A 50,435-nucleotide genomic window follows, 5' to 3' on the forward strand; every position below is an offset into this window, starting at 1 on the left:
CGCCTGCGCGGGGCGGCTGGCCTGCCGGGGCCCCGCCCGGTCCGCCCCAGCGGTGGGGGCGGTGGCCCGGCCGCAGGCTCGGTAACGTCCCCTCGCATGACCGAGGTTGACTTCCTTGACGACACCCGCACGTCCTACGACGCCTTCGCGGCCGAGTACGCCGAGCAATTCCGGGACGAGCTGGACGGCAACACCTGGGATCGGGCGTTTCTCGCCGCCTTCGCCGAGGTGGTGCGGGCCGCCGGCGGCGGGCCGGTCGCGGATATCGGCTGCGGCCCCGGCCGGGTCACCCACCACCTGCACGGGCTGGGGCTGGACGTCTTCGGCATCGACCTGTCGCCCGGGATGCTGGCACAGGCGCGACGGTCGCACCCGCAGCTCCGCTTCAGCGAAGGCTCGATGACCGATCTGCACCTGCCGGACGGTGGGCTCAGCGGCATCGTCGCCTGGTACTCCGTCATCCACGTCCCCGATGAGCTGCTTCCGGCGACCTTCGCGGGCTTTCACCGGGCACTGGCGCCCGGCGGCCACCTGGCGCTGGCGTTCCAGGTCGGTGACGAGCCACTGCACCTCACGGAGGCGCTCGGGCACCCGGTCGACCTCACCTTCCACCGCCGGCAGCCCGACCGGGTGGCCGCGCTGCTCACCGCGGCCGGACTGGAGGTTCGGGCCCGGCTGGTCCGGGAGCCCGAGGCGTACGCGGGCCGGGTCGAGCGGACCGCGCAGGCGTACCTGCTGGCCCGCCGGCCCGCCGCCGGCTGACCCGGCGACGGGGCGGCCGGCCCGGCGCGCTTCGACCACGATGCCGCCGCGGGCGTCCTGCCGCCGCTCACCCCGCGGTCAGCACCACCTTCCCCAGCGCCCGGCGGCCCTCCAGGTCGGCGTGGGCGGTCGCGGCGTGGGCCAGCGGGTAGGTGGTGACCAGCGGTCGCCACCAGCCCTTGCCGGCCAGTTCCAGCGAGCGGCCGGCCAGCGCCGGGATGCCACCGGGCAGGGCCCGCATCCGGTGCCCCAGCCATCCGACAGTCAGGCCCCGGCCGATCACGTCGTCGGTGCCGATCCGGGTCGCCTCGCCCGCGGACCAGCCGAACATCATGAACCGCCCGCCCGGCGCCATCAGCTCCAGGGCGGCCCGGCCCACCGCCCCGCCGACCCCGTCGTACACCAGGCTCAGCCCGCCGACCTGCTCCCGCACCTGGTCGGCCCAGCCCGCCAGCCCGTAGTCGACGACCAGGTCGACGCCCAGGTCGCGCAGCGGCGCCGTCCGGTCGTCACCCCGCGCCGCCGCCACCACCGTGGCGCCGGTCGTCCGCGCGGCCTGGACGAGCAGCCAACCCACGCCACCGGCCGCCGACGGCACGAAGACCACGTCGTCCGCCCTCGGCGGTTCCAGGTCGAAGATGCCGAGGGCGGTCCGCCCCGTGCCCACCGCGGCCACCGCCTCCGCCCAGCTCAGCTCTCCCGGTACGACGTAGAGCGACTCGACGCCGGTCACCGCCTGCTCGGCGTACCCGCCGGGCACCATGCCGAGGTGCGCCACCACCCGCGTGCCCAGCCAGGACCCGTCGACGCCCGCGCCCACGCCGTCGACCACGCCGGCGACCTCCCGCCCGGGGATGGTGGGCAGGTCGGGCAGCGGAAGCGGGCCGCCGGCCTCGCCCCGACGCAGCGTCGTGTCGAGCAGGTGCACCCCGCTGGCCGACACGGCGATCCGGACCTGGCCGGGGCCGGGAGTCAGGTCGGGTACCTCCTCGAGGACCAGATTCTCGGCGGGACCGAACTGGTGAAGCTGAATCGCACGCATGGCTCCATCCGACAACCTGAACCGAGGTTGAGGTCAATCCTCTAGTGGCGGCAGTCACGGACGCAGGACGTGCCCCAGGTCCACCGCGAGACGCACCCCCGGCCTCGGGCGCGATGACCGCCCGGCCGGCCCGGCGGTGTCGTCGAGATTCGGACCCGGATCGCCGGAAGCGCGGCGTGAGCCCGTCGAGGTGGGCGCGGCCGACGAGCCGTCGCAACCCCCGTGGATCATCGGTCACCCCGGCGGGTTGCCGGGGTCTCCTACGGTGAGACCGCGAGAGAGGAACGTGATCCGGTGGCGCGGCAGCTCGCCAGCCGCGCCCGCCGCTGGGCGCAGGGACAGGCCCCCGCTTCCGACCCGACCTCCCCCGCCAGCGGGAGGTCGTCGACGCCTTCTTCGCCGCGACTCGACGCCCTGGTGGCCGTCCTCCACCCCGACGTGGTGCTGCGCTCCGGCGGCGGGACCGCCCGCGCCCGCCACACCGTCGCCATCAACGGCGCCCGTACCGTCTCCGGCCAGGCGCTCACCTTCGGGCGGCTCTCCCCGTTCGCTCGACCGGCGCTGGTCAACGGCGCCGCCGGAGTCGTGGTCGTCGCCCAGGGACGACCGCTCTCGGTCATGGGTTTCACGGTCGCGGACGGGAAGATCGTCGCCATCGACGTGCTGTCCATTCAGAGCGACTGGGCAAGCTCGACCTGACGGTCCTCGACCGCTGACGGGCCGGAGGCCACCTCGACGCGAACCTTCGTAGCGTCAGTGGCCATCTCGACGGAGCGGGCCGCTTCTATTGGCCTATGGCTGCATAAGCCGACCAATCGAGCGCTGTGCGTATTGCCAGCTCAGGCAGCTCTTTCGCTGATCTTCGAGGTGCCCCCGGCAGGATTCGAGACACGCGGTTTAGGAAGAGGCGACGCTGCGCCTCGGCGCGCACCGGTCACCCACCGTGGCCCGCTCTCCGGCGCTGCGGGCGACAGTCCAAGCTTGACCCCTCTGACCCTCGGCGTCCGTCACATCGAGCACGCGAGGGGCACGCGGGCACCGGCCGACCGTCAGCTTGGGAATCGCACAAGATTGATGCGGGGCACGCCATGTCCCCTTGTCGGCATGGTCCCCGGCGGCCTGGTTTGCCCCCCCTGGTGCCACCGGCTTGTGGCCCGGGGATGGCCCAGGTCCGCTCAGTGAATGTTCCTGGCCAGCGCCCAGCTCGACCTCGTGCACGTTGTCGGGCGGGATCATCCGGCGTGGTGGAGTTCTCCTCGGTCGGGCAGGCTTGCCCCTGCCCGAGGTTCTCGGCCAGGTCCGGGCTCGCCAGAGGCGACCGCCGCAGCGGCTTGGCCTGGACCTGGCCGGCGTTCTCGGGTAGCCGTTGGGTGCCCGACCGAGGAGACTCCTGGCGTGGTCTCTGAGGGAGGGTCGGGGTGCGGGGCAGCGCCCGCGACCTGTCCGCAGCGGGGAGAATCGGTCGTGCCGCAACTGGCTTTAGTACTCGGCGATTGCCGCGACTGCCTCGATCTCGATCAGCAGATCCGGTCGAAACAGGCCTGCTACCTGGACGAGTGAACTGGTCGGCGGCCGTTCCATGTTGATGAACTCGTCTCGTACGGCTCCTCCATGCCTTTCCAATCCGATTGGCCGATGAGGTTGATGTGGGAAGCGAGGTGCTGTCCCCCGCTTCTGCCCCACCACCGTGCTCAGTCCCGGCAGTACGTCGACCGAGAGCGCACCCACCGGAATCCCGTCCAGAGAGACGGTCCCGTCCGGCAGATGGACCCGTTCCGCAATGAGGAGAGCGAATCCCACCCGTCGAGCGACCTGCCTTCTCGAGACCCGAGCGGCCCGGTCATATCTTCAACGCCTCTCTGGCGTCGGTGTGCCCGGCCGCACCTTCAGTGGAGGTTGTCGCCGCATCCGTCGTTCCAACCTTCTGCGGTGAGGCCGCGTCGGCGATCGCAAACGCGGCCTCGACGCTGTCCGCGATCGCGATGTGGGACATGACCGAAGCGTTGACCAGGCCCGGTCGCACGAGATGCTCGTCCATGAATCGCATCCAGGCGTCCCACAGCCGAACCCCTTCCGGCTGCATGAGGATCACCGGGAACCAGCCGAGTCGGTCCGTGTCCTGGTGCACGAGGACCTCGAACAGCTCGTCGAACGTCCCCACCCCACCGGGGAAGACGAACAGTGCGTCGATGTCGTGGGTCAAGAGCAGCTTGCGTATCGCGAACGTGCTGACCGTGATCGACCGTGAAGGATCGAGTACGCTGTCGGGCTCCTCACCCGCGATCTCGATGCGGACCGCGCGTGACAGGGCATCGCCGTTGCCGTCGCGGACCGCCTGCATGATGCCCGGCCCACCCCCGGTCACGGCCGCCCAGCCCCGCTCGGCGAGTGCCGCTCCGAGCGACCGAGCCATCTCGTACGAGGGCTGGCCACGCTGGGTGCGCGCGGAACCGAACACCGACACGATCCGCTTCTGCCCCATGGAGCGGGAGATCCGGCTCCATGACTGGACGGCCTCAAGCTCGGCGGCGATTGCCTGTAAGGCCAGGCCGAGGCGGCCCTCGATCTGCTCGCTCATGCCTTGTCCCTTCCCCGCGACGGATCTCCGTTGATCTCGTCCGATTCGGTGGCCAATTGCTGGCCGCGGTGCAGTGCGGCAGCGGCACGGGCGCGGTGGTCCGGCCGATCCACCAACCGCTCGGCGTTCTCCACCGCCGACTGCGCGATCACGAGTCCCTCCTTGATTCTGCCCAGGTCGAGCAGGCGCTCGGCGTACTCGGCCTGCATGCCCGTCAGCCAGGGCAGCGCGGTGTCCGGATACGACCTGGCGCGGTGCTCGTAGGCCTCGACAAGGCTCGCCGCGAGTAGGACCGGGAACTCGCCGAGCGCTGTGGTGCCCGGGGGTACCGCCTCGAGCAGGTCGGCAGGCAACGCGGCGTTGCGGGCCAGCGAGACCAGCGCGTCGGCCAGCGGTGCGGGATGTCCGCCGCGCAGGGCCGCGTCGACTGCGGCCGGCGAGACGCCCGGCAGCACGGACAGCAGTTCGGTCAGGCGTTTCTGCAACGCCGGACGGGTCGACGCGGCGCGAGCGAGGACGACCAGCGCACGCCGTTCCTGATCCGGTGTGGTCTCGGTGAACATCCCGACGAGGAACACCGGGGACACCCCGGTGGCGATCAGCTCTTCGTTCAGCGGCTCGGGCAGCGATTCGGCCCAGTAGGACGAGGAGTTCGGCGGGTAGACCTCACACAGCCATCGGGCAGCGCGCAGCCGGACGCCCTCGTCGGACAGCGCGGCGACGTGCCCGAGTACGGCCAGAGCAGCCTGCTCGTCCGCAGCGCCGCACAGCAGGGCGGTGACGGCGGCCGCCCGCACCGCATCGGTGGACAGCGACAGTCCATGTTCACGTGCGGAACGGTGCAGGTAGCCCAACTCCTGCCGGACGAGCTCGTCGACGGTCCGTCCGCTCAGCCCCAGCAGCCCGGCGAGCACCGTCGTCTGCTGCTCACCCGGCAGCGGTGCGACCTCGGCAGTTGCCACGCGGGACACCTCGTCGGGAAGGGACGCGGTGATCCCCACGGCGCTGAGTGCGGCCGCGTAGTCGGCCGTGGCTTCCCGCACCGCGTCCGCCTGGCCGGACGGCGCCGGCACCGGGGGCGCGAGCTCCTCATCAGTGGCGCTCTCCGACCGCAGTTCGTCCCACCACCCGTCCGGTGTGCGGGCGAGCAGTAGCAGGCGGACGGCCGAGCGCTCACTCGCCTCACTCACGGCGCGGAAAACCTGCTCGACGCGTGTCTCGGCGTCGTCGATGATCACGAGCGACGGCTGGGCACTCTCCGGAAGCTCGGCGCCGGGGGCGAGGAACTGGACCTCCCACCCGCCCTTCACCCGATCGGCCAACTCGAGCGCCAAGCGGGTCTTGCCGATCCCGGCCGGACCCCACACGAGATGGGCACGTGCGCCCGGGCCCGAGCACCACGCGGAGAGACGCTCCAGTTCGGCGGTTCGCGCATGCAGACGTGCCGTGCGTTCTTGTGCCCGCAACAACAGGCTCGGGCGCACGCGCGTCTCGCCCGCCGGCTCGGCCTCGGTGTCGTCGCCGTCGACCGGCCGCGTGCCGGAACCACCCCTCCGCAGATCCTCGACGATGCGCGGCAGCGCCTCTCCGAGCGGTTCCCTGATGATCTCGGTGGCGATGCTGTCGTACGGCGTATCTCCCAGGTTGACGATCACCAGGTTCGCGCCCGCCTGCACGGCGGTCGCACAGAGCGACGCGGCAGGCTCGATGACCAGCGACGTGCCGACCGCCAGAATCAGGTCGCAACCCGTGACGGCCTCGGTGGCGCGGGAGAACACCTCGGGTGACATGGTCTGCCCGAACATCGTGCTCGCGGTCTTGAGGATTCCTCCACACAGGGCGCACGGTGGGACGGCCTCGCCCGCCTCGATCCGGGCCAGTACCTCCGTCGTCGGTAGCCGGTGCCCGCACCCGACGCACTCGGTGACGAGCATCGTGCCGTGCAGCTCGATCACGCGGTCCTCCGGCATGCCGCCGCGCTGGTGCAGGCCGTCGGTGTTCTGCGTGATCACTGTCGTGTCGATGCCCGAGTCCAGCAGGCTTGCCACCGCGTGATGGCCCACGTTCGGTACGGCCGTCCATGCTTCGCTCTCGTACCGCGACCTCCAGTAGGCGGCGCGAAGATCGGGATCCACCATGAACGCCTGGTAGGTGTTCCGGTGGCGGGCTTCGGGGTCCTTGATCCACGCACCGTTCGGCCCACGGAAGTCCGGGATGCCCGAGTCGGTGGAGATACCGGCACCGCTGAAAACGACAAGGCGGCGTACTCCGTACGCCCAGTCCGGCATGTTGATCGAGTCGGTCATCCGTGCTGCCTCTCTTCGGGAACAAACGGGTGCAGCGCGCTCACGCCGTCGCGCATCGCAAGCACGATGCGATGCGCCAGGGCACCGACATGCGGTTCTGCGAGCAGGCTCCGGTGGTCACCGGGTGACTCGATCACAATGAGCCTCCCTTCGGTGACACCGGGCCCCCATCCGAGGTCCGGGGCCGGATGGTCGGCCCACTCGCCGCGGATGACAATCGTGTCGCCGCCGTAGGGATCGTGCGTGTTGTCCCGGTAGCGAAGCAGCGCTACGGCGTGTCGCCGGTACAACGCCACCAGCCTGCGCAGGTCGTCTACGTTGCTCACATCCGGCCGGGCGGTGTGGCCCTCGGCGATCGACAGGGCGTGCTGCATGCGCCGCTCCGCCGGGACCTGCCGGAGCTCCTCCACAGTGACCGGCAGCGTGTCCGCGAACGCACCACTGATCGCCGCCGCTTCGTCGTCGACCCACTCCGGCGGGACCGGGTCGGCGAAGCTCGAGTCGATCAGCGCTAGGGTCGACACCGTTTGGCCCTGCTGTTCCAGCTGCCGGGCCATCTCGTACGCCACCGCACCGCCCATACACCAGCCGCCGAGGTGGTAGGGCCCCTGCGCCTGCACGGTCTGGACCGCCCGCAGGTAGTGCTCAGCGATCGCCTCGATGGTGTCCGGCCTCGGGCCGTCGACCCCGGCGACATCGAACGCCTGGATCCCGAACACCGGCTGCTCGGCGGGCAGTGCCTCGAGCAACTCCCCGTAGCAGAACACCGTCCCGCCCAAGGGATGGACGAGGAACAACGGCGTGCCGGAACCCTCCCGCAGGGGCACGAGGATCGAGTCGCGCTGCTGGCGGCCGCTGTCGATCATCCCCGCGAGCACGCCCACCGTCCCGTCGGTCAGGAGTCTGGCGAGCGGCACCCGGTGGCCGGTGGCCTCCTTGATCCGCAGCACGATCCGCAGTGCGGTGATCGAGTTGCCGCCCAACTGCCGCAGCGTGTCCGTCGTCCCGACCCGGTCCAGCCCCAGTTCGTCGGCCCACAGTCGGGCGATCAGCCGCTCGGTGTCGGTCTCGGGTCCGACGATGTCGGCCACCGCGGTGTCGCCGCGATCGATGTCCGGCAGCGCCCGCCGATCGATCTTTCCGTTCGGTGTCAACGGGAACGCGTCGAGCCAGGCGAACGCCGAGGGCGCCATGTATGCGGGGAGCTTGGTCGCGACATGACTGTTCAGCTCTGCGGGGGTGGCGGGAGACGACGTCGCGGCGACCAGGTAGGCAACCAGTTGGTGCGCGCCCCGGCCGTCCGACCGGGGAACGACCACGACCTGCTTGACCGACGGGTGCGCGGCCAGCACTGACTCGACCTCACCGAGTTCGATCCGGAACCCGCGGATCTTGATCTGGTGGTCCGACCGCCCGATGAAGTCCAGCGTGGCGTCCGGTCGCCAGCGAACCGTGTCTCCGGTGCGGTAGAGGCGCGCCCCTGGCCGCCCGAACGGGTCGGCCACGAACCGGCTCGCAGTGAGGCCCGGCTGGTTCCAGTAGCCCCGGGCCACGCCGTCCCCGCCGATGTACAACTCGCCGGGCACCCCGATCGGCACCGGTCGCAGATTCTCGTCGAGAACGTACACCTGTGTGTTGTCCAGCGGCTTGCCGATGCTCACCGGCTCGCCGGCGGAAACCGGCTGCAGGCATGACCAGATCGTGGTCTCTGTCGGCCCGTAGGCGTTCCAGACGGCACCCATCCGCACGGCCAACTGCTCCGCGAGATCGTCGGGCAACGCCTCGCCGCCGCAGATCGCCCGGACACCCGGTTCCGTACCGAGGCCGGCGTCGATCAGCATGCGCCAGCCCGACGGGGTTGCCTGCGCGATGGTGGCGGTGCGCAGCAGCTCCACCGTCTCTGGTCCGTGCACGGTGTCGTCCGGGAGCAGGATCAGCTTGGCACCCGCCAGCAGGGGCGCGAACACCTCCAGCCCCGCGATGTCGAAGGAGAGCGAGGTGACCGCCAGCCACCGGTCGTCCGGGGTGAGACCCACCTTGCCCGACATGGACCACAGCAGGTTGACCAGCGCGCGGTGCGAAATCTGCACCCCCTTGGGCCGGCCGGTGGAGCCGGACGTGTAGATGACGTAGGCGAGGTCGTCCGCGGTGGTGCCCGGGTCGAGACCGTCGGCTGGCCCTTCGGCGAAGCTCTCCGCCTCGACTGTCAGCACCGTGGCCGCCGAGACGGGCGGCGCCGACTCCGGGTCGGTGAGCACGACCAGCGCGTTCGAGTCGGCGAGCATCGACGCCAGCCGGTCGGCCGGATATCCCGGGTCGAGCGGCAGGTAGGCACCGCCCGCGGTGAGGACCGCCAGCAGCGCGACCACCAGCTCGGGCGATCGCCGCATCTGGACACCGACGACCGTGCCCGGCCCGACGCCCAACTCCCGCAACCGCCGGCCGAGCTGGCACGCCCGCTGGTGCAGTTGCGCGTAGGTGAGCTGCCGGTCGCCGACGTGGACCGCGATCCGGTCCGGGTTGCGCCGCGCCACCTCGGCCAGCAGCAGCGGCAGCGGCCGATCGAGCGGATAGGCAGCGGCAGTGTCGTTCCACTCCCTGAGGTGCCGTGTCGTCTCCGACTCACTCATCAGCACGGTGCGGGCCACGGGCAGGTCCGGCGTATCGAGAATGGCCGTCAGCGCAGCGGTGTAGTACCCCGCCGTGGTCTCGATCTGCTCGGCGGAGAACTCCGCGGGGTCGTAGCTGATGCCCAGGCCGATCTGGCCGGTCTGCGGGTCCGCGCCGAAGTTCGCGGTGAACGGGAAGTTGGTCTGCTCGAAGAAGGTCGTCTCCTCGATGCGGAGATGCCGCAGCGAGAGCTCGCCGTAGCTGCGCATCGCGCGGTAGTCGACCATGGTCTCGAAGAGGGTGTCCGCGTCGAGGTCTTTCTGGATCTGACTGAGTGGGTACCGCCGATGCGCCAAGGCGTCGATCTCCGCCTCGTGTGCCTGACGCACCAGGCCCCGCCAGCTCGCTCGCCGGGTGTCCAGCACCATCGGGACGGTGTTGAGGAACAGGCCGATCATCTGCTCGCCGTCGGCCGTTTCCGGGCGGCCGTTGGCGACTCGGCCGGTCACCACGCGCGGCTGGCCCGACAGCCTGGCCATGACACCGGCATGCGCCGCGAACAGCACCGCCTTCGCGGGGACCCGCGCCTTCGCCGCGAACGCGCGGATCCTGCCGCTCAGGTCCGCCCCGAACTGGACGCGGTGCACCTGGACCGACGCGTCAGCCGTACCGGCCGGACCCGTCTGCCAGCGCGGCAGGGTGAGCACCTCCGCTCCGTCGAGCAGCGTGCGCCAGTACTCCTTCGAGCGGCTGTCGGCCAGCGCCTTGCGTTCGAGCAGCACGAAGTCCCGAAAACAGGTGGCCAACCGCACCGGTTCGGGGGCTTCGCCCGACACCGTCCGGTCGTACTCACGCAGCAGCCAGGACGTCAGCAGAGACAGGCTCCAGCCGTCGAGGATCGCGTGGTGGAAGCTCAGGTTGAGCCAGAATGCGTCGTTGGACAGCAGTTGCGCGTGCAGCCGCAGCAGCGGTGGACTCGCCAGGTCGAACGGTCTGGTCTTCTCCTCCGCGCGCCACTCGCCGATCGCGGTGGCCTGGCCGCCTCCGTCGAGACCGGTCAGATCCTGGACGGTGAGGGCGACCTCGGCGGTGTCGTGCACGAGCTGCATGGGTTCGCTGAACTTGGTCAGGTCGACGCTGCTGCGCAGCATCTCGTGACCCGCCACCATCACCTCGAGTACCCGCCGCAGCCGGTCCGGGTCGAACGGCCCGCCGATCTTCAGGCTCAGCAGGTCGTGATACGTGGACCCGGTCGCATCGAGGTGGCTGTGGTACAGCATGCCCGCTTGCAGCCGCGTCAGTGGATACGCATCGTCGAGCGCCATGGATTCGACCCCTCTGCCGATCAGGCCTCAGCCAGGCGTGCTCGGTCCGCTGCTGACAGCAGGAAGAACTCCGAGACGTTCTGGCTGGAAGCGTCGTCACGTTGAGCGCGGTGGTTTCGCGCCTGCGCCGCGATCGTGGGATTGCGGAACAGTTCCTCGATCGTGATGTCGAACCCGTGTTCCCTGGCCCGCCCCACCAGCGTGATCGCGTGCATGGAGTCACCGCCGAGTTCGAAGAAGTCGTCGTCGGCGCCGACACTGTCGATGCCGAGGGTCTCCCGCCAGATCGCGGCCAGTGTGCGTTCCTGCTCGGTGGCGGGCGCACGCGACGGCCCGGCCGCCTCTCCGGCCGGCACGGGCAGTGCGGTCTGGTCGACCTTTCCGCTGCCGGTCAGCGGGAACTCCGGCAGCACGACGAACGCCGCCGGCACCATGAAGGCGGGCAGCGTGGCGGCTGCCAGGGACCGCAATTCCGGCACCGACGGGGCGGGTGCGCCCGGCCGCGCCGTCAGGTACGCGACCAGCCTGCGATCACCGGGCCGGTCCTCGCGCACGACGACGAGCACCTGCCCGACCGCCTCATGGCGGGCCAGTACCTGTTCGACTTCGCCCAGCTCGATCCGGAACCCCCGGATCTTGACCTGGTGGTCGAGCCTGCCGAGGAACTCCAGCCTGCCGTCGGGCAGCCACCGGGCCCGGTCGCCGGTCCGGTACAGCCGCGCGCCGGACGGGCCGAACGGCGAGGCGACGAACCGTTCCGCGGTGAGCGCGGCCTGACCGTGGTAGCCGCGAGCCAATCCGTCACCACCGAGGTAGAGTTCGCCGACCACGCCGACGGGCACCGGCTCGAGCGCGGTGTCCAGCACGTAGGTCTGGGTGTTGGCGATCGGCCTGCCGATCGGGACCCGAGCCTCGGCAGAGCCGGGCTCGCAGGTCCACGACGTCACATCGACTGACGCCTCGGTCGGGCCGTAGAGGTTCTCGAGCCGGACACGCAGGGTGCGAAGGCACTGCTGGGCCAGGTCGGCCGGGAGTTCCTCACCACTGCACACGATCAACCTCAGGTCCGTCAGCTTCGTCGCGTCCGTGCCGTCGAGGAACGCCCGGAGCATGACGGGTACGAAGTGGCAGACGGTTACTCGCGCCGACGCCATTAGCTGGGCGAGGTAGTCCGGGTCCCGGTGCCGCCGCGGCTCGGCGAGCACCAGGCAGGCGCCGTTCATCAACGGCCAGAACAGCTCCCAGATCGAGACGTCGAAGCTGATCGGCGTCTTCTGCAGGACGCGATCCTCGGTCGTGAGCCGGTAGGCGTCCTGCATCCAGCGCAGTCGGTTGACGATGCCGCGGTGGGGAATCTGCACCCCCTTGGGCACTCCCGTCGAGCCGGAGGTGTAGATGGCGTAGGCGATGTTGTCGGGAGCCGCCGAGAGCTCCGGGCCTTCCTCCGCGCCGTCCCGCCCGACCACCAGTTCGTTCGGGAACGTACCCGTCAGGTCCTGCTGCGTCAGCACCACCGGGCAGTCACTCGACCGCACCATGGTCAGCAGCCGCTCCACCGGATGGTCGGGCTCGAGCGGGAGGTAGGCGCCACCAGCCCTGAGCACGGCCAGTGCCGCCACCACCAGCTCGGTCGAGCGGTACATGTGGACACCCACCACGACGTCCGGTCCGACACCTAGCTCGCGCAGGCGCAGCGCCAGCCAGTTCGCCCGCCGATCCAGTTCGGCGTAGGACAGTTCCTCGTCGCCGAACCGGACCGCGCGCGCGTCGGGCGTGCGGCGGACCTGGCCGGCGATCACGGAGGCGAGGGTGTCGTCCGGCGGATAGTCCCGGGACGTGTCGTTCCAGGCGCGCACCAGCTCACGCTCTCCCGCCCCGAGAAGGTCGACCCGGTGGATCGGGACGGATGCGTCGCGCGCCACCCGCGTCAGCACGTTCTGCAGGTGACCGATCAGGCGGTCCACCGTGGCCTCGTCGAACAGGTCCACGTCGTAGTCGAGCATGCCGACCAGACCGCCGGCGCCCTGGCTGAAGCGCAGGCTGATGTCGCACTGGGCATGCGCCTCGGTGCTCTCCAGCGTCTCGACCTCCAGGCCCGGCAGGTCCAGCGGCGCGTCGGGAACGTTCTGTAGGGCGAACAGCACCTGGTAGAGCGGGTTGCGGCTGAGCTCGTGGTTCGGCGCGAGCTCGCCGACAAGCCGTTCGAACGGCACCTGCTGATGGTCGAACGAGACGAGGGTCATGTCCCGGACCCGGGTGAGCAGGTCGGCGAACGAGGGCCGACCACCGGTGTCGACCCGCATCAGCACGGTGTTGAGGAAACACCCGATGGAGCGCTCAAAGTGCGAGCGAGGCCGGAACGCCACCGGCGTACCCACCAGCACCTCGTCCTGGCCCGCGTGCCGGGCAACCACGACGCCGAATGCCGACAGCAGGGTCATGAACAGGGTCGCGCCCCGCGCCCGGGCCAGCTCCTGCAGGCTCGCGACTACCTCGCCCGGGACGGTGAACCGGCGCCGCGCACCGCGGTGCGCCTGCACGGCGGGCCGTACCCGGTCGGTCGGAAGGTCCAGGACCGTCGGAGCACCAGCGACCTGCTCCTTCCACCACTGCGCGAGCCGATCCTGCTCGCTCTCGTCGAGCGACGCCCGCTCCCACTCGACCAGGTCCGCGAGCTGCGGGACCGCACCGTCGAGAGCTCCGGCCATCGCGCGCGACAGATCCCCGAAGAACACACTCGCCGACCAGCCGTCGAACACGATGTGGTGCACGGTGAACGTGACGAGCTGCTCGGCGTCGCCGAGTCGCACGACGACGCACCGCATGAGCGGCGCCACGGACAGGTCGAACGGCCGCCGCGTCTCCCCGGCGGCGTACGCACGCCCGACCTCGCCCGCGTCGGCCCGGCCGCGCAGGTCCACCACCTCGACGGGAACCCGCACATCGGGGAGGACCTCCTGCACGGGCTCACCGCCGGCCATCGTGAACCGGGTCCGCAACGCGCCGTGGCGTGCCACGACGGCGTCCAGGGCCGCCTGGAAGGCGGCGACGTCGAGCGCCCCGCGCAGGCGCAGGACGGTGGCCATGTTGTAGGACACGTCACCCGGCTGAACCTGGTCGACGAACCACAGCCGCCGCTGCACCATCGACAGCGCGTGGATGCCGTCGCCCGCGGTGGGCACCGGTAGCGGGTCCGCCTCGACGACGTCGCGCTCGCCCTCCCCGATGAGAGCCGCGAACCCCGCGATCGTCGGGGTCCTGAACACGTCGACCAGACTGAGCTTCACGCCGAACGTCTCGCTCAACCGCGCGAGCAGCCGCGTCAGCAGCAACGAGTGGCCGCCGAGCTCGAAGAAGTCGTCCTCGACGCCGATGCCCTCGACCGCGAGCACGTCCTCCCAGAGCCCGGCCAGCGTCCGCTCGACCGCACTGGAGGGTTGTCGCGACCGGTTGCCGAGTTGCTGCTCACGACTCGGCTCCGGCAGCGCGGCCCGGTTGACCTTGCCGTTGACCGTGAGCGGGAGTCCGGGCAGCACGACGAACGCCGACGGCACCATCGGCTTGGGCAGCCCGGCCCTGGCCCGTGCCCGCAGATCGGGGATCGACGGCGCGACGCCGCCCGGCGCGGGCGTCACGTAGGCGACCAGGCGCCTGTCGCCGGCCCGGTCCTCTCTGACCATCACCAGAGCCTGACCGACGTGCTCATGTGCGATGAGAACGGCTTCGACGTCACCCGGTTCGATCCGGTGGCCGCGCAACTTAATCTGGTGGTCGGTGCGTCCGACGAACTCCGCGCACCCGTCACCGAGGTACCGGACCCGGTCACCCGTGTGGTATACCCGGTCCTCGGGATCTCCCGTCCAGGGACTGGTGGTGAACCCGCCCGCGATCCCGTTGAGGTAGCTCGCCAGATACGGCGTACGCACCACCAACTCGCCGATCTCGCCTTCGGCGCACAGCTCGCCCGCCGGATTGACGGAGAGTACCTGCACTCCGTCGATGCCGGGCCCGATCGGCGCCTTCGACGAGAACGGCCGGATGCCGTCGGGAGAACTCGGATCCCGCAGGGAGAGCGCCGAGATCACCTGCGGCGTCTCGGTCGCCCCGTAGATGTTTATCAACGTGGTGTTCGGCGCGGCGGCCGCCCATGCGGTCGCGGTGCTCCTGCGCAGTACGTCGCCGTTGATGCCGACCAACCGCATCTCCGGCAGCCCGCCGGGCGGCATCGCCGCCGCCAACTCGTTGGCGTAGGGCGGCGTGAGATGCAGGACCGTCGCGTCGACCTCCCGTAGCCACCTGGTGGTGCCGGCGAAATCCAGCCGGTCGAGGTGCGGGAAGGCCGACATGGCACCGACCCACATCGGGGTCAGTAGGTCCCGCATGAGCACCTCGTAGCCCAGGCCCGCAAGCACCGCGAACCGGTCGTCGGGCCCCAGTCGCTGCGAACGCTCGTACCAGTCGAGGAAGTGCATGACGGCGTCGTGCTTGGTCACGACGCACTTCGGCACTCCGGTCGACCCGGAGGTGAACACCGCGTAGATGGCGTCGTCCGGGCGGATGTCCACGCTGACGTGGTCCGCGGGCAGCCGGCTCCACTCGGGGTCGTCCAGCCGGATCACCTCGGCCGGCCGCTGCCCGGCGGTGACGACCTCGTCGGGCAGCGGCTCGCAGCCGTGCGCCAGGACTATCGCCTTGGGCTGGCACACGATCACGCCCTGGGCGAGCCGGGCGGGCGGCAGGCTCCAGTCCATGATGACGAAGGGAGCGCCGCACTTCATCGCGGCCAGCATGGCTATCTGCGTGGTCGGGTGCCGCTTGACCACGATCCCCACCATGTCGCCGTGTTCCACGCCCGCATCGCGCAGGCGGTGGGCGAGCTGGTTGGAAGCGCGGTCGAGGTCCTCGTAGGTCCAGCGCTGGTCCCGGTACGTCATGGCGACCCGGCCCGGCGAGCCGCCCACGAACTTGGCCAGCCGGTCCAGCAGCGACCCCGGCCACTCCGCGGTGAGCGGCTCGTAGGGGTCCGGCAGCAGTTCCCGACTGCGCTCGGACAGCAAGGGATAGCCCAGCACCGACCGGTACGGGTTGCTGCTGACCTGGTTGAGCAGGGCACCGGTCTGCTCGAGCAGCCAGGCGATCCGGGTCTCGGAGAACAGGTCCGCGTCGTAGACGAGGTCCAGGTCGATGCGACCGGTCCTGGTCCGCACGTACAGCGAGAGGTCGAACTTGGCCGACACCGTGTCGTTGGGGACATGCTCGGTCGTGCAACCGGGGAGTGTGGGCGCGGTGAGCTCCGGCTCCACGTTGAGCAGTACCTGCACCAGCGGGGTGCGGCTCAGGTCGTGCTCCGGTGCCAGCTCCGCGACCAGGCGTTCCAGCGGCGCCTGCTGATGCTCGAACGCCGCCAGTGCCATGTCTTTCACCCTGGCCAGCAACTCCGCGAACGACGGCTGCCCGGTCGTGTCGACCCGCATGACGACCGTGTTGAGGAAGCAACCCACCGAACGCTCGAACTCCGACCTCGGGCGGAACGCCACCGGTGCGCCCAGCAGCACCTCCTCCTGACCGGAGTGCCGGGCGAGGACGACACCGAAGGCTGCCAGCAGCGTCATGAACAAGGTGACGCCCTGCGACCGACACAGCTCGTCGAGACCGTCGACGACCTCCGGAGGCAGCGTCACGACGCACCGGGCACCGCGGTGCGTCTGCACTGCCGGGCGCGCGCGGTCGGTCACCAGGTCCAGCACGGTGGGCGCGCCGGCCAGGCGTTCCGTCCACCACCGCACCAGCCGGTCCTGCTCGCCTGATTCGACGGAGGCGCGTTCCCACTCGAGGAGTTCGGCGAACTGGACGACCGGCGCCTGCAGTGCCTCCGGCCCACCGGCCAGCGCCGCGGACAGCTCGTCGAAGAACACGTCCGAGGACAGCCCGTCGAACACGATGTGGTGCATGGTGAACGCGACGAGTTGATCGGCGTCGCCGAGGCGCACGACGACGCAGCGCAGCAGAGGTGCGTCCGAGAGGTCGAAGGGCCGCCGGGCCTCGGCGGCGGCGTAGGCGTGGGCCACGGCCTCCGCGTCGTCACGGCGGCGCATGTCGACGATGTCGACGAGGACCCGCGCGTCCGGTATCACCTCCTGCGCCGGTTCGCCGTCCACCACGAGGAACCGGGTTCGCAGCGCCTCGTGCCGCGCCACCACCGCGTCCACCGCGGTCTGCAGAGCTCCGAGGTCCAGGAGTCCGCGCACACGCAGCACGACCGGGATGTTGTACGTGACATCGCCGGGCAGGAGCTGGTCCACGAACCACAGGCGGCGCTGCATCGAGGACAGCCCATAGACACGGTTGGACATCCGAGGTCCCCCTTTACGGTTCTTCTTGCTCGACGCACGCGGGTCCGGCCGCACTTCGTCAACGAGGAAATGCGGCCGGCCCGCGGGAGACCCCTGCCTAGGCGAGCGCCTTGGCGACGAAGTCAACGGCCTTGTGCACCGCGGCACGCGACTCTTCGAGTGAGGTGGCGAAGTCCGGGCGCACCGCGTCAGGCGGCGGGTTGCCGATCTTCTTGTCCGCGTGGTTGACGATGTCGTACCCGTGGAAGCCGGTGGCCACATCGATGATCTGTAGCGGCGCCTGGTGCTTCTCGGCGGCGGCGACGAACGTCTCCACGGTCCGTGCCACTCCCGGCGCTTCCAGGCCCGCACGGCCCAGTAGCAGCGGAGGGAGGTGTTCCGCCTCGGCCAGCGCCTCGGCGGGCTCGAACCCGTCGGGAAGAGACACTCCCTCCGGGGAGCCGAGCAACGGGTAGGTGAAGGCGAGCACCCGCAGCCACGGTGGCGAGGAGCGCAGCCAGTTCGAGGACAGCGGCCCGCCTGCGCACCAGAACCAGAGCCCGACCCGGTCCCCGTCGACCCGCTCGTCGGCGCGGACGAAATCGACCGCCTGCGCGAGCCCCTTCGCGGCGCGGGGATAGTGCGCACCCTCGTACAGCGGCAGCTTGACGGTGGCGGCCACGATCCCGTTCGCGGCCAGCAGCGAGCCGTAGCTGCGGTAGACCTGCCAGTCGCGCGGGTCGTTCCAGTCCGCATCCTCGGGAAGAGGGCCGCCGCACTGGAAGATCACCGCCGGGAACGGGCCCCCGGACTTCGGGATGTAGAGGTCGATGTTGTCGTGCCGCTCAGGATCGATCATGTCCGTCTGCAGTACGAATTCGCCTTCGACGAAATAGGGAAGAGCCACGCTCATTGTCTATTCTCGATTCGGAAGGAGTTTACGTTTCGGTCGGTCACGCCTCGACGGCCTCGGGCAGCTCTCGTCCAATCCCCCGCAGCGCGGTGAAGAGGAAGAGAGAGGAGACCACGATCATGGCCACGGTCAGGACGAGCAAACCGGTACGCAGTCCGAGTAGCTGGCCTGCGAAGCCGCCCACCAGCGAGCCGAGCGGCACGCCGAGCCCCACACCGAGGAAACGGTGCGTGGCGGTGACCCGGCCGAGCATCTGGTCCGGCGTGACCGACTGCCGGATCACCACCAGCGACAGCGTGAACGTCATGCTCAGCGCGGCGTTCACGAAGTTCAGGAGGATCAGCAGCCCGACCGTCACCGCACCGTTGCCGCGCAGCGCCGGCACGCCGAGCAGAACGGCGGCGCCCAGGATCGCCGAGGTGTTCAGCACGAGGCCGTAGCCGAACCGCTTGGGCAGCCAGGACGAGAGCATGGCCCCCACGAGCAGGCCGGGCCCCATGGCGGCGAAAGCCAGGCCGATGGCGTAACCGGACAGCTTGAGCTCGGCCGGCAGGTACACGACGTACACGGCCAGGTAGCCGGCGTAGGCGAAGTTGAACAGGGCGACGATGCCGACGACCGAGCGCAGGATCGGATGCCTGAACACCAGCCGGAAACCCTCACCGATCTTCGCGAACGCCGATCCCCCGCTGTCCTCGCCCGGTTCCGGTGCGGGCTCGGGCTTGCGGATCAACCAGATCGCCACGGCGGACAGCAGGTAGAACCCCACGCACACGATCAGGGCTTGCGGCGGCGAGAACCAACCGACGAAGATTCCGCCGAGTGCCGGACCGGCGATCATCGAGACCGAACGCAGGCTCTCCATCAGGCTGTTGCCGCTGGCAAGCTGATTACGCTCCACGAGTCTGGGCAGGTAGGCCTGCGCGCCGACGTCGAACAGCACCGTGCAGACACCGACGAGGAACGACACCAGGTACAGCGTCGGGATTCCAAGCTGGTCCATCGCGAACACGACCGGGATCACGGCCAGCGCGGCAGCCCTGCCGAAGTCGGCGAGGACCAGCATGTTGCGCCGCCGCCACTGGTCCACGACGACGCCGAGGAACAGCACGAACAGCAGATACGGCACCTGGTTGACGGCGCGCATCACACCGACTTCGAAGGAGGACGCGCTCACGGTGAGCACGGCGACCAGCGGAATGGCGACGGTGGCGATCTGGCTGGCGAAGTCGGATGCGGTGTAGCCCACCAGGTATTTCCCGAAGTCCGGGGTGCGCCACAGGGCCCGCGGGGGCGGCGAGGTGTCCGCCTCGACGTTCAATTCGCTAGTACTCATCTATCATTTCCTTCGGCTTGAACCGCCCGGGCATTCGGTGATACGAGTTCATGGCGTGGGCAGCTTGCGCAGGTGCGCGAAGTATTCGTACTGGCTCGGCAGCTGATCGGTCAGGTCACGAGCCTCCTGGCCGATCAGTTCGAATGCCTTCTCGGCAGCCGTTCCGTCAATTGCGCTCAGCGCCGCAGGCGCCTGCAGGGGCAGTCCGCCGAGCCCAAGCAACATGGCGTGGTAGGAGTACGACTCGAAGCCGTGGTAGTACGGGAAGATCGACTGGCTGTCCGGCAGCCTCACCTTCCAATTCTCGATCCGCTCGGCCAGACCGTCCGGCAGCGGTCGGGTCTTGGCGTCCTTCCAGTACTGGTTGTTCTCCCGCCGGGCCGCGTAGTAGTGCATCACGAGAAATTCGCGTACGCCGTCCATCATTCGCGCCATGTGGCTGTTGTACGAAGTCCGAAGCTGGTCGTTCCAGTTCTTGTCCGGGAAGTGCTTGACCAGCTGTTCGATTCCGTTCTGAATGAAGAAGATGCCCGTCGACTCCAGCGGCTCGACGAATCCGGCGGAAAGGCCGATCGAGACGCAGTTGCGGACCCAGGCGTTACGAGTCCGGCCGATACGCATCCGGATGTGGTTGGCCTCCATGCCCTCGGCCGCCGGGCCGACGAATTCCCGCAGCGTCCGCTCGGCCTCGTCCGGGCTGGTGTAGTCCCGGGCGTACACGTATCCGGTGCCGATGCGGCCGAACAGGGGAATCGTCCAGATCCAGCCGGCGTCCTGGGCCGTAGCCGTCGTGCAGGGCCGCAGGCCGTAGCTCGCCATGTCCAACGGGACCCGCAGTGCCACGGCGCTGTCGTTGGGCAGTGTCTCCTGGTACGACTGGAACGGCTCCTCAAGTGCCTTGTTGATCAGCATCCCGCGGAAGCCCGTACAGTCGATGAAAAGGTCACCGTGCAGCTCGCCGTGCTCGGCAGTGGTTACGTGGCTGATCCACCCGCGCTGGTCCAGGACGACATCGGTGACGTCATCGAGGACATGCCGCACCCCGCGAGCGGTGCCGTACCTGGTCAGGTATCGCGCCAGCAGTGCGGCGTCGAAGTGGTAGGCGTACGGAAACTGTGTCCGCTGCTCGGTCATCGTGCTGCGCCCCGCCAGACCAGAGCCGTCGTCGCCCTCGCGCTGCTCGAAGATGCGGCCGTCCAGGAAACGCGGCGACGACTTCTTCTCGCACAGCGCCGGGATGACGAAGCAATCGTCGTCGAAGTGGCCGGTGCCACGCTGACGCAACCACCAGTCGGTGATGGGGAATCCGTCGATCACCCTGGCCCGCTCGAACGGGTGGTAGAAGTGGTGGCCCGGCTCGCGCCAGTTCTCGAACCTGATGGCCAGCTTGTAGGTGGCGCTGCATTCCGGCATCCAGTCGCGCTCTTCGAGGCCCAGATATGCGAAGAAGTGCCGGATCGTGCTGAAGGTGGCCTCGCCGACACCGATGGTCGGAACGTTCTTGGACTCGACGAGCGTCACGGAGATCTGTGGGCCGAAGGTCGCACTCAGGTAGGAGGCAGTCATCCAACCGGCGGTGCCGCCGCCGACAATTACCACGTTATTAATCATTTTCTGGCCCTACCTTAACCCATTCTGGATGCGGTCGATCGGATGTCGGTCGCCCTTCCCAGGGGAGCCGCGTGGTCATACGTCCATCACGTCGTACACCGCTTTGACTAGGGGCGTCGCGCGGTCGCCGCGATAGAAGGGCAGGTCGAAATAGGTGCGCTCGGAATCGATGGGTTCGGTCCGCTTGCCCACCCTGTCGCGCACAGCCGTGACGAGGTCGAGTGCGGGGGAACGCCGTGCCCGCTCGGGAGTCGAAGGGCCTGTGTGGCAGGGCCGTCCGGGGCCGCCGGCTGCGCTGCGCGTACTCGCGCAGGAGACGTTGACGTCGCCGACGCGGTTGCTCGGTTCGCGTTCGCCGTCTGCACCGGGCCGTGTCGGGACGGGCCCTGCCGTCACAGCCTCGTCCTGGTCATCCAGAGTTCCGGGAAGAACCGGTGATCGGCGACGCGACGTAGCCAGTCCGCGCCGGTGGTTCCGCCCGTGCCGACCTTCGCGCCGAGCAGGCGTTCGGCGGTCAGCAGGTGCAGCGAGCGCCACCGGGCGATGTCGTGGGCGAGATCGACGAGCGCTTCGGCCAACAGGTACAGATCCCTGTGCTTGTCCCGCTCGACGTACACGGTCCTCCAGGCTTCGACGACCGCCTCTTGCTCCAGGTACGGCACACTCCAGTCCCGCTCGACACAGTCGTCAGGAACCGGTAGGCCGCGACGCCAGAGCAGGCGTAGGGCCGCGTCGTAGAGACTCGGCTCACTCAGCCTCTGTTGCAGCCGGCGGTAGACCTGGGCATCGCCGCTGTGCGCCTCGGCCAACGCCGGATTCTTGTTGCCGAGCACGAATTCCATCTCGCGGTACATGTAGGACTGGAAGCCGGATCCCTCGCCGAGCTGATCGCGGAACTCGCCGTACTCGGCCGGGCTCAGCGTGCTCAGCACGTCCCAGGAGCTACTCAGGGACGAGTACACATGGCGCAGCCGCCGGAGTGTCCACAGCGCGGCGCCGACGTCGTCGACGTCGAGCAGATCCCTCGTGCGGGCGACCTCGATGCTGGCCAGCTTGAACTGGAGTTCCATCACCTGGCTTGTGATCAAGAACGAGGGTTCGCCCGCGGATTCCGTTCGCGGATTCTGCAGAGACAGCAGCGCATTACTTGCCACGTAGCTGACAAACGGGTTTTCCCCACCGAATTCCAAGATGGGTCCACCCTCGGAAGACAGAGCCCGAAGATTGCGGGCGTCCTCGGTCAACGGCTCATTGAGGCGAGCTTCCATAGCAATCGCAGCTGTTCCGTCCAGTTCAAAGTTGATCATGAATTAGGGCACGGACCAGCAAGATCGTGAAGCATGAAGATTGCCCCGTCACCCCCGTGATGCTAGGCGTCCATACAACCAGCGGCCTGGAAGAACGTCAAGGCGTCGCGACGTCCACTTTAAACCGTTGACGGCGACCGTGTCGGTTGTTACAGTCACTCCGGCCGATGCCTTCGCCGGCGCGCTCAGTCATGCAAAGCGCGTTCTGGAGCGGTCGACAAGGTTCCAGAAGGGGTGAAACGGACACGTCGCTCGGTGTCGCCGCCGCGCCAACCACTTTGGAGCTACCAAATTTGTTGGCATTATGAGTATCGTCCGTCAGGTGTTGAAGACCGGCAAGGAACACCTTGAGAGCCTCCGCGACGGCCGTCGCGTTTACATTGGCCGAAGACTTGTCGAGGACGTGACAACAGATCCCGCGTTCGCGCGTGCGGCCCAGACGATCGCGGATCTGTACGACGTCAAAGCCGAGCCGAACAATCACGATGTGATGAGTTATGTCGACGATGACGGCGGCAGGTTCAACTCCTACTTCATTCGCGCCCGAACTCGCGACGAACTCACCAAACGGTTGGCGGCCCATCAGCGGATCGCCGACCTGAGCTACGGGTTCCTCGGCCGGTCTCCGGACTACGTGGCCAGCTTCGTCACGGGCATGGCCACGCCCCGGAGATCTTCGGCGACAGCGCCGACCGGGTCACCGCCTACTGGCGATACTTGCGCGACAACGACGTCTACGCCGCGCATGCGATCGTCGCACCGCAGGCGGCCCGGGATCCCGCCTACTACGAACGGGCGAACCTGCCGATCCCGACTCTGCGGGCCGTCGCCGAGGACGACGAGGGAGTCGTCGTGCACGGCATGAAGATGCTGGCCACCGGCGCGATTCTCGCCAACGAGAACTATTCCGGCCTGATCGACGTGCTGCGTGAGTTGTGCGGGGGAGGTGCGATGCAGATGCCGGCGGATGTCACGGTGCTCGACGACGCCGACCTGGCCAAGACATTCCGGGAGTTCTGGCACACGCCGCAGCTCGACGCTGTCGAGCGAATGAAGCTGCACCGGCTGGCTTGGGACCTTGTCGGGTCCGAGTTCGCCGGCCGCCACCTGCGGTACGAGAAGTTCTACGCGGGCGTGGGATTCATCGTGCGTGGTCACAACTTCCGCGAAGCCCCCTGGCAGCGCTTCGACGCCCTGGTCGACGACCTGCTGGGCAAGCTCGAGCCCGCCCCGGATCGCCAGGACGACACCGACGGGTCCGGTCATGGCACATGAAGTCACCGAGGGGGCCTTCCGGTTGGTGATGAGCCGGTTGGCCGGGGCGGTCAGCATCGTCGCCACCGGTTCGGCAGCCGATCCGTCCGGATGGCGAGGCATGACCGCGACCGCGGTGTGCTCACTGTCCGCGGAGCCGCCGAGCCTCGTCGTCTGCCTCAACCGGGTCACCGGCACCTCCCAGCGGCTGCGCCAGCACGGGATCTTCTCGGTCAATCTGCTGTCGGCACGCCACGTCGACCTGGCCGCCACGTTCGCGGGCCGCCGCGGAGTGTTCGGCGCGGGACGCTTCACGGGCGACGACTGGACCACGGGCACGCTCGACGTGCCCGTACTCGCCGACGCGCTCGCGTCCTTCGAGTGCCGTGTCTCGGAGGCCCTCGAGTATGGCACGCACGTACTGCTCATCGGAGGTGTCGAGAAGGCGCACCACACCGACGGTGATCCGCTGGTCTACCACAAGCACCGGTTCCGCGACCTCGGTCGTGAGATCGAGATGACAGAAGGCTCCGCAGCATGACCCAACCGAACGAGACCATGCGCCGCATCGTCGATGTGGACGCACTGCGCAAGCCGGGCGCCGCGGCGTTCCCTGGGGCGCTCGCCGCCATGTCCCTGTACCCGGACTCGCAGTTCGAGGTCGTCCTCGTGCGCGGCCCCAACCAGCGCAACGACTTTCACGTCGACCCCTACGACGAGCTGTTCATCCAGCTCGAGGGCACGATCCGGGTGGACACCCGTGAGCCGGGAGCTGGGCTGCGGCGCCAGCTCGTCCATGCGGGAGAGCTGTACGTGGTTCCGGCGGGTGTGCCGCATTCACCACTGCGTCCGGCGGACACCTGGGGGCTGGTCGTCGAGATCCGACGCAAGCCGGGTGACGTCGAACTCGTCGAGTGGTACTGCGACCAGTGCGACGCGGTGATCGAGCGGGTCAGCCTGGAATCGTCCGAGATGATCGAGGCGCTGGGACCGCTGCTGAACGAGTTCCAGTCCAGCGAGGCACGCCGTACGTGCAAGGAGTGCGGGTCCGTGCTGCCCCAGCCTGGCCCGTTCGTCCTGGACGAGCAGGAATGACGCACGCGCGGGTGGGTCTGGTCGACTGCCATACCCACACACTGCCCAGGCGCTGGCTGGATCTCGCCGAGCGCTACGGCGACGACCGATGGCCGGTCCGTCGTGAGGTCGACGCCTGCAGCGCGGACCTGTTCGTCGGCGGGAAGCACTTCCGAACGGTGCCGCACACCTGCTGGGACGCGGCCGCTCGCCTCGAGCGGATGGACGCATCCGGCGTCGGCACGCAGTGGCTCTCCGTCACTCCCGTGATGTTCAGCTACTGGGCGCCGCCGAACCAGGCCGCCGAGCTGGCCCGCCATGTCAACGACGAGATCGCCGACATGGTCCGCCACGCACCCGACCGGTTCGTCGGTCTCGCCACGCTTCCGCTGGGTGACACGGACCTCGCGCTCGCCGAACTGGAGCGTGCCGTGGGGGAACTCGGCCTTCGCGGTGTCGAGATCGGGACCAACGTCGCGGGACGGGATCTCGACCATCCCAGCCTGCGACCGGTGTTCCAGGCCGTGGCCGAGGCGGACGTTCCGGTGTTCGTGCACCCGTGGGACATCGGCGCGGCCGACCGGCTGCGGCGATACAACGCCATGTACACGATCGGGATGCCGACCGAGACCTCCTACGCCGCGCTCGCGCTCCTACAGGGAAACGTGCTCGGTGCGATACCCGAACTTCGCGTGCTCCTGGCCCACGGTGCCGGAGCGCTCGCGTGGCTGCTTCCGCGCATCGAACGCGGCTGGAACGCCTGGCACGATCGCCGCGGTGGCCTGATGGAACCGCCCGGCTCGGCGGCCCGCCGGCTGTGGGCCGATTCGCTCGCGGGTGACGAGTCGAACCTCCGGCTGGCCGGCCACCGGCTCGGCTGGGACCACCTTGTGCTCGGCACCGACTATCCGTTCCCGTTCGGCGAGCAGCATGCGGGCGACGTCGTGCTCGAGTCCTCGCTCGACGAGGACATCAAGGCCGCGATCCTGGCCGGCAACGCGGACACGTTGCTGACCGGAAAGCCGTGACAACCGATTTCCGACGAACAACAAGGTGGGTACGTGATGAGTAACGAAGCGGTCGTCGTATCGCCGCAGGCGCGGTTCGCCGAGCTCGGCCTGTCCTATCCGCCCGCGCCCAAGCGGATGGGCAACTTCGCCAGCTGTGTCCAGGTCGGCGAGTTGCTGTTCACCTGCGGCCAGGGCAGCCACGACATCCTCGGCAAGGTGGGCGTCGACATCGACATCGACGCGGGCTACCAGGCTGCCCGCGAGGCCATGCTGCGCTCGCTGTACCTGGTCGAAGAGGAACTCGGCACGCTCGATCGCGTGCAGCGGATCGTGAAGGTGCTCGGATTCGTCAACTGCGAGGCCGGATTCGACCGTAACCCGCTGGTGCTCAACGGGGGGTCGGACCTGCTCATCGAGGTCTTCGGCGAGGCGGGACGGCACGCGCGCTCGGCGATCGGCGCCATCGCGCTTCCGCACAACTTCGCCGTCGAGCTCGAACTGATCGTGCAAGTCAAACCCGAGCAGTGATGACCGAGTCAATCCGGATCGACCACTTCATCGACGGCGCGACGACGCCATCCGTCGACGGCGCCACCATGCCCTCGATCGATCCTACGACACGTTCCGTATGGGCTGACGTGGCGCTGGGATCGGTCGACGACGTGCACCGCGCGGTCGAGTCCGCGCGCCGGGCGTTCGACGAGGGACCCTGGCCACGAATGGCCCAGGACGAGCGTTCCGCGCTGCTGCGCGTGCTCTCCGACCTGCTGCTCGCCAACGCGGACGAGTTCGGCATGCTCGACACGAGGGACATGGGTCGCCCGTTCGCGCAGACCCGCACCAACGACGTCCAGCGCAGTGCGGCGAACTTCCGGTTCTTCGCCGACCACGCGGCGCTGGCCGCCGACGAGTCCCTGCCGGGCCGCCCGGGGCATCACATCTACACCCGGCACGAGCCGGCCGGCGTGGTCGCCGCGATCTCACCGTGGAACTTCCCGCTGATGCAAGCGACATGGAAGATCGCTCCGGCACTCGCCTACGGCAACACGGTGGTGCTCAAGCCCGCCGAGCAGAGTCCGGCTTCCGCCACCCGTCTCGCCCAGCTGGCCGTCGGGGCCGGCCTGCCGCCCGGGGTACTCAACGTCGTACACGGCGTGGGTTCCGGCGGCGGTGGCCAGGCCCTGGTCGCGCACCCCGGCATCGACCTGATCACCTTCACCGGCGAAACCCGTACCGGCGAGGCGATCATGCGGGAGGCGGCGAAGGGCGTACGCGGCGTCAGCTTCGAGCTCGGCGGCAAGGGCGCCTCGATCATCTTCGCCGACGCCGACCTCGACCGGGCGGTGGCTGTCGCCGCCGACGCCGCGTTCGCCAACGCCGGGCAGATCTGCCTCGCGGGCACTCGTCTCCTGGTGCACCGCGACGTCTACCAGGAGGTCGTCGACCGTCTGGTCAAGATCGCCGAGCAGATGAGCATCGGCGATCCACGCGATCCGGCAACACAGGTCGGTCCGCTCTCGTCCGAGGAACACCACGCGAAGGTGACAGCACATCTACGCGACGCCGAACGCGACGGTGCCGTCACCGTGACCGGCGGGGCCCGCGACGGATGGTGGGTGGCGCCCACGGTCATGGTCGGAGCCAGCCAGGAGATGCGCATCTGCCGCGAGGAGGTGTTCGGTCCGGTGGTCACCGTGCACCCGTTCGACACCGAGGACGAGGCCGTCGCGGCGGCCAACGCGACCCGCTACGGCCTGTCGGCGATGATCTTCACACGGGAGCTGAGCCGCGCGCACCGCGTCGCCGGTCGACTGCGGGCCGGCAACGTATGGGTGAACTGCTTCTGGGTCCGCGATCTCCGTTCGCCGTTCGGCGGGTTCGGCCAGTCCGGCATCGGCCGCGAGGGCGGCACGTACTCCCGCGAGTTCTTCACCGAGGCGAAGACCGTGGTGATGAACATCGCGGACAGTCGATGAGCTCCGGCGTTCTGCGTTCTCACAGAAAGGTGTGCACCTGATGGACCTGGGTCTGCGCGGGCGAACCGCTCTGGTCTGTGCCTCGACGGCCGGGCTCGGCGAGGCCACTGCTCGAACTCTCGCCGCGGAAGGCGCCCGGGTGGTGATCTCGGGCCGCAGAGGTGAGCTGGCCAAGTCGATCGCTGCGGAGCTGCCGGACGCGATCGGCGTCGAGGTCGACCTCACGACCCCCGACGGGCCCGCGGCCCTGGTCGCCGCGGCGATCGAGGCGTTCGGTCGGATCGACGTGCTGGTGACCAACAGCCCGGGCCCGGCCCCCGGTGGATCGGTGGACATCGCCGACCAGGACATCGTGGCGGCCATGGAGTCCCTGGTCCTGCCGCACCAGCGACTCGTGTCTCTGGTCCTGCCCGGCATGCGGGAACGCCGCTGGGGCCGCATCCTGGCCATCGCATCGGTGGGTGTCGTCGCCCCGATCCCCAGCCTGGCGTTGTCCAACATCGGCCGTGCCGCCCTAGGCGGATACCTCAAGACGCTGGCGACGGAGGTGGCCCGGGACGGCGTCACGGTCAACCTGCTCCTGCCGGGTCGCATCGCCACCGAACGCACGAGGCAGATGAACACCTTCCGAGCCGAACGGGAGGGGGTGTCCGTCGAGGAATTCGCCGCGCAGGCACAGGCGGCCATTCCCGTGGGCAGATACGGCACACCCACGGAGTTCGGCGCGTTCGCGGCGTTCCTGTGCAGCGACCTCGCCTCGTACGTCACGGGAACCGCGCTCCGGTGCGACGGCGGTGTCGTGCCGACCCTCTGAATCAGGTAACGGGGAAGCGAACATGACGGATGTACAAGTAGCTGTGCTGCTGCTTGACATCGCTTTGATCGTTCTGGTGGCCAAGGCCGCCGGAATGCTTGCGCGGGCCCTGGGACAACCGCCGGTTCTCGGCGAGATCGTCGCCGGCGTCCTGCTCGGGCCCACACTGTTCAACGGGGCCGTGGCCGACACGCTGTTCCCGGCTGCCATCGAGCCGCATCTCGGGTCACTCGCCGAGGTCGGCCTGGTGCTGTTCATGTTCCTGGTGGGGTTCGAGCTGGACTACGGCAAGCTGCGGCAGTCCAGCTGGCTTGCGGGTACCACCGCGGCCGGGGCCAGCTTGGTGCCGTTCGTACTCGGCTCGATTCTCGCGCTCTACCTCGCCCGGGACCACCGACCGGACAACACTGTCGCCTTCGTTCTCTTCTTCGGGGTGGCGATGGCGATCACCGCCTTCCCGGTACTGGCGCGAATCCTGGTGGACCAACGGATGAACCGTACCCTGATAGGGTCCGTCGCGCTGTCGGCAGCGGCGCTGTGCGACCTCGGCGCCTGGATGGCCCTCGCCGTCGTGCAGGTGATCGCCGGCGGCGGTGCCCGGCACTGGCTCGTGGTGCTGGTGGTGCCGTTCGCCGCGCTGTTGTTCCTGGTGGTCAGGCCGCGGCTGGGGCGGCTGCTGACCCGCGGCGGAGACGACGGCGCGATGACCTCGGGCCGTCTCGCCGTCGTCTTCGCCGGTGTCTTCACCTCGGCGGCGGTGACGCAGTTGGTCGGCCTGCACTTCGTGTTCGGCGCGTTCCTCTTCGGCCTTGCCGTCCCGCGGACGATCTCCGCGCGGGCGCGTGAGAACCTCCTGCACCGAACTCAGTCGGCAACCCTGCTCCTGCTACCGATCTACTTCATCGTCGCCGGACTCAAGGTCGACCTGTCACAGATCGGCGTGACCGGGTTGGTGGAACTCGCCCTGATCCTGTTCGTCGCGGTCGCCGGAAAGTTCGGCGGAACCTGGCTCGCCGCACGATCGCAGGGACTGCCGCCCCGGCGGTCGGCGGTGCTGGCGACGCTCATGAACACCCGCGGGTTGACCGAGCTCATCGCGCTCGGTGTGGGCCTGCAGATCGGTGTCCTGGACAGCAACCTCTACTCGCTGATGGTGGTCATGGCGGTGGTCACGACCGCAATGTCAGGTCCGATGCTGCGGTTGCTGGCCAGCCGGGACGACCGCAACCCGCGCGACGAGAACTCGCTCGTGCAGGTCGATTCCTAACGCCGGCGGCGCCCGATGGCGGGTGCCGCCGGCTTGGCCGTGGCCACGTGCTCGGCCAGTTCGGCAACCGTCGGCGCATCGAGGATCTGGCTCACCCGCAACTCGACGCCGAGTTCCCGTCGGATGCGCGAAACGATCTGGGTGGCCAGCAGCGATTGCCCGCCGAGTTCGAAGAAGTTGTCGGTGATGCCGACCAGCGGCACGTCGAGCACCGCCGCCCAGATCTCCGCGAGCGTCTTCTCGACCTGACTGCGCGGTGCCGTGTAGCGGCTTGCGGCGCCCGCCGCGGGCAGCGCCGTACGGTCGAGCTTTCCGTTGGGGGTCAGGGGAAGCGAGTCGATGCGGACGAAGACACCGGGGATCATGTAACCGGGCAGCCGGCCCTGACACCACTCGGTGAGCCCCTCCACCGGTTCCGGCGCCACGTAGTAAGCGACCAAGTGCCTGGCGCCGGCGGGACCCTCGCGAACGTCGAGCACTGCGGCGATCACCCGCTCGTGCGCGGTGAGCACCGACTCGATCTCCGCCAGCTCGATCCGGAATCCACGGATCTTGACCTGCCGGTCGATCCGCCCGAGAAATGCCAGCTCCCCGGTGGGTAGCCAGCGAACAAGGTCACCGGTGCGGTAGACCCGGGCGCCCGCCGCCATGAAGGGATGGGCGACGAACCGTTCCGCGGTCAGCTCCGGTCGGTTCCAGTAGCCCCGGGCGACACCCGGGCCCCCGACCCACAGCTCGCCGGGCACACCGACAGGCACCAGGTCGCCCTGCCGGTCCATCACGAAGACCTCCGTGTTGGCGATCGGCCGTCCAATCGGCATCGTGGACCCGCCGTCGGGCCGGACCCGGTGGCAAGCGGTGAAGGTCGTAGCCTCAGTCGGCCCGTAGCCGTTCACCACACTCGTGGGCGCCCACGGGCCGGCGACCAGGCCGTCCGCGGCGGATCGATCGACCGCCTCGCCGCCGTACAACACGGTCTTCATTCCGGCGAACAGGTCAGGGCACTCCGCGAGATGCTGGTTGAACAGCGACGCGGTAACCCACATGGTCGTGATCCCGTGCCGCCGAACAGCGGCCTTCAGCTTCTGTGCGTCGAGGACCACGTCCCGGTCGAGGATCACCAGGCGCGCGCCGGAAGCCAACGCCGCCCAGCACTCGAACGTGAACGCGTCGAAGGAGAAGCTCGCCGCCTGCGCGACGGCGTCCGCCTCGGTCACCTCGGCGAACCAGTTGCCATCGACGAGCCGGCAGATCGACCGATGCTCGACCATCACGCCCTTCGGCGTGCCGCTCGAGCCGGACGTGTACATGACGTACGCAAGGTCGGTCGGTCCGGCGATGGGGGGCAGGTCGGTGTCGTCAGCCACGGACAGGGCGCCGTCGACCAGAACCTGGTGCGTACCGGATGCCCGGTCGCTCAGCGCCGAGGACGTGATCACCACCGCGAGATCCGTGTCGCGGACCATGAAGTCGAGGCGCTGTGCCGGATAGCCAGGATCCAGCGGTACGTAGGCCGCACCGGCCTTCACCACGGCCAGCACCGCGACGATCAGGTCAGGACTCGGCTCCAGGCAGATGCCGACCAGGCTGCCTCGCCCGACACCGAGGCCCCGCAGGTGGCGCGCGAGCCGGTTGGCCCGCCGATTCAGGGCCCCGTACGTGAGCCGCACGTCGCCCGATTCCACGGCCACCGCGTCCGGTGTCCGCGCGGACCTGGCCTGGACGAGTTCGTGTACGCCGACGTCATCGGCGAACGGCGCGGCGGTGTCGTTGAACTCGTGGAGAATCCGTTGCCGGTCGACGGACGGCAGAAGGTCGACCCGCCCCGGCCGCTGGGCGGCATCGCGCGCGACGCCGTCCAGCGCGAGCGCGCACACTTCGGCCAGCCGCGCGACCGCGACGGAGTCGATCAGATCCGTCTCGAGCCACGCGTTGCCCTCGCCATCCACCTCCGACAGACTGAAGCCGGAGTCGAACGAGCTGGCTCTGTCGAGGAGTTCGCCGAATGTCTGGGCGACGCCGCCGAGCGGATCGTCCTCGAAGACCCACCGTGACAGCACGAGCAGTACGACCGCCCGTGCCACCGCGGACGGTGAGGTTCCGTGCCGGTCCGCCAGCACGCGCATCCGGTCGACGGGCAGGTGCAGAGACTCCTTCACCGGCATTCCGGAGCTCTACTCCGCCGTGCGGGAATCCATGGCCGCGGCCAGGCTCCGTGGACGCATGTCGGTCCAGTTCTCCTCGACATGCGCCAGGCACTCCTGGCGGCTCGCCGGGCCGTGCACAGCTGCCCAGCCCGAGGGCACCTCCGCGAACTCGGGCCACAACGAGTACTGGCCCTCGTCGTTGCGCACAACCAGGAAGGTGGCGTTCTCGTCGTCGAAGGGGTTGGTCATGCCACTTCTCCTCGCGTTTGCCGGGTCAGTAGGTGAGCTAGTGCCGCCGGGGTCGGGTCGGTGAAGAGCGTGGCGAGAGTGAACTCCACGCCGAACCGCGCGCGGACCAGGTTGACCAGCCGGAACGCCAGCAGGGAGTGCCCTCCCAGCTCGAAGAACCCGTCGTCCGGGCTCACCTCGCCGAGCCCGAGCACCTCTGCGAAGAGCGCACAGATCAACTTTTCCTCGGGCGACGCCGGTGCTCTGCCGGAGGATCGCCGCTCAGGCGGGGGCAGTTGCCGCACGTCGACCTTGCCGTTCTGGGACAGCGGCAGGGCGTCCAGCGCCAGGTAACCGGATGGCACCATGTAGTCCGGCAGCCGCCGCTTCGCGAACTCGCGTAGCTCGCGGCCGAGCTGGTCGGCGCGCTCGGCACGCAGCGGGTCGTTGGCGAGGCCGTGTGGCAGCGCCTCGGGTGGCCCGAGTGGCCGTCCGGGTCCAGCCGTCAGGACGACGTCGTAGCGGTCCCCGCGTCGGACCGTCTCGACCTCGGCAACCCGCGACACCCGGTCCGGCAAGCCCGTGAAGTAACGCGCATCGATGGCCAGCTCATCGTGCCCGGAGCGCTCCCGGACATCGGTGATGATGCACAGGCCACCGTCGGCGAGCGCGGCAACGGCTCGTCCGACGACCTCGTCCACGTATGACAGGGTGGGGCAGTGCTGGGTCACCGACTCGACCACCACGACGTTGAACGATGTGTCGCGGAAGCCGCGGAAGTCCCGCGCCTCGCGGACCATCAGGGTGAGCCCTTCGGCGTCGGCGAGGTTCGCCCGCAACAGGTCGATGGCCGATGACGAGAAGTCCGTCGCCACGTACTGCTCACACGCCGGCGCTAATGCCCGCATCAGTGAGCCGCCACCGCAGCCGATCTCGAGCAGCCGCTTCGCGCGCATGGACCTGACTCGTCGCACGGCGGTCGGGTTCGGCGGCTCGGTGGGGATCCCTTCCCGATGCGCGCGGTCGAAGTAACGCTGGCGTCGCCTGACGTAGTCCTCGCTCAGCGCCCCGCCGTCAACGCCGGTCAGGTTCGCGGGCACGAGATAGGCGTACAGGCGCTGATCCCGAGCCACCACGCTCACCTGGCTCACCGAGGGGTGCTCGGCCAGCACCGACTCGACCTCGCCCAGCTCGATCCGGAAACCACGCACCTTCACCTGGTCGTCGATCCTGCCGAGGAACTCGATGTTTCCGTCCGGAAGAAAGCGGGCCAGGTCGCCACTGCGATACAGCCGTGAGCCGTCCGCCGCGAACGGGTTCGCGACGAAGCGGGACGCGGTCATCGCGGGCTTGCCACGAAAGCCGCGGGAGACCCCCGCACCGCCGATGTACACCTCACCGGGCACGCCGGGGGGCACCGGCCGTAGCCAGGCGTCCAGCAGGTACATCTGGGTGTTGCTGACCGGCGCACCGATCGGCAGGGGTGCGGTCACCCTCTCGGCGCACCGCAGGTAGGAGGCGTTGACAGTCGTCTCGGTCGGGCCGTAGACGTTGATCAACGCACGCCCCGGCGCCCAGCGGTTCACGACGGCAGGCGCCCCCGCCTCGCCGCCGATGATGATCGTCTCCAGCTTCGGGAGCTCCACGTCCGGCAGCGTCGCGAGTACCGAAGGCACGAGTGCGACCTGGGTGACACCCCGCGCCGACAGCACGTCGGCCAGCTCGGCACCGACGAGGTGCGTCGGCGTGATCACGAGCTCGCCGCCACTTGTCAAGGTGATCCAGATTTCGGAGACCGAGGCGTCGAAGCAGATGGAAGCGACCTGAAGTACGCGACTTTGCGGCCCTACGCCGAACGCCCGGCTCTGGAACGCGATCACGTTGGTCACGCCGCGGTGGGTGATCTCGGCACCCTTGGGGCGGCCCGTCGACCCGGACGTGTAGATGACGTAGGCGAGGTTGTCGGGTGACACCGTCACCGCGGGCGCGTGCGCCGGCCAGGCCGAGTCGGCGTCCGGGTCGAGCCGCACCACCTCAGCGCCGCCGGTGTCGATGTCGACCCCGTCCTCAACGATCACCGCGGAGCATGCCGCGTCCGAGAGCATGTACGTGATCCGCTCGACCGGGTACTCCGGATCGAGCGGCAGATACGCGCCGCCCGCCTTCAAGATGGCGAGCATGCCCACGAGCTGATCCGGGCCCCGGTGCGCGCACAGGCCCACCAGCACCTCGGGTCCCACACCGAGCGAGCGCAGCCGGTGGGCGAGGCGGTTCGCACGTGTGTCGAGTTCCGCGTAGGTCAGCCGCTCCTGCCCGAAGGAGACGGCGACCGCGGTCGGCACCCTCGCTGCCTGCGCCTCGAACAGCCGCACCACCGTGCCGGCCGGAACCTCGGCCGCGGTGTCGTTGACCTCGACTAGCGTCCGTTGCGCTTCGTCGTCGATCAGCAGCGACAGCTGCGACAGCCGCGGGTCCGCGTGAACCTGCCCGAGTATGTGGACGAAGTGCCGGGCGATCCGCCGCATCGTCGCTTCGTCGAACAGGTCGACGGCGTAGACGAGGCGCCCGGACAGTCCCTGTGACGTCTCGAAGCAGTACAGCTCGACGTCGGAGTGAACGGCGTCGCCATGACCCTCGAACGGCGCGGCCTCCACTCCCTCGAGATCGAGCGACTGCCCGGTGTGTTGGGTCTGCAGGAGCTGGAAGCCGATCTGGGCCAACGGGTTCCGGCTCGGGTCGCGCGACGGGTGCAGCTCCTCCACCAGCCGTTCGAACGGCAGGTCCTTGTGGTCGAACCCGCCGAGGGTCGCCTCCCGCACCCGGTCCAGCAACTCCCCGAACGTCGGGTCTCCGGAGCAGTTCACCCGAAGCACGACGATGTTCACGAAGAACCCGATGAGGCCTTCCAGCTCGGCCCGATCCCGGCCGGCGTTGGGGGTACCGACCACGATGTCCGTACCGCCGGTGTAGGCGGCGAGCAACGCGTCGAACGCTGCCAACAGCACCATGAACAGCGTGGCCTTGCGGTCCGCCCCGATGGCACGCAGCCGCTGTTCGACGTCCGCGGGAATCTCGAACGACACCGCCCCGGCCGTGTAGCTGGGCATCGGGGGACGCGCTCGGTCGGCCGGCAGCTCCAACGCCGCCGGCATGCCCCGCAGGCGCTCCCGCCAGTAGTCGAGCTGCTCGGCGAGGACATCACCCGCCATCACGGAGCGTTGCCACTCGGCGAAGTCCGCGTACTGGATCTCGAGCGGCGGCAGCGGCGAGGGCTCCCCGGCGGCGAACGCCCGGTACAGCGCCGCGAGGTCCGACTTGAACACCCCCATCGACCAGCCGTCGGCGACGATATGATGCATCGTCACCAGCAGCACGTGGTCGTCGTCGGCCAGCCACACCAGCCGGTTTCGCAGCAGCGGGCCCCGTTCGAGACTGAACGGCGCACGTGCCTCCTCGGCTGCCAGCTGGTGCGCCTGCGCGACCGGATCGTCTGCCCGGCGGACGTCCTCCACCATGAGTTTCACCCGTGACGGAGGATCGATCACCTGCCACTGCGTGTTGCCGTCCGAGGCGAACCGGGTTCGCAGCGCTTCGTGCCGCGCCACGATCTCGCTCAGCGCGTGCTCGAGCGCCGCAGCATCGAGTGGCCCGTGCAGTCGATATGCGAACGCAAGGTTGTAGAACGGATTGCCGGGCACGAGCTGGTGCAGGAACCACAGGCGCTGCTGGGCGAACGACAGAGCCGCTTCGTCAGAAGGATCACCCATCTGTTCGGTCAATCCGCGGTGCTGTCCGGCGTGTACTGCGGCCACGGGAACTCGGGCGGGGTGGCCTGCGAGACCCCCGCCCATCGCACCACGCCGTGCCTGCGCAGATCCAGTGTGAGATCGACGAGCTCGTCGACGTCCTCACCGAGCTCACCGGCGATGTCCCGCATCGTGCGGGTGCCGTCGGCGAGGTCGAGCAGCCGCTGCCACTCCGGCAGGATCGTCTTGGCCTTCAGGTCGCGTGCGGCGGGCAGGCCCACCGAGTCCTTGACGGCGTGCACCCGTTCCGGCCGCAACCGGGTGAGATCCGGCGGGAAGACCTCGATGTCGCCGATGAACAGCCGGTCCAGGCGCGAGCCGTACAGGCAGTCCATCGCCTCCTCCGGCCGCTCCACGATCGGCATGCCCCGCAGGTTGAACGAGGTGTTCAGCACCAGCGGCAGGCCGGTTTCGGCCTCGAACGCCTCGATCAACGCACGGAACGGCCCCGGGACATCCTCGGCGACGGTCTGCAGCCGGCACGTGCCGTCCACGTGCACGATCTCGCTGACGAGTCCCCGCTGTTCCTCGATTGCCGGGCACACCATGAGCATGAAGGGGCTCTCCGCAGCGGGCATGTCGAACCACTTGTCCGCACGCTCGGCCAGGACGGCGCCGGCGAACGGGCGGAACTTCTCCCGGAACTTCACCCTCGCGTTCAGCCTGTCCTTCATGCCGGGAATACCGGGATGGCAGAGGATGGAGCGCGCTCCGAGCGCGCGTGGCCCGAACTCGGCCCGATCCTGGAACCAGCCGATGATCTCGCCGCGTGCGATCGCGGCGGCCGCCGAGGCCGCGATCTCCCCGGACCCGGGATGCTTGCGGAACTCCAGGCCCCACTGCTGCGCGACCGCCGCCAGATCCACTCCCGTGACACGCGGCGGGCCGAGGTAGACGTGCCGCAGCGCGGGCGCGACCTCGACCGGCCAGCCGGCAAGCTCGTGATAGGCGTACAGCGCCGCGCCGGGGGCGTTGCCGTCATCCGTGGCGGCGGGAAAGACGAACAGGCGGTCGATCTCGGTCTCCCGCAATATCCGGGTGTTGAGGATCGAGTTGAGGAACGATCCCCCGGACAGCACCAGCGAGCGGCTGCCACTCAGGGCGAGCACGTGGCGAGTCACGTGCAGCACCGCTTCCTCGAACTCCTCCTGCAACTGTGCGGCGAGATCGAAGTGGAACTGCTCGAACGGCGCCCGCGGCGGCCGAGGGACCAGACGCAGTTCACTGCCGTCGCGCACCGCGACACCGAGGTTGACCAGGGAGTCCGCTGCGCGGTCGAACCGCAGCTGCCCGTCGGCAGCCAACTCGTAGAAGAGGTTGTCGCTGGACAGCCGCTTGCCGTAGGACGCGAGTCCCATGGTCTTGCCCGCGTCGTCGTACGTGGTGCCCGCCTCGCGGAAGCCGAGCGCCAGGGTGACGACCCGATAGATCTCACCGACACCGGACAGGTCCGGGGGTGTCCAGACGTGCCCGTCCCGAGCGAATCCGGCGACACGGTCCGAGTCTCGGATGACCCGGTACAGGGTCTCCGGTTTCGCGCCGGCCCGGAAGGTGAACGCCGTCTCCCGCTCACGGCCGCCGTTCACCTTAGAACCGTAGGAGTCCATGACCAGCGCCACCGCCTCGTCGAGCCCCGACGTGTAGAAGGCAGCGCACGCGTGGGCCAGGTGGTGGCCGGGGTGCGGCAGGGCGAGGCACCGGTCGGGAGGCGCCACGAGCCCGAGCAGGCTCGTGAGCCTGGCTTCCTCCGCCTGGTCCCGAGATTCGGTCGATGTGCCAATCCAGCCGTCGATATCCGACGCCCTGAGTTTCGCGGCAGCCAGTATTTCGTTGGTCAGATCGGCCATTGCAGCGGCGTAAGCGTGGAGAGAAACGGTGCCGCGCTTGATTCGAGTGGTTCGTTCGAGCGCAAGAGCGAAACGAATAGTTCCGTCTTCCACCAAACAAACGCTACTGTCATGACTTAGATTGAAGCCAACGACTCGAGTAGTAATGTCTACCCCCCGTAAGTCAGTGCGCAGCTTCGGCAATACCCGCAGTCGTATGCCTCTCTGCCGCTGCGACCGATCAAAGACTAGTCGAGATCAAGCGGATGTCAACACCTTTCGATTCTAAACGTCCACTGAGGATCGTCCGATTTAGGCGAAGTGAGATGGGCGGAGGCGGCGCCCGACGGTGACCGGCGAGACCTACGGCACGGGCATCGTCTGCACGTCGATCTGCGCGGCGAGCTGCTCCGCAGCGGCCATCGCCGACTCGGCGCTCGGGCCGGTGACTATGACATGGCCGGCCCGATCGGACGAGCTGGTCAACGCCCGCACCAGATCGCCTGGCCCGACGTAGCCGGCGACCTCCTCGATACGGATGCCCGGCGCCGCTTCGGTAGGCAGTGTCACGCTCTTCACGAGACCTGGCGGCGCCACCGCGAACGCGATCGCCGCCGCCTCGGCCACCGGCGTCGGCAGGAGCGGCGGAACCCCCTGCCCGACGGGCCATCCGATCGATGCCTGCATCAGATCGAAGCCGGTCACCAGCCGCACGAGGACCGATATGTCATCGCCCGCCATACGGTTGTGCGACTCAATTATCTTGACGGACCCGTTGTCGATCTTGAACTCCGTGTGCGCGGCTCCGTCACGCAGGTCCACGGCGTCGAGGAACCGGGAGACGGCCGCTTCGACCATGGCAATATCCTGGTCACTCAGGGAGGGGGCGGGTACGACGTGCCCGAGTTCGACAAAGGAGTCCGGGGCGACCCGCTTCTCCGCCACCGCCACCAGCCGGTGCGAGCCGTCCACGCTGAAGGTCTCCGCGCTGTACTCCTGGCCCGGTATGTACTCCTCCACGATCGCCGCTGTCAGGTCGCCGCGTTGCTCGAGCTGAGCAGGACTACGAATCAGCTCGACGCCCCTACTCCCGGTACCCGACCTGGGCTTCAAGATCACTTCGAGGGGCGCGGGCCAACTGGACACGAGCTCAGCGGCCTGCCTGCCGTCGCTCGGCTCGGCGAACCGGACGGACAGGTCCGACGCACCGTTGCGCACCAGAGTCGACCGCATCAAGACCTTGTCGCACAAGGTGACGACCGTCTCGGGACTCGTACCCGGGAGACCCAACAGCTCGTTGGCCAGCGCGGCCGGCCACAGGCCCGCCTCGCTCAGCGCCACCACAGCGCGTGGCTTGAGCTGCGCCAAGGTGGTACCGACGAAGTCCAGGAACTCCGGGGAGGCGTAGTCGACGAAGTATTGGGCCGTGTCTCCGGCCGACTCGACCCTGCTGTCATCAGGCCCCTGCACGTAAGCCACCGGGCAGCCCAACCTGCCTGCGGCGCCAGCCACCCGAGCATTGGCCCCCAGGATCACAAGTGGGCCCTCAGCCGCGCCGGAGTTCGTCATCTCCTGCAACCTCTTGTGCTTCTCTGCGCTCATCGGACGGACAGCAGAAACAACCATGTCGACGGTGCTCCGAACTGCTCGCACCGTTCCAGCCGCAGTCCGGCCTCGGAGAAAGCCGTTTCATACACGTGGCGTTCCAAGATCGGCGTGTCCATGAATGTGTGCATAAGCTCGAACTGAAGCGAGAAGATCGGCAAACCGTTCGAGTAGTCGCTCCACGACTGCGCCGTGGTGTCAGCGACCAGGAAGTACCTGGCGTCCGGAAACACCCGCCTGAGCGTGCGGATGACCTGGGTCGGGTTTCCGGTGGCTGCGAACAGGTCATGCATCATGAGGAAGCTGGTGACCAGTTCGATCCCCGGGAACGTGCGCCTCGACATCGAGTGCAGGACGTCCTCGCACGAGATCTGGATACGGTCGGACAGGCCCGCCTGGGCAACACGCTTCTCGGCCAACTCACAGGCGGGGGCGCTGATGTCCAGACCGACACCGCGCCGGTCGGGTTTCCCCGCGCAGAGCCGGATCAGTCGTGACCCGTCGCCACAACCGAGATCCGCAACGCTGGCGAAGTCGATCGAACCGAGAACGTCGGTCTCGATGGGTCGCATCAGCGACCGACCCACCTCGCCGGAGCCGGTCGCGACTCCCGCCTCATCGCGTTGAACGTCGGAGCCGAAGGTGCATTCACCCGTCGCCAACGCGGTCAGGCTCCTGAGCAGCGGGCCGTAGCCGCGAACGGCCCAGGTGAAGAAGCCCCGTTGCGCGACGAGTTCCCGTCCCGTGCGGGTCAGACTGACCCTGTCGTCATGGATCTCGACGTATCCGAGCAGCGTCATGGCGCCCAGCATGGCCACCAACCTGCGCCGCACGGCACCGGAGGAGAGCTCCAGGGACTCGATGGTCTTCGGTCCCTCGGCCAACTGGTCCCAGATGCCGAGTTGCTGCAGCGAGGCCACGACGGTCGTACCCGCAAACCCGTTGAAGAGCGCGGACGGCTCGACCGGCGCCAGGGCGGGCAGTGGCCTCTCCCAGTGGGGAACCATCTCGACGGTCGGTGTGACCGGTGCACCGTCGGGTCCCGGAACCACGGATGATGCGCTCATCGCGTCACCTCGCCGGACTGACCGAGAAACAGTGATCGCGCGTGACACCAAAGGTGGATCAGATCGAATTCGTCTGCACTTTCTGCGGCGATTCGAGACATGATCTTGGTGTTCGTCAAACTCACCCAGTCCCCCGCAATATGGGCGCGCCCGGAGGCATCCGCAGTTACTGTCAGCCGTCATGTGTCCGCTGACGTGGATCCCCTATTACGCGCGAATTGTGCGTCGTGGCAAGTAGGGCCAGCCCGGCCCCATGGCACTCTAACAGTTACAACATGATAGATCTACAGCAATAGCCTGAATGGCCGGCAGGTCCTGCCAATACATCGACACCCCGATCATGATCCACGTCAAGCAACACCAAACGCACTGGTCAGCAGCGGGGCCGGCACGAGTCCGTGGGGCAGACAACCAAGCACGACGGAGGCACGATTTTCCCACATAGTGGGAGAACCGCGGCACGTCCTGGAAGCATCAAGGACGTCAGCGACGCGCGGGTGTGTCGGCCCTGGCGGTGGTCGTGTCCCGGCACACCGCCCTGCGGACTCTGCTGCGCCCGCCGTTGCCGAGCGGCGGCCTCCTGCTCGCGGGCGTGCCGTGCGCGCAGCGCGGCGAGCTGCGTGGTCATCTCGTCCATTCGCCGGCGCAGATCCGCACTGCGCCGGGTGGTCACCTCGTACTCACGGAGCGCTTCGGCGGCCGAAGTCAGCCGTTGTTCGATGTCGTCAGCCACGCCACCCATTCGACGAGGGCGGTGCAAGGGCACCGTTGACAGTGGACGACGCAGCTGTGCGGCCGCCGGGCCGGACTCCTGTCTCCCGCCGTCGGGCACCGCGCCTGTGAACGTCCGCACATGCCGCCGACCGCGCGCTGACGAGGGCCCGCCGTGTCACTCCCTGTAAGCCGTTGGTCCGTACGGTCGAGATCTGGGCACGGCCGGTCCTGCCGAGATCAGTGCATCCGATCTTGACCGTCGGCATTGCGCCTCAACCGCCACCGTGGCAGCCCGTTTCGGGCTTTCGGGATCTTGGCGATGCGGTAGCCGTAGCCGTCGAGCAGTCGCCAGGGCATCGGGTTCAGATGTCGTGAAGGAACAGGGTTATACCGCTCAGGCGGTCGCCGGCCAGGGTGAGCACTATCAGCCCGCCGGGTCGCTCGAACGCGTCCCCGACGAACTGCGAGGCGAGCGCCGGCTGTCCGTTCATGCGAGTGGGGCGCAGCCGGATCCGTAGCCCTTGGCTGACGCGCCAGGCGGCGCTGGTACGCAGGAACGAGATGATGGCCGACACGCCGTGGTACTCGTGCGGGGCGGGCGGCATGGCCAGCCATGCCTCGTCGGTGAGCAGGCTGACCAGGGTGTCGAAATCATCACCGGCGAAGGCTTCGGCGAAGCGGTTGACCATCTGGCGTTCCTGCGCAGATCCGGGTGCTGGTGGCGCCCCGCGGGCAGGGTCGCGGTGCCGTTCGATCGCGCCGCGTGCCCGCTGTAGCAGGCCTTTGATGGCGGTCGGTGTGGTGTCCAGCATCGGTGCGACCTCACCGAGCGGGTACCCGAGCACGTCGCAGAGCACCAGCACGGCGGCCTGCCGCGGTGTGAGCCGCTGCAGCGCCGCGATGAACGCCAGTTCGATCGCTTCCCGGGCGGTGTAGCGGGCCTCGGGGCCGCGGTCGGTGTCGGGCACGTGTTCCAGCAGCGCGTCCGGGTACGGCTGCAGCCAGGTCACGGGACTGCGGCGGCTGGGCTCCGGCGGCTGGAACGGCGGCTGGGGCTCGGGCGGGATCCGTCGGCCGCGGTCGCGCAGCGCGTTGAGGCAGCGGTTGGTGGCGATCCGGTACAGCCAGGACCGCAGCGATGCGCGGCCCTTGAATCCGTCCAGGCCGCGCCAGGCCGCCAGTAGCGCCTCCTGCAGCACGTCCTCGGCATCGGTCAGCGAGCCCAGCAGGCGGTAGCAGTGCACCAGCAACTCGCGCCGGTGCTCCGCCACCAGCTCCTCGAACGTGACCTGGGTCACAGCCGTTCCGTTTCGCGGGTCGTGGGTGTCGTAACGGGCAACACCGGAAGGAGAGATCATGACTAGCCCAGCATTGCAGATCGCTTTGGCTCACCCGGGCGTGGACCGGCAAGGACCTCGAGGCGGCGATGACCTACATCGCGGACGACGTCGTGCTGGACGCCCCAGCCGGGCGGCTCACCGGCATCCAGGCGTACCGCGAGTTTCTCGGGCCGTTCGCGGAACAGTTCCTGATCCGCGCGGAGATGGTCGCCGCGTTCGGGGACGACAGCACGGCCCTGCTCATGTACGACACCGAAACGATCCCGGCCAAGAGCGCACCGGCGGCCGAGTGCGTCACGGTCCGGAAGGGGAAGATCGTCTACAACCGGTTCATCTTCGACCGCCTGCCGTTCGACCAGTTTCAACGCCGGCAGGCCGGTGATTGCCTTCGATGAGGATCTGGCCGGCCGGGTGCGGGAGGTCCTCGCCGACCAGTCGGGCGTGTCCGAGAAGCGGATGTTCGGCGGGCTCGCCTGGCTGGTGCACGGCCACATGGCCGTCGTCGCACTCAATGGCGGGGGCCTGATGGTGCGGGTCGCCCGAGCCGACCACGAGGCGATGCTCACCGAACCCGGCACCGCCACGATGGTGATGCGCGGCCGGCCCTTACGGGGCTGGATCACAGTGGCCGAACATGCCTGTGCCACACGTCCAACCCTGGCGACCTGGGTGCGGCGCGGGCTGACGTACGCGCTGACATTGCCAGGCCGGTAGGCGTCAGCTCACGCCGCAATCGCGCCCCACCGAGTACCCAGGGACACCCGCAGATCAGGCAGATCGATTGTCCAACGCCACCGCGCACGTTCGTTCACAAGAGGAGTTCCCGTGTCTATCCCCAGCCCCGCAGCCCCCTCCACCTCGCCGATCTCAGCGGCGATCAACGCACTACGCGCCGCCGGTGAAAACGGCGACGCGGATGCGGTCGCCGAGGTCTTGGCACGCGACGTCGTCTTTCACTCCCCGATGTCGGCGACAAAACTGTTCAAAGGCAGGGACGAGGTCACGGCACTCCACCGTGACATCTTCGCCGTCCTCGACGACATCGACACCACCGAACCGCTCGTGCTCGGGGATACGGGAGCATTCTCCTTTCGTGCGCGCGTGCGCGAGGTGGAACTCGAAGCCATGAATCTGGTGCGCGTCAGCGAGCAGGGACAGATCGTTGAGTACACGGTCTTTGTTCGTCCACTCCCGGGCCTCGCGACACTGTTCGCGACGCTCCCACCGCGGGTTTCGGCACGGCGACGTGGACGCCCCGCGGGAGCGCTCGTGGCGGCCCTCGCCCGACCCCTCGCCTTCATACACCGCACCGCGGACCACATAGCCCCCAGATTCCTCTAGTCCATGAGCAGGCTGCTCGACGAAATTCTCACCGCCCACGGCGGCCTTGGGCGCTGGCAGGCAATGACCGCCCTCACCGCCCACGGCAGATTCGGCGGCCTCCTGCGCTCGCGCTTCCCCGGAAACCGCCTGGCCAACCTGACCGCGCGGGTGCAGCTGGCAGAACAGCCCGTCGTCTTGCACGGCTTCCCACAAAGGGACCAGCAGGCGGTGTTCGATCAGGGCACGTCCGGATCGAGACGCGTGATGGCGAACTGATCAACGCCGCACGCACCGCCTTCGGAGGGCTCAGCGGACTACCCGCAGCGCGGGGTAGGACGCGTCGGCGACCTGCGGCAAGGTGACCATCTGGGGACGCCAGCGCACGTCGGGCGGGGCGATGTCCTCGCGCCGGTCGAGGACCGTGACGCAGGTGGCGTCGAGGAGGGTGCTGTGCCGCGGGTGGGGGTGGACGACGAGCCACCGGCGCTGACTCTCGTCCTTGTCCTTGGGCGGTGTCTTCGCGGCTGCTGGGGATCTGGTGCACGGTGGCGCCGTAGGCGCGTAGTTGCCCGGTCTTGCCGGTTGAGGTGCCCTCGGGTACGTAGACGTCGCAGGCGATGCCGGCGCGGGCGGCGTAGGCGGCGACGGCGGTTCCGGCGTTGCCGCTGCTTTAGGCCATGAGCCGGGTGACGCCGAGGCGGGCGGCGCACCGCGGCGAGCATGAGCGTCGCCGGATGCGACGCCTACCGGGCAGGACATGCAGTGGCCTGGCACAGAGCTGCAGCCGTCTGAGTGGTTCGTCGATGTCCGGCAGTTCGTCATCGAGCGACGTCCGACTATAACCGTCCGTGACTACGTCAGTCATCTTTCGACCTCTCTCCCGAAGCAGCGAAGCCCTCACCCGCGGGTGAGGGCTTCGTGCGGTCAAGTCGGGGGTACGGTCACTGCTGGGCGGCTTCGGCGGGCGCGCTCCGCGCCGGCCCGGCCACGGCGTACGCGATGAGCCCGCCGAACGCGAGCAGCCCGGCTGTCACAGCGGCGGCGGTGCTGGCTGGAGCCTGTGCCTGCCACGTCAGGATCCGCCCCGCGACCGGTTCCGGCAGCGGGGAGATGATCGCGACCAGCGTCCAGCCCAGCGGAAGGAACCATGCCCGGGCGGTGCCCATCGTCGCGGCGCACAGGGCGGTCAGCCCCAGCAGCCCGGCCGCGTCGCGCACCACCAGCCAGGCAGGGCCGAAACGGGCCCCGGTCGCCAGCGTGGCCAGCAGCAGCACGACCACGATCAGGAAAGCCGCCACCAGGTGGGCGATCCGTCGCGGCAGCCAGGAGAACGCGGCCGTCTTCTCCACGGCGTCGTCGGGGCCACCGAGGGTGGCGGTCAGGGCCGCGACCATCAGCAGGAGCGTCAGGACGACCATCTGCACGGCGACGGTGCGGTTGTCGGAGAACACCGACCACAGCGACCACATCAGCGCCGCGCAGCCGCCTGCCGTGATCAGCGCCATCGGGACACGCCGGGAGCGCAGGTACAGCGTCAGCCACCTCATGGCGTGCTCCCGGAGAACAGTCCGTTGCCGGCCGTGCAGTTCACCGCGGCCTGACGCAGTGCCAGCACGCGGGCCTCCGCTTCGCGGCCGGGCAGTTGCCGCAGGTCGTTCCACAGCTCCACGGCCCGCTCGCTGTCCGCCAGCGCGAAACTCTTACTGGCCGCCGCCGGCTCTCGTCCGATCAGCCAGTGAGCGGCCGCAATCCGGTCTGCCATGTCGACGACGTTCTCGCACCGGGGTGGGCTGGCGAACGCCCCGGCCGCCACTTCCACCCGCACATCGGTTCTGTCCGCGATGTGACCGTCGTCGCCGACCTCGACGCTGAGCAGTACGACGTCGGTGCGCCACGGCGGATAGCTCTCGGGGACGTACGTGGTGGTGTCCTCGTGCACCATGGTCGGGGCGTCCGGCAGTTTCGCCAGTGCCGCCAGGCCTTCCCGGGCCGGCGCGGTCACCTCGGGCAGCAGCCCCGAATGAACCCGGCTGACACACACGCGCGGCTTGTCCTCGGTGCACACGAGCTCTCTGGCCACCGGGTCGATCGCGTCGGTGACGAGCCTGTTCTGGTGGGGCATGACCGTGATCGCCAGCGCGGCGCCCAGCGCCACGGGCAGCAGCGCCGCCACACGGGTGCGCCAGCCGCTGGACGCGAGCAGCATCACGGCGGTGACTGCCAGAGCGGCCAGCCAGAGGGCCTGGGCGACGCTGGCCCGGCCGGGCACGGTCGTGTAGGCGCCCGGCAGGTTCATCTCGTGGATCGGGGAGAACGTCAGGGCCAGCCATCCGTGCGGCCGCGTCGCGGCGGGGATGAGCAGCAGGAGCCCCATGCCCGCGATGCCCAGCGCCGGCGCGGTCACCAGCCACGGCAGCAGACGACCGATCGCCAGGCCGAGCCAGACCGCCGCGATCAGGGCGAGCGCGCCGACGGCCGTGACGGCGAAGGCCGCCACGGGCAGGTACTCCGCGGTGCCTATTATCCGCAGGCCGCCGGCGATTCCCATCGCCAGGTATCCGCAGACCACCGCGACCGCCATCGCAATGAGCGTCGGCAGCGCCCGGTGGGTCCTCGGGCGCGGAGTGCTGGCGAACAGCTCCGCAACCTTCGACCGGCGCTCGCGGCCCGCCTGCCAGGCGCCGGCGGCCAGCGCCAGCGGCCACAACACGGCCAGGTAGAGCCGCTGGGTCATGGCCAGCTGCATCCATCCGGTGGTGAACACCGTCCCGTCGAGGGCGAGCAGCACCACGCCGGTCACGAACAGGACCAGGGCGGATCCAAGAGCCGCGGAACGGCGCAGCTCGATACTCAGGATGCGGTTCATCGGCCGGTCACCGCCCGGTGGCGGCGCAGCAGCGCGGAGTAGCCCCGCTCGGCAGGGCTGTCGCCGGGGTCGCCTTCGCTGCCCTGCGCGACCAGGTCGTCCGGGGTGCCCTGATAGACGAGCCGGCCCTCATTGACCATGACCACGTCCGTGCAGGCGGCCACCACGTCCTCGACGAGATGGGTGGAGACCAGGACACAACTGTCGACGCCCACGTCGCGCAGCAGCTCACGGAAGTCGAGGCGCTGCTCCGGGTCGAGGCCGACGGTCGGCTCGTCGACCAGCAGCACCTGCGGGTCGTTGACGATCGCCTGCGCGATACCGGCCCGGCGCAGCATGCCGCCGGACAGCGCCTTCATGCGCGCATCGGCCTTGGCCGTGAGGCCGACCCGCTCGATCGCCCGCTGTGCCGCGCCGGGAACAGCGGTCTTCGGCATCTCCTTGAGCCACGCCATGTACTCGACGAACTCCCGCACCGTGAAGCGGGGGTAGAACCCGAACTGCTGCGGCAGGTAGCCCAGCCCGCGACGTACGCGCCGCAGGTCGGCACGGCTGTCGACCGACTCGCCGAGCAGGGCCAGCCGGCCGCCGGCCGGTTTCAGCACCGTGGCCAGCGCACGCATGAGTGTGGTCTTGCCGGCGCCGTTCGGGCCGAGCAAGCCGTGGACGCCGGCGCCCAGGGCCAGGTCGAGCCCGTCCACGGCCAGGTGCCGGCCGGCGCGCACCCGCAGTCCCTCGGCATGGATGGCCCAGGGATAGGTAGTGGGGGCCGTCTCGGCCGCGCTCACCGTACGCATCATGTTTCCTTTCGAAGTCAGTGGTGGCTGGAGAGCCGGCGGAAGTTGTCGCTCTGCGTCGCGGCGACACCGGCCAGCAGGAGAGTGAGCAGCGCCCACGCGAGTGAACTGCCTGGTTGCAGCACCGCCGGCAGTTCGGCGGTGAGCACGGCGGGCAACACCACGGCCAGGGCCCAGGCGATGCCGAGACCGACGGCGGCGAGGCGAACGCCGATGTAAGCGCCCAATGCGATGGTCGCGGCGGTGAAGGCCAGGCATGGCAACAGCGTCAAAGCCAGAGAGACGCCGGTACGGCTACTCGCCACCGCGAGTGCTGGCACGACCACGGTCAGGACCGCCGCCGTACGCCGCAGCAGGATCGCCAGCCCGGCCGCCGGGGTGCTCGCGATCAGCTCCCACGCCGGGTCGGTGCGCCTGCTCCACGCGATCGCCACACCGGGCAGCGGCGCCACCGGGGCCAGCAGCGCCACCAGCGACGGCAGGCTCGGCTGCACCGCCTGCAACAGGACCGCACAGCCCAGCACCGCCACCGTCATGGACAGCCACGGCACCAGATGCCAGACCAGCCAGCGGTTGGGCACCGCCGACCAGCGCCGCCGCGGGGCGGGAACCGGCCCGGCGGCGATGGCCTCGTCCACGCCGGCGGCGATCCGGGCGAGCAGAGCCCCGGTGTCGCCGGTCGTGCCGGCGGCCACCAGCGCACGGCAGTCCGCGCAGTCCTCCAGGTGCACCTCGATCGACCACACCGTGACCTCGTCGAGGTCCGACCCTCGATCGGCGTAGCGGGCGATCATCGCGGGGCTGATATGCGTGGTCACGACAGCGCCTCCCGAAGAGCGATTCGAGCCCGCCGGGCCCGGGACTTCACCGTGTTCTCCGGCACCCCCAGCAGCAAGGAGGTCTCCCGCACCGAGAGCCCGTCCAGCACCATCGCGCGCAGGACCTGCCGCGCCTCCGGCGGAAGCTCGAGCAGCGCCTGCTCCAGCTCCTGACCCACCCGTACCGCCATGACCTCGTCCTCGGCAGCGGGAGCGACCGACTCGACGAGCGGCACCGCCGGCACCTGGTTCTGTCGGGCCCGCCGGCGGAACGCATCGACGAGCCGATGCGCGGCGATGGTCCACAGCCAGCCGACCGCGCTGCCCGACGCGCTCCCCCCGGCAAAGCCGCCCGCCGCACGCCAGACGGCCAGGTAGGTCTCCTGCATCACGTCGGCGACCACGTCGTCGTCGGAGCACCGCCGCCGCAGCCGGGTGACCAGCCACGGCGACGTACGCCGGTACAACTCGTCGAACGCGCGCCGGTCCCCGGCGGCGGTGCGGCGCACGAGTTCCTCCTCGTCAGCCGCGTTCAGGCTTCGTTTCACAACCAGCAAGACGAGAGCCGACCACGAACGGGTCCACCCGGAGCTGTGACATGGATCACTGCGTTCGGGCGCCGCACCATCATGCCGACACTGCACAGACGGCAGCGGTCAGGTTGCACGAACGCGCCTGGACCTGACGACCTGTCAGCCCAGTCATCCGAGTTCGACATCTTGACCTGAACTCGCAGAAGCGCGCGCTCCGGGGGCTTCCCCCACCCACGCTCCCGGTGCACTTCCAGAACTCTACATATGCACGGGTTAGAGGATGGTCTACCAGCAAAACGTCGCTCGTTGGTCCGCGTCTCGGTACGCGTTCGGTGCGCGTTCCGGTACCGCAGGGGTGGACAAGACCACGCTTGCCGGTCGCCTGGCCGCCCGGCTGGACGCGACGCTGATGCTCGATCCGTTCGCCGACAACCCCTACCTGCCGCAGCTGTACGCCGAGGCCGAACACGCCACAGATGATCTCGCCTTGAAGGTCGAACTCACCTTCATCGCCCTGCGGGTCGCGCAGTTGCGTCGGATCAAGATGATCACCCGGACTGGTGGCCGGATCGTCGCGGATTGGGCGATGGTGCAGCAACGCATCTTCGCCGCAGAACGTTGCCCGCCGCCGACGCGGGCCGTGTCGCGCAGACCTGCGGTATCTGGTCCACCGTCAGTCCGAGCCCGGACGTGGCGATCGGGTTGACCGCGCCCCATCGACCCTGTTTCACCGCGTCAAGCAGCGAGGCCGGGACATGGAGACCCCTCACGTCATCCAACGCGACGGCAGCACGTTCGACGCCCTCAACGACGCGGACCCCGACGAGCTGATCGCCCAACTCACCGGATCGGAGAAGCCGTGACCCAACCCGCTTTCGCGCACCAGGGCATTGCCGCGTGCCCGCCCACCACCCGCCTGATGATCACCGGCCCCGGCAAGGTCGAGCTGATCTCGGAGAGCCTCCCGCCGCTCGGCCCGACCGACGTGTACGCCCAGGCCGTCGTGTCCGGCATCATCAGCCACGGCACCGAAATGGCGTGGGTGCGGGGCTCGGCCGCTGCCGTGCACCGCTCGTGGCTGCCCGAGCAACGCCTGTTCATCAATGGGCCAGGACGGGACTACCCGGTAGTACCCGGCTACGAGACCATCGCCCGGGTCGCTGCGGTCGGCAGCGCCGCCCGCGACCGGACTTCCGAGGGGATCTGGTCGCACTGGACCGACCACACGCCACCGGCCACGTCGTCAGCGTCGACACCGCCGAAGCAGGCCGCCTACCTGCGGACATCGGCCCCGAGCGGGCCGTCTTCTTCATCCTCACCCGTGTCGCGTTGCCCACCTGGTCCGCATGCTGACCGGTTCGGCCGGAGCAGACGTGGCGATCGAGGCATCCGGCTCCTACGCCGGACTGCACGAGGCCATCCGCTGTGTCCGGGTCGGCGCGACCGTCTCCACCGTCGCCTCCTAGCACGGCGACCAAGGCGGCCTGCGGCTCGGCGAGGAGTACCACCGCAACCGCATCACCCTTGTCTCCTCGATGACGGTCAACGGCTGCTCGCAGCGCACTATCCCGCCTGGGACCTTCCGCGGCTCAGCGCCCGCCGGCCATCTCGTCACCGAGGGCCACGTCCGCGTTGACGGGCTCATCACCCACCACATCCCGTTCGCCGACGCGCATACCGCGTACGACCTCATCGACAAGCGCCCGGAGGAGACGATCAAGGAGCCTTTTCCAAGCTGATCTTGCAGCTCGGGACGGGTGCGGCAGGCCTGGTGATCGATGGGTGCGAGGCTCCAGGTAGGACAGCTGTCGACCAAGACTCGAAGCCCCGACCGGGAGCCTCGCCATG

38 protein-coding genes and 2 pseudogenes are annotated in these 50,435 nt (G+C 69.0%); 17 read left to right on the forward strand and 23 right to left on the reverse strand.

From position 1 onward, the window contains the following. Positions 1-96: 96 nt before the first annotated feature. The gene (locus C1I99_RS05200) at positions 97-762 is read left to right on the forward strand and encodes a class I SAM-dependent DNA methyltransferase (protein WP_111132998.1); all 666 of its coding nucleotides are present in this window, start codon (positions 97-99) and stop codon (positions 760-762) included. A gap of 67 nt (positions 763-829) precedes the next feature. On the opposite strand, the gene C1I99_RS05205 is transcribed toward C1I99_RS05200, so the two are convergent. Next, positions 830-1,804: a zinc-binding dehydrogenase gene (locus C1I99_RS05205; RefSeq protein WP_111132999.1), complete on the reverse strand. Its 975-nt coding sequence runs from the start codon at positions 1,802-1,804 to the stop codon at positions 830-832. A 294-nt stretch (positions 1,805-2,098) separates the two neighbouring features. Between C1I99_RS05205 and C1I99_RS05210 the strand changes: the two genes are divergently transcribed. Next, positions 2,099-2,503, forward strand: a complete 405-nt coding sequence (locus C1I99_RS05210; RefSeq protein ID WP_233512336.1) for a sigma-70 family RNA polymerase sigma factor family protein — start codon at positions 2,099-2,101, stop codon at positions 2,501-2,503. A 1,141-nt stretch (positions 2,504-3,644) separates the two neighbouring features. Here C1I99_RS05210 and C1I99_RS05220 read toward each other — a convergent pair. The 9 genes from C1I99_RS05220 to C1I99_RS05250 all read right to left on the reverse strand — a co-directional run bounded on the left by C1I99_RS05220 (position 3,645) and on the right by C1I99_RS05250 (position 22,122). Beyond that, a complete protein-coding gene (locus tag C1I99_RS05220) occupies positions 3,645-4,382 on the reverse strand; it encodes an LOG family protein (protein ID WP_111133000.1) in 738 nt (245 codons plus the stop codon). Continuing rightward, the gene (locus C1I99_RS05225) at positions 4,379-6,688 is read right to left on the reverse strand and encodes a Sir2 family NAD-dependent protein deacetylase (protein ID WP_199561973.1); all 2,310 of its coding nucleotides are present in this window, start codon (positions 6,686-6,688) and stop codon (positions 4,379-4,381) included. Before C1I99_RS05225 ends, C1I99_RS05220 begins: the two co-directional genes overlap by 4 nt. Then, positions 6,685-10,623, reverse strand: coding sequence for a non-ribosomal peptide synthetase (locus C1I99_RS05230; RefSeq protein ID WP_111133001.1), 3,939 nt, complete (start codon positions 10,621-10,623; stop codon positions 6,685-6,687). Before C1I99_RS05230 ends, C1I99_RS05225 begins: the two co-directional genes overlap by 4 nt. A 20-nt stretch (positions 10,624-10,643) precedes the next feature. Then, positions 10,644-16,976, reverse strand: a complete 6,333-nt coding sequence (locus tag C1I99_RS05235) for a non-ribosomal peptide synthetase (RefSeq protein WP_158553978.1) — start codon at positions 16,974-16,976, stop codon at positions 10,644-10,646. A 97-nt stretch (positions 16,977-17,073) separates the two neighbouring features. After that, a complete protein-coding gene (locus tag C1I99_RS32610; RefSeq protein WP_233512337.1) occupies positions 17,074-17,862 on the reverse strand; it encodes an alpha/beta hydrolase family protein in 789 nt (262 codons plus the stop codon). Positions 17,863-17,908: 46 nt separating this feature from the next. Continuing rightward, entirely contained in the window at positions 17,909-19,189 is a 1,281-nt protein-coding gene (locus C1I99_RS05240; RefSeq protein ID WP_158553981.1) for an MFS transporter, read from the reverse strand. Positions 19,190-19,252: 63 nt separating this feature from the next. Continuing rightward, entirely contained in the window at positions 19,253-20,815 is a 1,563-nt protein-coding gene (locus tag C1I99_RS05245; protein WP_111133004.1) for a tryptophan halogenase family protein, read from the reverse strand. Positions 20,816-20,890: 75 nt separating this feature from the next. After that, on the reverse strand, positions 20,891-21,019 hold the full coding sequence (locus C1I99_RS34520; RefSeq protein ID WP_267897474.1) for a hypothetical protein: 129 nt from the start codon (positions 21,017-21,019) through the stop codon (positions 20,891-20,893). 188 nt (positions 21,020-21,207) lie between these two features. After that, positions 21,208-22,122 (reverse strand): tryptophan 2,3-dioxygenase, encoded by a 915-nt coding sequence (locus tag C1I99_RS05250; protein ID WP_199561974.1) that lies wholly within the window; start codon positions 22,120-22,122, stop codon positions 21,208-21,210. Positions 22,123-22,426: 304 nt separating this feature from the next. Between C1I99_RS05250 and C1I99_RS34965 the strand changes: the two are divergent. From C1I99_RS34965 to C1I99_RS05295, 9 genes and pseudogenes are all read left to right on the forward strand, one after another. Next, positions 22,427-22,732, forward strand: a pseudogene (locus tag C1I99_RS34965) (4-hydroxyphenylacetate 3-hydroxylase N-terminal domain-containing protein); the annotation flags it as partial. 62 nt (positions 22,733-22,794) lie between these two features. Continuing rightward, the gene (locus tag C1I99_RS05260; RefSeq protein WP_111133009.1) at positions 22,795-23,397 is read left to right on the forward strand and encodes a 4-hydroxyphenylacetate 3-hydroxylase C-terminal domain-containing protein; all 603 of its coding nucleotides are present in this window, start codon (positions 22,795-22,797) and stop codon (positions 23,395-23,397) included. Next, complete coding sequence (locus tag C1I99_RS05265; protein WP_111133011.1) at positions 23,387-23,917, forward strand: flavin reductase family protein; 531 nt, start codon at positions 23,387-23,389, stop codon at positions 23,915-23,917. Before C1I99_RS05260 ends, C1I99_RS05265 begins: the two co-directional genes overlap by 11 nt. Then, a complete protein-coding gene (locus tag C1I99_RS05270) occupies positions 23,914-24,471 on the forward strand; it encodes a 3-hydroxyanthranilate 3,4-dioxygenase (protein ID WP_111133013.1) in 558 nt (185 codons plus the stop codon). The genes C1I99_RS05265 and C1I99_RS05270 overlap by 4 nt, the downstream gene beginning before the upstream one ends. Next, positions 24,468-25,478, forward strand: coding sequence for an amidohydrolase family protein (locus C1I99_RS05275; protein ID WP_111133015.1), 1,011 nt, complete (start codon positions 24,468-24,470; stop codon positions 25,476-25,478). The genes C1I99_RS05270 and C1I99_RS05275 overlap by 4 nt, the downstream gene beginning before the upstream one ends. Positions 25,479-25,514: 36 nt before the next feature. Then, complete coding sequence (locus C1I99_RS05280; protein WP_111133017.1) at positions 25,515-25,988, forward strand: RidA family protein; 474 nt, start codon at positions 25,515-25,517, stop codon at positions 25,986-25,988. Continuing rightward, complete coding sequence (locus tag C1I99_RS05285; protein WP_111133019.1) at positions 25,988-27,436, forward strand: aldehyde dehydrogenase; 1,449 nt, start codon at positions 25,988-25,990, stop codon at positions 27,434-27,436. The genes C1I99_RS05280 and C1I99_RS05285 overlap by 1 nt, the downstream gene beginning before the upstream one ends. Positions 27,437-27,476: 40 nt before the next feature. Continuing rightward, on the forward strand, positions 27,477-28,250 hold the full coding sequence (locus tag C1I99_RS05290; RefSeq protein WP_111133051.1) for an SDR family oxidoreductase: 774 nt from the start codon (positions 27,477-27,479) through the stop codon (positions 28,248-28,250). A 22-nt stretch (positions 28,251-28,272) separates the two neighbouring features. Beyond that, positions 28,273-29,517 carry a cation:proton antiporter domain-containing protein gene (locus C1I99_RS05295; RefSeq protein ID WP_111133021.1) on the forward strand — a complete coding sequence of 415 codons (1,245 nt, stop codon included), beginning with the start codon at positions 28,273-28,275 and terminating at the stop codon, positions 29,515-29,517. Here the strand turns inward: C1I99_RS05295 and C1I99_RS05300 are convergent. The 7 genes from C1I99_RS05300 to C1I99_RS05335 form a co-directional block, all read right to left on the reverse strand. Continuing rightward, positions 29,514-31,676, reverse strand: a complete 2,163-nt coding sequence (locus tag C1I99_RS05300; protein ID WP_158553985.1) for a non-ribosomal peptide synthetase — start codon at positions 31,674-31,676, stop codon at positions 29,514-29,516. The two genes, C1I99_RS05295 and C1I99_RS05300, sit on opposite strands and share 4 nt — an antisense overlap. A 15-nt stretch (positions 31,677-31,691) precedes the next feature. Continuing rightward, positions 31,692-31,913, reverse strand: a complete 222-nt coding sequence (locus tag C1I99_RS05305) for an MbtH family protein (RefSeq protein WP_111133025.1) — start codon at positions 31,911-31,913, stop codon at positions 31,692-31,694. Continuing rightward, the gene (locus tag C1I99_RS05310; RefSeq protein WP_158553987.1) at positions 31,910-35,659 is read right to left on the reverse strand and encodes a non-ribosomal peptide synthetase; all 3,750 of its coding nucleotides are present in this window, start codon (positions 35,657-35,659) and stop codon (positions 31,910-31,912) included. The genes C1I99_RS05305 and C1I99_RS05310 overlap by 4 nt, the downstream gene beginning before the upstream one ends. A gap of 8 nt (positions 35,660-35,667) precedes the next feature. Next, the gene (locus C1I99_RS05315) at positions 35,668-37,638 is read right to left on the reverse strand and encodes a carbamoyltransferase C-terminal domain-containing protein (protein ID WP_146603896.1); all 1,971 of its coding nucleotides are present in this window, start codon (positions 37,636-37,638) and stop codon (positions 35,668-35,670) included. Between the two features lie 249 nt (positions 37,639-37,887). Next, the gene (locus C1I99_RS05320) at positions 37,888-39,126 is read right to left on the reverse strand and encodes an ATP-grasp domain-containing protein (protein WP_158553989.1); all 1,239 of its coding nucleotides are present in this window, start codon (positions 39,124-39,126) and stop codon (positions 37,888-37,890) included. After that, on the reverse strand, positions 39,123-40,196 hold the full coding sequence (locus tag C1I99_RS05325) for an SAM-dependent methyltransferase (RefSeq protein ID WP_158553991.1): 1,074 nt from the start codon (positions 40,194-40,196) through the stop codon (positions 39,123-39,125). The genes C1I99_RS05320 and C1I99_RS05325 overlap by 4 nt, the downstream gene beginning before the upstream one ends. 1,076 nt (positions 40,197-41,272) lie before the next feature. Continuing rightward, on the reverse strand, positions 41,273-42,208 hold the full coding sequence (locus C1I99_RS05335; protein ID WP_233512338.1) for an RNA polymerase subunit sigma-70: 936 nt from the start codon (positions 42,206-42,208) through the stop codon (positions 41,273-41,275). A 128-nt stretch (positions 42,209-42,336) separates the two neighbouring features. Between C1I99_RS05335 and C1I99_RS05340 the strand changes: the two genes are divergently transcribed. The 4 genes from C1I99_RS05340 to C1I99_RS33155 all read left to right on the forward strand — a co-directional run bounded on the left by C1I99_RS05340 (position 42,337) and on the right by C1I99_RS33155 (position 43,849). Continuing rightward, complete coding sequence (locus C1I99_RS05340; protein WP_233512339.1) at positions 42,337-42,645, forward strand: nuclear transport factor 2 family protein; 309 nt, start codon at positions 42,337-42,339, stop codon at positions 42,643-42,645. Further along, positions 42,629-42,964 (forward strand): TfoX/Sxy family protein, encoded by a 336-nt coding sequence (locus C1I99_RS05345; RefSeq protein ID WP_233512340.1) that lies wholly within the window; start codon positions 42,629-42,631, stop codon positions 42,962-42,964. Before C1I99_RS05340 ends, C1I99_RS05345 begins: the two co-directional genes overlap by 17 nt. Positions 42,965-43,075: 111 nt before the next feature. Next, positions 43,076-43,591 carry a nuclear transport factor 2 family protein gene (locus tag C1I99_RS05350; RefSeq protein ID WP_158553992.1) on the forward strand — a complete coding sequence of 172 codons (516 nt, stop codon included), beginning with the start codon at positions 43,076-43,078 and terminating at the stop codon, positions 43,589-43,591. A 3-nt stretch (positions 43,592-43,594) separates the two neighbouring features. Further along, the gene (locus tag C1I99_RS33155; protein ID WP_199561975.1) at positions 43,595-43,849 is read left to right on the forward strand and encodes a hypothetical protein; all 255 of its coding nucleotides are present in this window, start codon (positions 43,595-43,597) and stop codon (positions 43,847-43,849) included. A gap of 241 nt (positions 43,850-44,090) precedes the next feature. Here the strand turns inward: C1I99_RS33155 and C1I99_RS34970 are convergent. From C1I99_RS34970 to C1I99_RS05385, 6 genes and pseudogenes are all read right to left on the reverse strand, one after another. Beyond that, a pseudogene (locus tag C1I99_RS34970) lies at positions 44,091-44,231 on the reverse strand (pyridoxal-phosphate dependent enzyme); the annotation flags it as partial. Positions 44,232-44,514: 283 nt separating this feature from the next. Beyond that, on the reverse strand, positions 44,515-45,120 hold the full coding sequence (locus C1I99_RS05365) for a hypothetical protein (RefSeq protein WP_111133041.1): 606 nt from the start codon (positions 45,118-45,120) through the stop codon (positions 44,515-44,517). Next, on the reverse strand, positions 45,117-46,439 hold the full coding sequence (locus C1I99_RS05370; RefSeq protein ID WP_111133043.1) for a hypothetical protein: 1,323 nt from the start codon (positions 46,437-46,439) through the stop codon (positions 45,117-45,119). Before C1I99_RS05370 ends, C1I99_RS05365 begins: the two co-directional genes overlap by 4 nt. Further along, positions 46,436-47,239, reverse strand: coding sequence for an ABC transporter ATP-binding protein (locus tag C1I99_RS05375; protein ID WP_438941381.1), 804 nt, complete (start codon positions 47,237-47,239; stop codon positions 46,436-46,438). Before C1I99_RS05375 ends, C1I99_RS05370 begins: the two co-directional genes overlap by 4 nt. A 14-nt stretch (positions 47,240-47,253) precedes the next feature. After that, a complete protein-coding gene (locus tag C1I99_RS05380; RefSeq protein WP_111133045.1) occupies positions 47,254-48,054 on the reverse strand; it encodes a hypothetical protein in 801 nt (266 codons plus the stop codon). Beyond that, positions 48,051-48,602, reverse strand: coding sequence for an RNA polymerase sigma factor (locus C1I99_RS05385; RefSeq protein ID WP_111133047.1), 552 nt, complete (start codon positions 48,600-48,602; stop codon positions 48,051-48,053). The genes C1I99_RS05380 and C1I99_RS05385 overlap by 4 nt, the downstream gene beginning before the upstream one ends. Before the next feature lie 265 nt (positions 48,603-48,867). Here C1I99_RS05385 and C1I99_RS05390 point away from each other — a divergent pair, with 265 nt between their 5' ends. Continuing rightward, the gene (locus tag C1I99_RS05390) at positions 48,868-49,293 is read left to right on the forward strand and encodes a deoxynucleoside kinase (RefSeq protein WP_233512341.1); all 426 of its coding nucleotides are present in this window, start codon (positions 48,868-48,870) and stop codon (positions 49,291-49,293) included. Between the two features lie 829 nt (positions 49,294-50,122). Continuing rightward, positions 50,123-50,326: a hypothetical protein gene (locus C1I99_RS33765; RefSeq protein WP_233512342.1), complete on the forward strand. Its 204-nt coding sequence runs from the start codon at positions 50,123-50,125 to the stop codon at positions 50,324-50,326. Positions 50,327-50,435 lie beyond the last annotated feature (109 nt).

The organism is Micromonospora deserti (assembly GCF_003236335.1).
Taxonomy (GTDB): Bacteria; Actinomycetota; Actinomycetes; order Mycobacteriales; family Micromonosporaceae; genus Micromonospora; species Micromonospora deserti.

Coding starts and splice junctions, on each gene's coding strand:
- C1I99_RS05200 (WP_111132998.1), top strand. CDS start 97: ATGACCGAGGTTGACTTCCTTGACGACACCCGCACGTCCTACGACGCC.
- C1I99_RS05205 (WP_111132999.1), bottom strand. CDS start 1,804: ATGCGTGCGATTCAGCTTCACCAGTTCGGTCCCGCCGAGAATCTGGTC.
- C1I99_RS05220 (WP_111133000.1), bottom strand. CDS start 4,382: ATGAGCGAGCAGATCGAGGGCCGCCTCGGCCTGGCCTTACAGGCAATC.
- C1I99_RS05225 (WP_199561973.1), bottom strand. CDS start 6,688: ATGACCGACTCGATCAACATGCCGGACTGGGCGTACGGAGTACGCCGC.
- C1I99_RS05230 (WP_111133001.1), bottom strand. CDS start 10,623: ATGGCGCTCGACGATGCGTATCCACTGACGCGGCTGCAAGCGGGCATG.
- C1I99_RS05235 (WP_158553978.1), bottom strand. CDS start 16,976: ATGTCCAACCGTGTCTATGGGCTGTCCTCGATGCAGCGCCGCCTGTGG.
- C1I99_RS05245 (WP_111133004.1), bottom strand. CDS start 20,815: ATGATTAATAACGTGGTAATTGTCGGCGGCGGCACCGCCGGTTGGATG.
- C1I99_RS05250 (WP_199561974.1), bottom strand. CDS start 22,122: ATGATCAACTTTGAACTGGACGGAACAGCTGCGATTGCTATGGAAGCT.
- C1I99_RS05265 (WP_111133011.1), top strand. CDS start 23,387: ATGGCACATGAAGTCACCGAGGGGGCCTTCCGGTTGGTGATGAGCCGG.
- C1I99_RS05270 (WP_111133013.1), top strand. CDS start 23,914: ATGACCCAACCGAACGAGACCATGCGCCGCATCGTCGATGTGGACGCA.
- C1I99_RS05275 (WP_111133015.1), top strand. CDS start 24,468: ATGACGCACGCGCGGGTGGGTCTGGTCGACTGCCATACCCACACACTG.
- C1I99_RS05280 (WP_111133017.1), top strand. CDS start 25,515: ATGAGTAACGAAGCGGTCGTCGTATCGCCGCAGGCGCGGTTCGCCGAG.
- C1I99_RS05285 (WP_111133019.1), top strand. CDS start 25,988: ATGACCGAGTCAATCCGGATCGACCACTTCATCGACGGCGCGACGACG.
- C1I99_RS05290 (WP_111133051.1), top strand. CDS start 27,477: ATGGACCTGGGTCTGCGCGGGCGAACCGCTCTGGTCTGTGCCTCGACG.
- C1I99_RS05295 (WP_111133021.1), top strand. CDS start 28,273: ATGACGGATGTACAAGTAGCTGTGCTGCTGCTTGACATCGCTTTGATC.
- C1I99_RS05305 (WP_111133025.1), bottom strand. CDS start 31,913: ATGACCAACCCCTTCGACGACGAGAACGCCACCTTCCTGGTTGTGCGC.
- C1I99_RS05310 (WP_158553987.1), bottom strand. CDS start 35,659: ATGGGTGATCCTTCTGACGAAGCGGCTCTGTCGTTCGCCCAGCAGCGC.
- C1I99_RS05320 (WP_158553989.1), bottom strand. CDS start 39,126: ATGAGCGCAGAGAAGCACAAGAGGTTGCAGGAGATGACGAACTCCGGC.
- C1I99_RS05325 (WP_158553991.1), bottom strand. CDS start 40,196: ATGAGCGCATCATCCGTGGTTCCGGGACCCGACGGTGCACCGGTCACA.
- C1I99_RS05340 (WP_233512339.1), top strand. CDS start 42,337: ATGACCTACATCGCGGACGACGTCGTGCTGGACGCCCCAGCCGGGCGG.
- C1I99_RS33155 (WP_199561975.1), top strand. CDS start 43,595: ATGAGCAGGCTGCTCGACGAAATTCTCACCGCCCACGGCGGCCTTGGG.
- C1I99_RS05365 (WP_111133041.1), bottom strand. CDS start 45,120: ATGAGGTGGCTGACGCTGTACCTGCGCTCCCGGCGTGTCCCGATGGCG.
- C1I99_RS05370 (WP_111133043.1), bottom strand. CDS start 46,439: ATGAACCGCATCCTGAGTATCGAGCTGCGCCGTTCCGCGGCTCTTGGA.
- C1I99_RS05375 (WP_438941381.1), bottom strand. CDS start 47,239: ATGATGCGTACGGTGAGCGCGGCCGAGACGGCCCCCACTACCTATCCC.
- C1I99_RS05390 (WP_233512341.1), top strand. CDS start 48,868: ATGGTCTACCAGCAAAACGTCGCTCGTTGGTCCGCGTCTCGGTACGCG.
- C1I99_RS33765 (WP_233512342.1), top strand. CDS start 50,123: ATGACGGTCAACGGCTGCTCGCAGCGCACTATCCCGCCTGGGACCTTC.